Origin of the sequence: Nocardia flavorosea NBRC 108225 (genome assembly GCF_001613385.1) — a bacterium.
Lineage (GTDB): Bacteria > Actinomycetota > Actinomycetes > Mycobacteriales > Mycobacteriaceae > Nocardia > Nocardia flavorosea.
This window is the reverse complement of the sequence record NZ_BDCG01000017.1, coordinates 1-56951: the sequence shown is the minus strand read 5'-3', so window position 1 is coordinate 56951 and position 56951 is coordinate 1. Positions and strand designations below refer to the sequence as shown.

The 56951-nt window shown below is 66.2% G+C and carries 53 protein-coding genes and 4 pseudogenes (1 of these 57 running past the window's edge); 41 read left to right on the top strand and 16 right to left on the bottom strand.

Annotated elements, in window-relative coordinates; all coding sequences use genetic code 11:
• The 6 genes and pseudogenes from NFL01S_RS22500 to NFL01S_RS22475 all read left to right on the top strand — a co-directional run.
• A pseudogene (locus NFL01S_RS22500) lies at positions 1-752 on the top strand (acyl-CoA dehydrogenase family protein) (its annotated part extends 328 nt beyond the left edge of the window); the annotation flags it as partial.
• 138 nt (positions 753-890) lie between these two features.
• Positions 891-2504, top strand: a complete 1614-nt coding sequence (locus tag NFL01S_RS22495) for a thiolase C-terminal domain-containing protein (RefSeq protein ID WP_062978273.1) — start codon at positions 891-893, stop codon at positions 2502-2504.
• Positions 2501-3421, top strand: a complete 921-nt coding sequence (locus tag NFL01S_RS22490) for an alpha/beta fold hydrolase (protein ID WP_062978271.1) — start codon at positions 2501-2503, stop codon at positions 3419-3421. The genes NFL01S_RS22495 and NFL01S_RS22490 overlap by 4 nt, the downstream gene beginning before the upstream one ends.
• On the top strand, positions 3418-4329 hold the full coding sequence (locus tag NFL01S_RS22485) for a TIGR03619 family F420-dependent LLM class oxidoreductase (protein WP_062978269.1): 912 nt from the start codon (positions 3418-3420) through the stop codon (positions 4327-4329). The genes NFL01S_RS22490 and NFL01S_RS22485 overlap by 4 nt, the downstream gene beginning before the upstream one ends.
• Positions 4330-4356: 27 nt before the next feature.
• Positions 4357-5367, top strand: a complete 1011-nt coding sequence (locus NFL01S_RS22480; RefSeq protein WP_062978267.1) for an aromatic ring-hydroxylating oxygenase subunit alpha — start codon at positions 4357-4359, stop codon at positions 5365-5367.
• 27 nt (positions 5368-5394) lie between these two features.
• A complete protein-coding gene (locus tag NFL01S_RS22475) occupies positions 5395-6015 on the top strand; it encodes a cysteine hydrolase family protein (RefSeq protein WP_245670830.1) in 621 nt (206 codons plus the stop codon).
• A gap of 22 nt (positions 6016-6037) precedes the next feature.
• On the opposite strand, the gene NFL01S_RS35665 is transcribed toward NFL01S_RS22475, so the two are convergent.
• Positions 6038-6283 carry a hypothetical protein gene (locus tag NFL01S_RS35665; RefSeq protein ID WP_157116815.1) on the bottom strand — a complete coding sequence of 82 codons (246 nt, stop codon included), beginning with the start codon at positions 6281-6283 and terminating at the stop codon, positions 6038-6040.
• 91 nt (positions 6284-6374) lie between these two features.
• On the opposite strand from NFL01S_RS35665, the gene NFL01S_RS22470 reads away from it, so the two are divergent.
• The 4 genes from NFL01S_RS22470 (at position 6375) to NFL01S_RS22455 (ending at position 9950) form a co-directional block, all read left to right on the top strand.
• Complete coding sequence (locus NFL01S_RS22470) at positions 6375-6968, top strand: FAD-dependent oxidoreductase (RefSeq protein WP_062978266.1); 594 nt, start codon at positions 6375-6377, stop codon at positions 6966-6968.
• A gap of 120 nt (positions 6969-7088) precedes the next feature.
• A complete protein-coding gene (locus NFL01S_RS22465; protein WP_062978265.1) occupies positions 7089-8270 on the top strand; it encodes a thiolase family protein in 1182 nt (393 codons plus the stop codon).
• An 80-nt stretch (positions 8271-8350) separates the two neighbouring features.
• Positions 8351-9112 carry a crotonase/enoyl-CoA hydratase family protein gene (locus tag NFL01S_RS22460; protein WP_062978264.1) on the top strand — a complete coding sequence of 254 codons (762 nt, stop codon included), beginning with the start codon at positions 8351-8353 and terminating at the stop codon, positions 9110-9112.
• Positions 9113-9179: 67 nt separating this feature from the next.
• Positions 9180-9950, top strand: a complete 771-nt coding sequence (locus NFL01S_RS22455; RefSeq protein WP_062978504.1) for an SDR family oxidoreductase — start codon at positions 9180-9182, stop codon at positions 9948-9950.
• A 57-nt stretch (positions 9951-10007) separates the two neighbouring features.
• Here NFL01S_RS22455 and NFL01S_RS22450 read toward each other — a convergent pair whose 3' ends face one another.
• A complete protein-coding gene (locus NFL01S_RS22450; RefSeq protein WP_062978263.1) occupies positions 10008-10802 on the bottom strand; it encodes a TetR/AcrR family transcriptional regulator C-terminal domain-containing protein in 795 nt (264 codons plus the stop codon).
• A gap of 285 nt (positions 10803-11087) precedes the next feature.
• Between NFL01S_RS22450 and NFL01S_RS22445 the strand changes: the two genes are divergently transcribed.
• Positions 11088-12086 (top strand): MBL fold metallo-hydrolase, encoded by a 999-nt coding sequence (locus tag NFL01S_RS22445; protein WP_062978262.1) that lies wholly within the window; start codon positions 11088-11090, stop codon positions 12084-12086.
• A 222-nt stretch (positions 12087-12308) separates the two neighbouring features.
• Here NFL01S_RS22445 and NFL01S_RS22440 read toward each other — a convergent pair whose 3' ends face one another.
• Both NFL01S_RS22440 and NFL01S_RS22435 read right to left on the bottom strand, forming a co-directional pair.
• Entirely contained in the window at positions 12309-12953 is a 645-nt protein-coding gene (locus NFL01S_RS22440) for a 3-oxoacid CoA-transferase subunit B (RefSeq protein WP_062978261.1), read from the bottom strand.
• Positions 12950-13711 (bottom strand): CoA transferase subunit A, encoded by a 762-nt coding sequence (locus NFL01S_RS22435; RefSeq protein ID WP_062978260.1) that lies wholly within the window; start codon positions 13709-13711, stop codon positions 12950-12952. The genes NFL01S_RS22440 and NFL01S_RS22435 overlap by 4 nt, the downstream gene beginning before the upstream one ends.
• Before the next feature lie 174 nt (positions 13712-13885).
• On the opposite strand from NFL01S_RS22435, the gene NFL01S_RS22430 reads away from it, so the two are divergent.
• The gene (locus tag NFL01S_RS22430; RefSeq protein WP_062978259.1) at positions 13886-14671 is read left to right on the top strand and encodes an IclR family transcriptional regulator; all 786 of its coding nucleotides are present in this window, start codon (positions 13886-13888) and stop codon (positions 14669-14671) included.
• A gap of 64 nt (positions 14672-14735) precedes the next feature.
• Here NFL01S_RS22430 and NFL01S_RS22425 read toward each other — a convergent pair whose 3' ends face one another.
• Positions 14736-15077 carry a hypothetical protein gene (locus NFL01S_RS22425; protein ID WP_062978258.1) on the bottom strand — a complete coding sequence of 114 codons (342 nt, stop codon included), beginning with the start codon at positions 15075-15077 and terminating at the stop codon, positions 14736-14738.
• A gap of 386 nt (positions 15078-15463) precedes the next feature.
• Between NFL01S_RS22425 and NFL01S_RS22420 the strand changes: the two genes are divergently transcribed.
• Entirely contained in the window at positions 15464-16396 is a 933-nt protein-coding gene (locus NFL01S_RS22420) for a siderophore-interacting protein (RefSeq protein ID WP_062978257.1), read from the top strand.
• 401 nt (positions 16397-16797) lie between these two features.
• On the opposite strand, the gene NFL01S_RS22415 is transcribed toward NFL01S_RS22420, so the two are convergent.
• Positions 16798-17838: a LacI family DNA-binding transcriptional regulator gene (locus NFL01S_RS22415; RefSeq protein ID WP_210744836.1), complete on the bottom strand. Its 1041-nt coding sequence runs from the start codon at positions 17836-17838 to the stop codon at positions 16798-16800.
• 206 nt (positions 17839-18044) lie between these two features.
• Between NFL01S_RS22415 and NFL01S_RS22410 the strand changes: the two genes are divergently transcribed.
• The 6 genes from NFL01S_RS22410 to NFL01S_RS22385 are packed head-to-tail and all read left to right on the top strand — an operon-like array spanning position 18045 to position 24779.
• Positions 18045-19259 (top strand): CaiB/BaiF CoA transferase family protein, encoded by a 1215-nt coding sequence (locus tag NFL01S_RS22410; RefSeq protein WP_062978256.1) that lies wholly within the window; start codon positions 18045-18047, stop codon positions 19257-19259.
• 25 nt (positions 19260-19284) lie between these two features.
• Positions 19285-20634, top strand: coding sequence for an MFS transporter (locus tag NFL01S_RS22405; protein WP_062978255.1), 1350 nt, complete (start codon positions 19285-19287; stop codon positions 20632-20634).
• On the top strand, positions 20631-21098 hold the full coding sequence (locus NFL01S_RS22400; RefSeq protein WP_062978254.1) for a MaoC family dehydratase: 468 nt from the start codon (positions 20631-20633) through the stop codon (positions 21096-21098). Before NFL01S_RS22405 ends, NFL01S_RS22400 begins: the two co-directional genes overlap by 4 nt.
• On the top strand, positions 21095-22483 hold the full coding sequence (locus NFL01S_RS22395; RefSeq protein ID WP_062978253.1) for an aldehyde dehydrogenase (NADP(+)): 1389 nt from the start codon (positions 21095-21097) through the stop codon (positions 22481-22483). The genes NFL01S_RS22400 and NFL01S_RS22395 overlap by 4 nt, the downstream gene beginning before the upstream one ends.
• Positions 22480-23607 carry a type 2 periplasmic-binding domain-containing protein gene (locus NFL01S_RS22390; protein ID WP_062978252.1) on the top strand — a complete coding sequence of 376 codons (1128 nt, stop codon included), beginning with the start codon at positions 22480-22482 and terminating at the stop codon, positions 23605-23607. Before NFL01S_RS22395 ends, NFL01S_RS22390 begins: the two co-directional genes overlap by 4 nt.
• The gene (locus NFL01S_RS22385) at positions 23604-24779 is read left to right on the top strand and encodes a fumarylacetoacetate hydrolase family protein (protein ID WP_062978251.1); all 1176 of its coding nucleotides are present in this window, start codon (positions 23604-23606) and stop codon (positions 24777-24779) included. The genes NFL01S_RS22390 and NFL01S_RS22385 overlap by 4 nt, the downstream gene beginning before the upstream one ends.
• A gap of 502 nt (positions 24780-25281) precedes the next feature.
• Here NFL01S_RS22385 and NFL01S_RS22375 read toward each other — a convergent pair.
• The 5 genes from NFL01S_RS22375 to NFL01S_RS22355 all read right to left on the bottom strand — a co-directional run bounded on the left by NFL01S_RS22375 (position 25282) and on the right by NFL01S_RS22355 (position 30429).
• Positions 25282-26439, bottom strand: coding sequence for a glycerate kinase (locus tag NFL01S_RS22375; protein ID WP_062978249.1), 1158 nt, complete (start codon positions 26437-26439; stop codon positions 25282-25284).
• A 44-nt stretch (positions 26440-26483) separates the two neighbouring features.
• The gene (locus NFL01S_RS22370) at positions 26484-27287 is read right to left on the bottom strand and encodes an ABC transporter ATP-binding protein (protein WP_062978502.1); all 804 of its coding nucleotides are present in this window, start codon (positions 27285-27287) and stop codon (positions 26484-26486) included.
• 17 nt (positions 27288-27304) lie between these two features.
• Entirely contained in the window at positions 27305-28315 is a 1011-nt protein-coding gene (locus NFL01S_RS22365; RefSeq protein WP_157116813.1) for an ABC transporter substrate-binding protein, read from the bottom strand.
• A 73-nt stretch (positions 28316-28388) separates the two neighbouring features.
• On the bottom strand, positions 28389-29132 hold the full coding sequence (locus NFL01S_RS22360; RefSeq protein WP_245670829.1) for an ABC transporter permease: 744 nt from the start codon (positions 29130-29132) through the stop codon (positions 28389-28391).
• Between the two features lie 247 nt (positions 29133-29379).
• On the bottom strand, positions 29380-30429 hold the full coding sequence (locus NFL01S_RS22355; RefSeq protein WP_062978246.1) for a LacI family DNA-binding transcriptional regulator: 1050 nt from the start codon (positions 30427-30429) through the stop codon (positions 29380-29382).
• 174 nt (positions 30430-30603) lie between these two features.
• Here NFL01S_RS22355 and NFL01S_RS22350 point away from each other — a divergent pair, with 174 nt between their 5' ends.
• The 4 genes and pseudogenes from NFL01S_RS22350 to NFL01S_RS22335 all read left to right on the top strand — a co-directional run.
• Complete coding sequence (locus tag NFL01S_RS22350; protein WP_062978245.1) at positions 30604-31767, top strand: Gfo/Idh/MocA family protein; 1164 nt, start codon at positions 30604-30606, stop codon at positions 31765-31767.
• Positions 31764-32954: a dihydrodipicolinate synthase family protein gene (locus tag NFL01S_RS22345; protein WP_062978244.1), complete on the top strand. Its 1191-nt coding sequence runs from the start codon at positions 31764-31766 to the stop codon at positions 32952-32954. The genes NFL01S_RS22350 and NFL01S_RS22345 overlap by 4 nt, the downstream gene beginning before the upstream one ends.
• On the top strand, positions 32951-33823 hold the full coding sequence (locus NFL01S_RS22340) for a sugar phosphate isomerase/epimerase family protein (protein ID WP_062978243.1): 873 nt from the start codon (positions 32951-32953) through the stop codon (positions 33821-33823). The genes NFL01S_RS22345 and NFL01S_RS22340 overlap by 4 nt, the downstream gene beginning before the upstream one ends.
• A gap of 138 nt (positions 33824-33961) precedes the next feature.
• A pseudogene (locus tag NFL01S_RS22335) lies at positions 33962-34450 on the top strand (amidohydrolase family protein); the annotation flags it as partial.
• Positions 34451-34486: 36 nt separating this feature from the next.
• On the opposite strand, the gene NFL01S_RS22330 reads toward NFL01S_RS22335, so the two are convergent.
• Together NFL01S_RS22330 and NFL01S_RS22325 are read right to left on the bottom strand one after the other, a co-directional pair.
• Positions 34487-34858, bottom strand: coding sequence for a P-loop nucleotide/nucleoside kinase family protein (locus NFL01S_RS22330; RefSeq protein ID WP_084493138.1), 372 nt, complete (start codon positions 34856-34858; stop codon positions 34487-34489).
• A gap of 265 nt (positions 34859-35123) precedes the next feature.
• Positions 35124-35474, bottom strand: a complete 351-nt coding sequence (locus NFL01S_RS22325; RefSeq protein WP_062978501.1) for a hypothetical protein — start codon at positions 35472-35474, stop codon at positions 35124-35126.
• A gap of 141 nt (positions 35475-35615) precedes the next feature.
• On the opposite strand from NFL01S_RS22325, the gene NFL01S_RS22320 reads away from it, so the two are divergent.
• A complete protein-coding gene (locus NFL01S_RS22320) occupies positions 35616-37094 on the top strand; it encodes an FGGY-family carbohydrate kinase (protein ID WP_062978241.1) in 1479 nt (492 codons plus the stop codon).
• Here NFL01S_RS22320 and NFL01S_RS22315 read toward each other — a convergent pair.
• Both NFL01S_RS22315 and NFL01S_RS22310 read right to left on the bottom strand, forming a co-directional pair.
• Complete coding sequence (locus NFL01S_RS22315; protein WP_062978240.1) at positions 37087-37848, bottom strand: SDR family NAD(P)-dependent oxidoreductase; 762 nt, start codon at positions 37846-37848, stop codon at positions 37087-37089. The two genes, NFL01S_RS22320 and NFL01S_RS22315, sit on opposite strands and share 8 nt — an antisense overlap.
• Positions 37845-38837, bottom strand: a complete 993-nt coding sequence (locus tag NFL01S_RS22310; protein ID WP_062978239.1) for a sugar-binding transcriptional regulator — start codon at positions 38835-38837, stop codon at positions 37845-37847. The genes NFL01S_RS22315 and NFL01S_RS22310 overlap by 4 nt, the downstream gene beginning before the upstream one ends.
• A gap of 118 nt (positions 38838-38955) precedes the next feature.
• Between NFL01S_RS22310 and eltD the strand changes: the two genes are divergently transcribed.
• The 16 genes and pseudogenes from eltD (at position 38956) to NFL01S_RS22235 (ending at position 56057) form a co-directional block, all read left to right on the top strand.
• A complete protein-coding gene (eltD, locus tag NFL01S_RS22305) occupies positions 38956-40032 on the top strand; it encodes an erythritol/L-threitol dehyrogenase (RefSeq protein ID WP_062978500.1) in 1077 nt (358 codons plus the stop codon).
• A gap of 32 nt (positions 40033-40064) precedes the next feature.
• Entirely contained in the window at positions 40065-41471 is a 1407-nt protein-coding gene (locus NFL01S_RS22300; RefSeq protein ID WP_062978238.1) for an ABC transporter substrate-binding protein, read from the top strand.
• Between the two features lie 32 nt (positions 41472-41503).
• Positions 41504-42463 carry a carbohydrate ABC transporter permease gene (locus NFL01S_RS22295; protein ID WP_062978237.1) on the top strand — a complete coding sequence of 320 codons (960 nt, stop codon included), beginning with the start codon at positions 41504-41506 and terminating at the stop codon, positions 42461-42463.
• Between the two features lie 3 nt (positions 42464-42466).
• Positions 42467-43333: a carbohydrate ABC transporter permease gene (locus tag NFL01S_RS22290; protein ID WP_062978236.1), complete on the top strand. Its 867-nt coding sequence runs from the start codon at positions 42467-42469 to the stop codon at positions 43331-43333.
• Positions 43333-44466 carry an ABC transporter ATP-binding protein gene (locus tag NFL01S_RS22285; protein ID WP_062978235.1) on the top strand — a complete coding sequence of 378 codons (1134 nt, stop codon included), beginning with the start codon at positions 43333-43335 and terminating at the stop codon, positions 44464-44466. Before NFL01S_RS22290 ends, NFL01S_RS22285 begins: the two co-directional genes overlap by 1 nt.
• Positions 44463-45584 (top strand): ABC transporter ATP-binding protein, encoded by a 1122-nt coding sequence (locus tag NFL01S_RS22280; protein ID WP_062978234.1) that lies wholly within the window; start codon positions 44463-44465, stop codon positions 45582-45584. The genes NFL01S_RS22285 and NFL01S_RS22280 overlap by 4 nt, the downstream gene beginning before the upstream one ends.
• A 10-nt stretch (positions 45585-45594) precedes the next feature.
• Complete coding sequence (locus NFL01S_RS22275; protein ID WP_062978233.1) at positions 45595-47313, top strand: dihydroxyacetone kinase family protein; 1719 nt, start codon at positions 45595-45597, stop codon at positions 47311-47313.
• Positions 47310-47771: a ribose-5-phosphate isomerase gene (locus NFL01S_RS22270; RefSeq protein WP_062978232.1), complete on the top strand. Its 462-nt coding sequence runs from the start codon at positions 47310-47312 to the stop codon at positions 47769-47771. Before NFL01S_RS22275 ends, NFL01S_RS22270 begins: the two co-directional genes overlap by 4 nt.
• Positions 47772-47842: 71 nt before the next feature.
• Complete coding sequence (gene xylB, locus NFL01S_RS22265) at positions 47843-49288, top strand: xylulokinase (RefSeq protein WP_062978499.1); 1446 nt, start codon at positions 47843-47845, stop codon at positions 49286-49288.
• Between the two features lie 51 nt (positions 49289-49339).
• Positions 49340-49572, top strand: a pseudogene (locus NFL01S_RS37055) (IS3 family transposase); the annotation flags it as partial.
• Entirely contained in the window at positions 49551-49904 is a 354-nt protein-coding gene (locus tag NFL01S_RS37835) for an LLM class flavin-dependent oxidoreductase (RefSeq protein WP_062978231.1), read from the top strand. The pseudogene NFL01S_RS37055 and the gene NFL01S_RS37835, both read left to right, overlap by 22 nt.
• Positions 49901-50542 (top strand): LLM class flavin-dependent oxidoreductase, encoded by a 642-nt coding sequence (locus tag NFL01S_RS22255; RefSeq protein WP_062978230.1) that lies wholly within the window; start codon positions 49901-49903, stop codon positions 50540-50542. The genes NFL01S_RS37835 and NFL01S_RS22255 overlap by 4 nt, the downstream gene beginning before the upstream one ends.
• Positions 50543-50581: 39 nt before the next feature.
• Complete coding sequence (locus NFL01S_RS22250) at positions 50582-52093, top strand: AMP-binding protein (RefSeq protein WP_062978229.1); 1512 nt, start codon at positions 50582-50584, stop codon at positions 52091-52093.
• A 48-nt stretch (positions 52094-52141) separates the two neighbouring features.
• Positions 52142-53725 carry a class I adenylate-forming enzyme family protein gene (locus NFL01S_RS22245; protein ID WP_062978228.1) on the top strand — a complete coding sequence of 528 codons (1584 nt, stop codon included), beginning with the start codon at positions 52142-52144 and terminating at the stop codon, positions 53723-53725.
• A gap of 2 nt (positions 53726-53727) precedes the next feature.
• On the top strand, positions 53728-54564 hold the full coding sequence (locus NFL01S_RS22240; RefSeq protein WP_062978227.1) for an SDR family NAD(P)-dependent oxidoreductase: 837 nt from the start codon (positions 53728-53730) through the stop codon (positions 54562-54564).
• Between the two features lie 17 nt (positions 54565-54581).
• Entirely contained in the window at positions 54582-56057 is a 1476-nt protein-coding gene (locus NFL01S_RS22235) for an aldehyde dehydrogenase family protein (RefSeq protein WP_063916023.1), read from the top strand.
• A 198-nt stretch (positions 56058-56255) separates the two neighbouring features.
• Here the strand turns inward: NFL01S_RS22235 and NFL01S_RS22230 are convergent, their stop codons facing one another.
• On the bottom strand, positions 56256-56546 hold the full coding sequence (locus NFL01S_RS22230; RefSeq protein WP_062978226.1) for a barstar family protein: 291 nt from the start codon (positions 56544-56546) through the stop codon (positions 56256-56258).
• 111 nt (positions 56547-56657) lie between these two features.
• Between NFL01S_RS22230 and NFL01S_RS22225 the strand changes: the two are divergent.
• Positions 56658-56951, top strand: a pseudogene (locus NFL01S_RS22225) (IS982 family transposase); the annotation flags it as partial.

The following is a 56951-nucleotide window of genomic DNA, read 5'->3' as shown; positions in this document are numbered from 1 at the left end:
AGTGGGTGATCAACGGCTCGAAGATGTTCACCACCGGCGCGCACAACTGCCAGTACGTCTTCCTGATCACCAATACCGACCCGGAAGCCCGGAAACACAAGAGCCTGACCATGTTCCTGGTTCCGCTCGACACCCCCGGTATCGAGATCCAGGGCATCCGCACCGTCGACGGCGACCGCACCAATATCGTCTACTACAGCGATGTCCGGGTCGACGACAAGTACCGGCTCGGTGAGGTGAACGGGGGCTGGTCGGTGCTGATGGGCCCGCTCAACACCGAGCACGGTGTGGTCGACGCCGCGGGCGACGGGCTGCAGGACGTATCGATCATGACCCACCAGGGCGCGATGATGGCGGTGGCGGTCGACCGGATCGCCGCGCTCGCGGCGCAACCGCGCCCGGACGGGAGCCGTCTGCTCGACGACTCCTCGGTGGCGTACCGGCTGGGGCGCAGTGTTGCCCGGATGGAAGCGGCGCTGTCCGCACCGCATATGTTCGGCCGGGTCGCGATCGCGCAGGCCATGCGCGATATCTCACCGGATCTGATGGACCTGCTCGGGCCCGCCGCGGCCCTGCCGGTGGAGACCGAAGGCGCCGCCGACGACGGGGGAGCGGAATACATCTACCGCTGGGCGCCGCTGTGCGGGATCTACGGCGGCACCCTGGAGGTTTTCCGCAACATGATCGCCCAGCACGTACTCGGACTGGGCAGGCCGAACTACTCGCCGCCGGCCAAGCCGAAGGCTGCCTGACGGGCTTCGCGGGAACCAACGAAGGAGTATGCGATATGCCTCGACCTGCAGTCGGCGCACGGGTGGCAGACGCCGACGACACCGTGGACGAGACCACGCGGCCGGTGACGGTCACATCGGCGGAGACGAAGTGCGGCAATGGCCGGCGGTGAATCGGGAACCGAGCCGGAGGACGGTCTGCGCCGTCCTCCCGCCGTGACGCCACAGACCGAGTTCTACTGGACCTCGGGAGCCGACGGCAAGCTCCGCATCCAGGAATGCCTGTCCTGCTCCGCCCTGATCCATCCGCCGCAACCGGTGTGCCGGTACTGCCGGGCGGACCGGATGGGTGTGCGGGCGGTATCGGGTTATGCGGCGCTCATGGGCTTCACGGTGAACCACCGCTTCGCGGTGCCCGGGCTACCGCGGCCGTATGTCGTCGCGCAGGTCGCGCTCGAGGACGACCCACGTGTCCGGCTCACCACCAACCCGGTCGACTGCGACCCCGCCGATCTGCAGCTCGGGATGCGGATGGAAGTGGTGTTCGAGAAGACCGGCGAGGTATGGCTGCCGCTGTTCCGGCCGGTCCGCGGTGGGGACGGACCGGCCGGGCTGCCGCCGGGGGAATTCGAGCCCGTCTCGGCGCACGAACACATCCGGCCGATGCCGACCCAGGAGAAATTCGAGGACAAGGTCGCGCTCACCGGCATCGGCATGTCGCGGATCGGGCGCCGGCTCATGGCCGACCCGCTGGCGTTGACGCTCGAGGCGTGCCGGGCGGCGGTGGCCGACGCGGGACTGGAACTCGACGATATCGACGGCCTGTCCACCTATCCTGGTGCGGGGTCGCTCGGCCCGTTCACCGAGGGCGGCGTCACCGCGGTGGAAGGCGCCCTCGGCCTGCGGCCGTCCTGGTTCAACGGTGGTGCCGAAACCTTCGGCCCGGGCGGATCGTTGATCGCGGCCATGCTCGCGGTCGCGGGCGGGCTCGCCCGGCATGTGCTGTGTTTCCGCACCATCTGGGAATCGACCTATTCGGAGCTGGTCAAGGCCGGCAAGATCGGCCCGCCGGCGGGTATCGCCGATCCGTGGCTGGCGCCCTACGGTGCGGTCTCCGCGGCGCATACCCTGGCCCAGACCGCGCAACGGCATTTCCACCGTTACGGCACCGACCGCGAGACCCTGGGCTGGATCGCGCTCAGCCAGCGCGCCAATGCCGCGCTGAACCCGACGGCCGTCTACCGCGATCCGCTCACCATGGACGACTACCTCGGCGCCCGGCCGATCACCACACCGTTCGGGCTGTACGACTGCGATGTACCGTGCGACGGCGCGGTCGGCACGCAACTCGTCGAACGGCTCGAATGGGACCAGAGCACGCCGACCCACGAACCACAGGTACTGGGCCAGGCCGCGCATCTGTGGTCGCGGACGGGCCTGTGCCACAGCGACGTCGATGTCGCCGAACTCTACGACGGCTTCACCTTCAACTTTCTTTCCTGGATCGAAGCACTCGGCTTCTGCGGAATCGGCGAGGCCAAGGATTTCTTGCAGGACGGCACGAACATTGCCCGCGACGGAGTGCTGCCACTGAACACCCACGGCGGGCAGCTGTCGCACGGCCGGACGCACGGCATGGGGTTGATCCATGAGGCGATCGTTCAATTGCGCGGTGACGCCGGCCCACGCCAGGTCGCTGATGCGCGGGTCGCGGTAGCGAGCAGCGGCGGGCTCACACCCAGTGGTGTGCTGTTGTTACGGGCGGACCGGTGAAGGCCGAAGAGGCGGGCGTGCTCGCGGGTCCGTCGCCGGTTGCCGAACGGATCGTCGAGATCGACGGTATTCCGATGTCGGCCCTGTGCGCCGAGGTGGACCGGCCGCGGGCGGTCGTCGTGGCCGTGCACGGCGGCGCGACCACCGCGCGATACTTCGACCTGCCCGGCTTACCGCGGCTTTCGCTGTTGCGGCTCGGCGCCCGGCTCGGTTTCACCGTGCTGGCGCTGGACCGTCCGGGATACGGTGCGTCGGAGCCCTACGAGGACGCGTTCGACGCACCGGAACGACGGGCCGACGCGACCTACCGCACCATCGATGCGCTGCTCGGCACCGATTCCCGGGGCGCGGGAGTCTTCCTGATGGCCCATTCCGCGGGCTGCGACCTCGCCGTGAACATGGCCGCCGATCCCCGCGGTAGTTCCCTGCTCGGTGTCGAACTCGCCGGTACCGGCCGCCGTAAACACCCGGAAGCACTGCGCCGGATCGACGAGGTCCGCAGGACCCGCAGAAGTACGGCCGTGCGGGATCTGCTGTGGCAGCCGGAAGCGGTCTATCCATCCGAACTCGTGGGCGGGCGTGCGGTCTCGTCGGCCTCGCCGCCCTACGAGAGCACGGTCGTGCGGGAGTGGCCCGCGGACTTCCCCCGGCTCGCCCCGCAGATCCAGGTGCCGGTGCGATTCAGCTACGCGGAGTACGAACAGGTATGGCGCTGCGACCCGGAGGCACTCGCCGAGATCACCGGCTTCTTCACCGCGTGCCCCCGCTTCGTGACCTACCGGCAACCCGATACCGGTCACAACATCAGCGTGAGTTACGCCGTCGAGTCCTATCACCGCAGTGTGTTCTTGTTCGTCGAGGACTGTGTGCGCGGCCGTCCGGCGGGTGACTGTCGCGCCGAGGAGCCGACATCATGAAGTATGTACTCGAATACCCCAGCGAACTTCCGGGCTCCGCCGAGGAATTCCTGCACTCCGAGGTGATTCGCGAGGTCGCGGTCGCCGCTGAGCAGGCCGGGTTCGCGGCGGTGGCGCTGAGTGAGCATCCGGCCCCGTCGCTGAAATGGCGCCGCAACGGTGGCCACAACACCCTCGACCCGATCGCGGCCCTGAGCTTCATGGCGGGCGTCACCCGGCGTATCCGGCTCATGACCAATCTGTACGTGCTGCCGTTCCACAATCCCTATCTGGCGGCGCAAGCCCTGGGCAGCCTGGATATCGTCTCCGGCGGCCGGTTGATCGCCGGAGAGGGTGCCGGTTACCTGCGTTCGGAGTTCAGCGCCGTCGGTGTCGCGCACGAGCGGCGCGCCGAGTTGCTGGACGAGGCGCTGGCAGCGCTGCGCAGTATCTGGACCGAACCCGAACACCCGGTGACCGGCCAGGATTTCGCGGCCCCCGGACCGGTGTGGCTGCCGCAGCCCGCCCAGCGCCCGCATCCGCCGATTTGGCTCGGCGGCAACGGCCCGGCCGCGCTGGCGCGGGTGGTCCGGCACGGCAACGGCTGGATGCCGATCATCGCCGACGCGTCTATGGCGGCCGCGATCCGCACCGAGCCGATCGAGAACCCCGGCCAGTTCGGTAGCGCCGTGGATACGCTGCGGCGCCGGTTGTCCGAGGCCGGCCGCGCACCGGAGACGGTCGAGGTGCAGGCCGTCTGTCCGCATTTCGATATCCGCGACCGCGGATCGGTCCGCGCCGCCCGGGAATTCCTCGACGATCTCGAACGGCGCGGCGCCACCTCGGCGGTAGTGCATGTGGACGGTTCGAGCCCCCGCAAGGCCACAGAGTTCATCGACGGGTTCGGTGCCGCGTTCGCTCGCCGGTAGCCGTCTCGCAGACATCGGAGGTGTCATATGAAGGTCCCCTTCACCTGGAAAGTCACCGGCTGGTTCATGGTCGGCTGGTCCGCCGAGTTCCCGCTCGGCGAGGCGCGTCCGCTGCGCTATTTCGGCGAAGACCTCGTGGCCTATCGCGACGAGGCCGGCGAACTGCATATCCTCACCGGCCACTGCCGCCACCTCGGCGCCCATATAGGGCACGGCGGCAAGGTGGTCGGCGATTGCGTCGAATGCCCGTTCCACGGCTGGCGGTGGGGCCCGGACGGGCGCAACCGCAAGATCCCCGGCGAGGACCGGGTCAACCGGGGCCTGCGATTGCAGGTGTACCCGGTGAACGAACAGAACGGCTGCGTGTTCATGTGGCACCATCCCGAAGGGAAGGAACCACAATGGGAGATGCCGGACATCCTGCGGATGTTCCCCGAACTCGGCAGCGACCCGGACGGCTACTACCGCCCCTATCCCGAATTCTCCCGAAAAACCGAGCAGGAACCGGTGCATCCGCAGGTCGTCCTGGAGAACGGGCCGGACAGCCTGCATTTCGAATACGTCCACGGCGCCACCGTGACCCCGCAGATGCTGGACTACAGCGCCGAGGGCCACACCTGGTCGTTCCTCACCGGCTGGCCCGACGCCCGCAGTGACGATCCGGACAAGATGGCATTGAAAATCCACGCCCAGATGTTCGGCCTCGGCGGTTCGATCAGCGCCTTCGAGGGATCGTCCAACCATCGGCTCATCTTCGCGACCACACCCGTCGACGACGAATGCTCGGACCTGTTCTACTCGATCTGGTGGCCCAAGAAACCGGGCGACGACTCCGACGTCCCGCCGCCCGAGGTGCGGGAACGGGTGGAGCGGCAGTTCCTGGTCACGGTATGGGAGGACCTGAGCATCTGGCGGTACCAGAAGTACGTCGAACATCCGCCGCTGTCACCCAAGGACGCCAAACCCTATCTGTCGCTGCGTAAATGGGCTAAGCAGTTCTACGATGTCCCACCCGTTGAAGCCGGCAGCCCGGTATGAACGCCGGGCGCGGCCGAGGAGTTGCTCGTGGGTAAGCGCGCGCTGAGCGAGCTGATCGCCCCCGAGCGGACCGCCCTGGTCACTCAGGAATGCCAGGGCGCCGTGGTCGGGCCCGACGCGGGCTTGGCCGCGCTCGCCGACGAGGCACGCCGGGAGGCGCTACCCAATATCGCCGCACTACTGCCGGTCGCCCGCGCCGCGGGTGTGCGGGTGGTGCACTGCCTGGTCAACCGCCGTGCCGACGGCCTGGGCTCGAACCACAACGCGAAACTGTTCGCGGTCGGGCGCCGCGGGGTCGCAGTAACTCCGGGCAGTCGCGGTGCGCAGTTGCTCCCCGAATTCGGGCCCGAACCAGCCGATCTGGTACTCACTCGCACCCATGGCCTCGGGCCCATGGGCGGCACCGATCTCGATGCGGTCCTGCGCAACCTCGGCGTCCGGACAATCGTCGCCGTGGGCGTCTCACTGAACGTGGCAATCCCGAATCTCGTCATGGACGCGGTGAACGCGGCCCACGAGGTGGTCCTTCCCTGCGACGCGGTGGCCGGTGTCCCGGCGGAGTACGACGCGGCGATGATCGAAAACACCCTGTCGCTGCTGGCCACGGTCACCACGACCCGGGAACTCCTCGATATCTGGAAGGCGTGACGACCGAGCCGGACCGGCGCGATCAGGCGCCGGGCAGATCCTGCGCCGCGCCGGGGTCGCCGGCCGATCGTGCTGCGCCGGCCCGGTACGCGCGGACGAGTCCGACGCAGCCTTCGAGTACCCGGCCCAGCACCATGCCTGCCATCACCGAGACCACGGTCGCCCAGATGCCGCTGAATCCGAAACCTACGACGAGGAGTGCGGCGACAGCCGTCGTAGCGAGGACGGCGTAGGCCGTCTCACGGAAGAATCTTCTTACCCCCGGCACAGCGGCTCCCTCCCTGCACGCGTATCAACCCGTCATATTATCCGATGCGACCGTTCCGGCGAGGCTGCACCGCACCGAATGCGGCCGGCTGGTGGCGGCCGACGGCCGGGAATGGTCGGCGGATGTGGTGGTCACCGCGGTCGGGATGGAGCCCGACGACGTCCTCGCCGAACGGGCAGGCCTGGACGTCCACGACGGAATTCTCGTCGACGAATTCGCCGCGGCATCGGCTCCGGGGGTCTATGCGGCCGGTGATGTCGCGCGCTTCCCGGACCGCATTCTCGGCGGAACCGTACGTATCGAGCATTGGAACCACGCCCAGGCACACGGCGCGGCGGCGCGGAGCATCCTCGGAATACGCGAGCCCTACGCGGAAGTCCCGTGGTGCCGGACCACCCAGTTCGGCCGGAATCTGCAGATCGCGGGTTATCCGTCGGCGGGCACGGAAACGATCGTGCACGGTGATCTCGCGGACGGAGCGTTGCTGGCCCTGGTTCTCGACGGTGATCGGCTGGTGGGTGCGGCCGGGACCGGCCGGCCGCGGGAACTGTGCGCAGCCAAGATCCTCATCAAGGACGGTCCGTATGTGCCCAGTGCAGCACTCCAGGACGGGACGGCCGACCTGGTCGCCTTGGCCGCGGATGCGGCACGCTATGCGGCGCCGCCGACGGTCGCGGGCCGGTAATCGACCGGGCGATAAGCGGTACGCCATTCCAGACGGTGATACTGTATGTAATACTGTTGGAAAATTTGTACGGTGCACATCGCTACACCGCGAGTGTGGCTCGAACTGAGGTTGAGAGATATGGCCAAACCCGTCATCGTCGGCGCCGTCCGGACAGCGATCGGCCGATCGTTCAAGGGCGCGCTGGCGAACGTGCCGACCGAAACTCTTGCGACCACAGTGCTGCCGGAGGTGGTCCGCCGGGCCGGCCTGGAGCCCGCCGCGGTCGACGATGTGGTGTTCGCCGAACTGAACTACGGCGGTGGCGATCTGGCCCGGCACGCCGCGGTGGCCTGCGGGATGGAAACCGTTCCGGGACAGGCGGTCAACCGGCATTGCGCGGGTAGCCTCACGGCGATCGCCAACGCTTCCGCGCATATCCGTGCCGATATGGAGCGAGTCCTCGTCGCGGGTGGTGTGCAGTCGCTGTCCACGGCGCCGTTGATGAAGTGGCGTAAACCGGATTCGGGACCGGAAATGGAGTTCATCGAACCGTGGATCCCGCCGTCGCATCCGGAAACTCCCGACGCCCCGACCATGGATATGTCGGTCACGGTGGGCTGGAACACCGCGAAAGCGGTCGGTATCAGCCGGGCGGAGATGGACGCGTGGGCGTTACGGTCGCATCAGCGTGCCTGTGACGCCATCGAAGCCGGGAAATTCGTGGACGAGATCGTGCCGTTGAAGGTCACCCGGGCCGATGGCATCGTGCTCGACTTCGCGGTGGACGAACACCCGCGCCGTGACACCACACTGGAGCGCCTGGCCGCGTTGCCGGTGCTGCATCCCGAGATCGAAGGTTTCTCGATCACCGCCGGGAACAGCAGTGGAATCAACGATGCCGGTGCCGCGGTGGCGCTGGTCGGCGACGATTACGCCGCCGCCGAAGGGCTCGAGGTGATGGCGACCGTGCGCGCCTGGGCGAATGTCGGGGTGGCGCCGCGGGATACCGGCCTGGGTGCGGTGAAGGTGATCGGCAAAGTGCTGGAGCGGGCCGGGCTCGCCGTGGGCGATGTGGCGCTGTGGGAGATCAACGAAGCTTTCGCGTCGACGCCGATCGCGGCCTGCCGGGAATACGGGATGGACGAGGAGCGGGTGAACTTCTCCGGCAGCGGATGCAGTCTGGGCCACCCGATCTCGGCCAGTGGCGCCCGCATGGTGACCACGCTGATCTACGAGCTGCGCCGCCGTGGCGGCGGTATCGGTGTCGCCGCGATGTGCGCGGGCGGCGGTATGGGCGGTGCCCTGGTGCTCGAGGTGTGAGATCCCGGCACCGCCACGCCGGATACACCAAGCCTCCGGCAACACGATTCTGTTCATTCACAAGAGTAAGTAGGCGACGGGTGTCGGACGAAGTTCTGGTGGAGCGCCGCGGGCGCACCCTGGTGATCACGATCAATCGGCCGGATGCGCGTAATGCGGTGAACCTGGCGGTGAGTCAGGGCCTGGCCGATGCCATGGACGAACTCGACGACAGCCCCGAGCTGTCGGTCGCGGTTCTCACCGGTAGCGGTGGCAGTTTCTGCGCCGGTATGGATCTCGAGGCCTTCGCGGCCGGTGAATACCCGTATATCCCTTGCCGGGGCATGGGTTTCACCGAGCGGCCGCCGCGTAAGCCGATCATCCCTGCGGTGGAAGGGTTCGCCCTGGCCGGGGGTACCGAACTGGCACTCGCCACCGATCTGGTGGTCGCCTCGCGCAGTGCGCAGTTCGGCATCCCAGAGGTGAAGCGGGGGCTGGTGGCCGGGGGCGGCGGTCTGCTGCGCCTGCAGCAGCGCATTCCCTACCAGAAAGCGCTCGAGCTGGCCCTCACCGGCGAGAACTTCACCGCCGAACAGGGCGCGACCCTGGGGTTCGTCAACGTGCTCGCCGAGCCCGGTGAAGCCCTGACCGAAGCCCTGCGGCTCGCCGACCGGATCACCGCCAACGGACCGCTGGCGGTCGCGGTGACCAAGGAGATTCTCGTCAAGTCCCGGTACTGGAGCGAGGACGAGATGTGGCAGAAGCAGATGGAGCTGCTCGCGCCGGTATTCGCGTCGAAGGATGCGCAAGAAGGCGCGAAGGCGTTCGCGGAGAAGCCGACTCCCGAGTGGACCGGTACCTGACCGGTGCACCCGAACGTCCGGTGCGCCGGACCCCGACCTGTTGATCATGATGAGTAAGGAGAATCCCGTGTCGTTCGAGGGAGAAGTCGTTCTGGTGACCGGCGGTGCCGGCGGACTCGGTGCCGCCACCGTGCGCCGGCTGCACGGCGCCGGAGCGGCGGTCGTCATCGCCGACGTCGCCGACGAAAAGGCCCAGGAGCTGGCCGACGAGCTGGGCAACAAGGCCGTCTACGTACGGACCGATGTGCTGGACGAAGACGCGGTGAACGCGGCGCTGGACGCCGCCGCGGAACTGGGCGAACTGCGGTACTCGGTGATCGCCCACGGCGGTTTCGGTGTGCTGGAGAAGGTGGTGAATCGCGACGGCAGCCCGCATACGCTGAAGGGCTTCACCGACACCATCGGGCTGTACCTCACCGGGACCTACAACGTGCTGCGGTTGGCGGCGGCGCGGATGGCAAAAATGGAGCCGAAGCCGAACGGTGAACGTGGCGCGATCGTGATGACGAGCTCGATCGCCGGATACGAGGGGCAGATCGGGCAGTCGGCATATGCGGTCGCCAAAGGGGGAGTTATCTCCTTGACGCTCACCGGCGCCCGCGATCTCAGCTCGGTCGGGATCCGGCTCAACAGCATCGCCCCCGGCACCATGCTGACGCCGATCATGGAGCTGATTGGCGAAGAGGGCCTGGCGAAATTCGCCTCGACGGTGCCGTTCCCGAAGCGGCTCGGGACGCCGGACGAATACGCGAACCTCGCCCAGCATCTGCTGGAGAACCCGTATATGAACGGGGAAGTCGTGCGGATCGACGGCGCGCAGCGTTTCCAGCCCCGCTGACCTGCCGATCGGCCGCGGAAGCTGCGGGCTTCGGTGTGAAGCCCGCAGCGGCGAGTGCTACTTGGTGGCCGTTCGCGTCCGAGGCTTGCTGGTCTTCGTGGTTGCCGAACGGGTCGCGCGCCGCGCCGTCGTGGATTTCTTCTGTGTGTGGTTTTCGCCCGAGAGCAGCCTGGTCGCGTGGTCGAGGATGGAATCCAGCCCGTGCTCGAAGTTCCGGTCGTCCGGCGCACCGGAGTGGTACCCCTTGGCGGCGGCCTGGGCCAGCAGGGGAGTGGTCTCCGGATCGATGATCACGTTCTCGTAGTACGCGGTGGACTCCGGGCTGAGTTCGCGATTCTTATCCGAGAGACGTTGCAGCACAACGAGGCCGTGCACATGCAATTGGACACGGGAATATGTCTCCACCGCGTCCTCCAGAGAGAAGCCCGCCTCGACGAGGCTGGCGATCACCCGCTCCGTCTGCTTACCGCCGAGCCGTGCCGCTTTTTCACTCAAAGCCGACCTGATCAGGATCAGATCGCACAGGATGGGATTGCCGAGGAAGGTTTGCCGCATGGTTTGCGCGTGCTTACGCAGCGTTTCGCGCCAGTCCTCGGCCTCGATGAAGGGCGTTTCGAACGCATACTGCCGCAGCGCTCGGTCGGTCATGGCATTGAGCAGCTCTTCCTTCTTACGGAAGTACCAATAGATGCTCGTGACACCGACGCCCAGATGCTTACCCAGCAAGGGCATGCTCAGATTATCGATCGAAATCTCTTCGGCGAGTTCGAATGCGCCCGCGACGATATCCTCCGGGTTGAGAGAGCCACGTTCGCGTCTCGGGCGCTTCGTCGCGGTTCCCTGCTTCGCCATCTCGACCCACTTCCTCGCTCGTATGATTTCGGCAGAGGCGTGGTGCGGGGTCTGTCAAGGCGGGCCGGCCATGAAGCCTCCGTGGTGCGCTACTTTGCCGAAACTGTCACTGTTGACGTTACCACAGGGTGTTCTGTCGAGCCTTCTGCGGCCGCGCGCCCTATCGGACTGTGCGGTTGGCGCGGCGGAGAAGTACAGGAAGCCGGCCGGTTCGACGCGGCCCGCGGTCCCGCCTACCGGGAGCCCCGAACAGTGGTTTCTTTGCCTAAGGAATATGGTGACCTGATGGACGGCGCGATTTCTGTGGGCGATGGTATCTTCCGCATTCCGGTTCCGATCACAGGTAATCCACTCGGGAACACTCTGATCTACGTGCTGGAGTCACCAGGTGGCATCGTGCTCATCGATGCCGGTTGGTACGACGACAACGCGTGGGACGGGCTCACAGCCGGGCTGGCGGCCATCGGCCATTCGGTGAACGACGTCGAAGGTGTCGTTCTCACGCATTTCCATCCGGATCACAGCGGTCTGTGCGGACGTGTCCGGGAGGCCTCGGGCGCGTGGATCGCGATGCACGAAGCGGACCACGATCTGTTTGCGGGGATGACGGCGGATCGAGACGAGGCCTGGATGGCGGCTCAGAAGGAGAACCTGGCCCAGGCCGGTGCTCCGCACGCCGATGTGACGGCATACGAGCTCGCCGTGAACGAGGAAACCCGGGTGAGCCGCGATTCGGCGCCGGACCGCACCCTTGCCGACGACGAGCGGATCGCGCTCACCGGCCGCGACCTGCGGGCGATTCACACTCCCGGCCATACCCCCGGCCACGTGTGCTTCTACCTGGAGGACGCCGACGTGATGTTCACCGGCGACCACATTCTGCAGAAGACGACACCGCATGTCGGCAGTTTCGTCTACCCCCTCGAAGAGCGTGACGCATTGGCCGAGTTCACCGACTCGTTACGGCGAGTGCAATCGATGAACGTCACTCGCGGGCTCGGCGCCCACGGGCTCCCGCTCGACGACGTCGCGGGGCGCGCTGCGTTCCTGATCAAACATCACGAAGAGCGACTCGATCACCTCTACAGCGCATTCGGCGACGATCAGATCACCGTATGGGAGGTCGCCGCGCGGATGAAATGGTACAAGCCGTGGGCGGAGATCTCACCGCTCGGAAAGAACATGGCATTGTCCGAGGCGGCTGCGCATCTGCGCCACCTCGTCGCACGTGACCTGATCATCCAGCTCCCAGGCGGCGAACCGGCACGTTTTGCCCGTAGGTGAGGGCTGCTCGTCAGCCGGTGGATACCTCAATGGCGGCCGACGACAAATTATCGTCGACAGGGACCTGGTTCCGCCGGCTGCCGGACTCCGGCAAGGCCCGAAGGGGACCGACATTGTCCGGCCCCCGGTACGCCCAATGTGTGCACCGCTGCGAGTGTCTCGGCGAGTACGCCGGTCCGGGCGAAGTGTCCTGGCATCGCGGGGTAGGGATGGTCCAGGATGTCAGGCCGGGACGGTCTCGGTAACGAGCGGTGTCCCGGTCGCTTGCCGCACCTGATCAACGCTCACCCCGGGCGCGGTTTCGCGCAGGATCACCTGTCCGCCGGCGATATCGAGGACGGCGAGGTCGGTGATCACCCGGTGCACGACGGCTTGCCCGGTGAGTGGCAGGGTGCAGGTGTCGACGATCTTGGGGGAGCCGTCGCGGGTGGTGTGTTCCATCAGCACGATGACGCGACGGGCGCCGTGGACGAGGTCCATCGCGCCGCCCATACCTTTGACCATCGCGCCGGGCACCATCCAGTTGGCCAGGTCACCGGTTCGCGAGACCTGCATACCACCCAGGACCGCGGTGTCGATATGGCCGCCGCGGATCATGCCGAACGACAGTGCGGAGTCGAAGAACGCGGCGCCGGGTTCGACGGTGACCGTTTCCTTTCCGGCGTTGATGAGGTCGGCATCGACCGCATCGTCAGTGGGGTAGGGGCCGGTGCCGAGGATGCCGTTCTCGCTGTGCAGGACGACCTTCACGCCGTCGGGTAGGTGGTTGGGGATCAGGGTGGGCAGGCCGATCCCCAGGTTGACGTACTCGCCGGGGACGAGTTCGCGGGCCGCGCGGGCGGCCATTTCGGTGCGCGTCCAGCTCATCGGGTGGCCTCCTGCCGTACGGTGCGCTTCTCGATTCGTTTGTTCTGCGGCCCGGTGTCCACGATGCGCTGGACGAACACTCCGGGCAGATGCACGTGGGCGGGATCCAGTTCGCCGGGGGCGACGAGTTCCTCGACCTGAGCTATGGTTACCCGCCCGGCCATCGCGGCCAGCGGGTTGAAGTTCAGGGCCGTCTTCTCGAACACCAGGTTGCCGTCGGTATCGCCGACGGCGGCGTGGATGAGGGCGTAGTCGGCCACGATGCTCTCCTCGAGGACGAAGCGGCGGCCGCCGAACACTCGTACCTCTTTCGGCGGTGACGCGACGGCCACCGACCCGTCCGGCGCATACCGCCACGGGAGTCCGCCTTCGCTGATCGGTGTCCCGACACCGGCTGGTGTGTAGAACGCGGGGATACCGGCGCCACCGGCGCGTAGTCGCTCGGCGAGCGTGCCCTGGGGAAGCAGTTCGACTTCCAGTTCGCCGCCGAGGTACTGGCGGGCGAACTCCTTGTTCTCACCCACATAGGAGGCGGTCACCCGGGCGATACGTCCGGCGGACAGCAGAATCCCCAGCCCGTAGTCGTCGACCCCGCAATTGTTGGAGAACACTTCGAAGCCGGTGGCCTCCCCCGCGGCGATGGCCGCGATCAAGGCGTCCGGGACACCACACAGCCCGAATCCGCCGACCGCCAGAGTCGCTCCCGAACCGATATCGGCCACGGCAGCGGCGGCGGTGTCCACCACTTTCGGTTCCATTTCAGCTCGCCTCTCGTCTTATGTGTTCACTCAGCAAACGTTGATACCCGGGTCCGCCAACGAGAACATTCATCCCTTTGAACTGGCAAGTGTTCGCTCTGCTCAAAGCCGAAATTGCTCATAGAGTGAACAGTGCGATAAGTGGCGTCCATTCAGTGAACGTATGATGGAAAGATGAGCGCAGAGCCGAACCCCTCGGTCCTCGGGCGCGCGGCAACCCTGCTGCGCGCGGTGGCCGCAGAAGGTGAGCAGGGAGTGACCACCAGCGATCTGGCGCGCCGGACCGATTTGGCGCGGCCCACAGCCCACCGGTTGCTTGCCGCCCTCGCCGAGGAAGGTTTCCTGGATCGCGACGCCGGATCGGGGCGATGGCTTCTCGGTCCGGAACTGTTCCTCATGGGGTCACTCGCCGCCGAGCGCTACGACATCGGCGACGCGGCCCGGCCCGTGCTGCGGGAACTCGCCCGCGAGACCGGAGAGAGCGCGTTCCTCTCCGCCCGCCGCGGTGACGAGACGGTATGCCTGGCCGGTGAGGAAGGCAGCTTCCCGCTCCGCTCCCATGTGTTGTACCCCGGCATCCGCTTCCCCCTCGGTGTCGCCTCGGCGGGGCTGGTGATCCTGGCGCACCTGCCCGATCGAGATATCGCCGACTATCTAGCCCGTACCGACCTGAGTACAGACTGGGGCGCCACACATGCGCGCCCGGAGCTCACCCGACGCATCACCGCCACCCGTGAGTCCGGTTGGTGTGTGAATCCGGGCCTGCTCGTCGAGGGCAGCTGGGGCATGGGGGCGGCGGTCTTCGACCAGCGCGACGAACCCCGATGGGCGCTCAGTCTCACCGGAGTCGAGAGCCGGTTCCGCGCAGACCGCCGCGGCGAGCTGGGTGGTCTGTTACTCCGCCATGCGCACAGCCTCTCCCGGGAGTTACGCCGGCGCCCGCCGCACCGCACACACTGAATCCCGGCCCGGCTCAACCGGTGCCGCCGAACTGCTGCGCGGTCATCCATGACAGCCGTCCTCGTCAATGAGCGGGCACCGATACGCAGACCATGGTGGTGTCCTCGAGAGCCTCGACGATGCCGGGCGTCTGCTCCGGAACGTGCACGTATTCCCCCGCACGAACCGTCAGTTCGTCGCTCCCGTCACCCAGCCGTAGCGCTCCGCCGAGCACCACCCAGACCTCCGCATAGTCGGCCGGCAGGTCGGCACGCGCGCCCGCGTGGAAGAACGCCGAGTAGGCACTCATCGACCCGCCGGCCGCTTTGCCGAGACCGGGCGCGATGCGGACGCGGTCGCCGAACGCGACGGCGTCGTCACCGATCGCCGAGCTGAACTTGCGTACCCGCGAAGGGGTTCCGACCATGGTGAAGCCTTTCGTGCTGCCTCGTGGCCAGAGTAGCCGAGGCCGTATGCCGCACGGCTGCACCGGCCGGCCCGCCGGCAGAGAACGCCCGGTCGTGACGGCAACCGCGGGGACCGGTATCGGCCGAGATAGCGGAGCGATCCATGACCGTTCCCGGCAGCGAGAGACGAACGGCAACCTGAGGCCGGTCGGTTCGCAGCGCCGCGGTCCGCTGCGAGCCCACGCGCGGGGCCGGCGGTAGAAGTATGGGCGACGTCGGACATGTGTCCGTCGATATTGCGACGCCGAGGCGGACCGGGCAGCCGCGTCGTGTGGTTTCGCCCGTGCACCCGACTATGCGTTACCATCGAACTTAGGGTGACCTAATTCATCGGGAGGCGGGCGTAGTGGAGTCGATCAAGGCGGGGGTCTGGCAGCGATCACGGGGTCGCCGGCTGTTGTCGCTCGAATTGTCCGTTGCGGGGATCTATTCCCTCACGCCGGGTTTCACTCGCGTCGTCCTCGAGGGGGTGGCTCTGGACGAATATCGAGACCCGCACCCGGCCGACGCATTCAAACTCGCGCTGTCACGTGTACGGAGTGCTGCGTCGGCTCCACCGATGCGCGGCGGATCCGGGCTTCCGGAATGGTCCGCCGATACCGTGCCACCGGTACTTCGCGCCTTCACCGTTCGCGGATTCGATCCGGCGGCACGGCGGTTGACCATGGACGTGGCTCGGCACGATCACGGCGTGGGGATCGACTGGCTCGCCGCCGCGCGCCCGGGCGACCCGGTATCGCTGTCCGGAATGCGACCCGAATGGGCGGTCGGTGCCGGAATCCGCGACCATGTGCTGATCGGCGACGGCACCGCACTTCCGGCCATCGCCGCCATCCTCGACGGTCTCGATCCGGAACATGCCGTATCGGCATACATCGCCACCCCGGATCCTGCCGATATCGAACTCGTTCCCGCGCATCCGAAACTGACGCTGCACCACCTCGCCGATATCACCCGGGTCCTCGAGCACATTCCCGCCTCGATCGCCGGCGGTCGCCGAACCCAGGTCTGGATCGCTGCCGAAGCCGCCGAGGTGCGCGGAATCCGCGCGCATGCCGTCGAGGTATGGGGCGTCGACCGCTCCGATCTCCTCGCCAGGGCCTACTGGAAACGTGGCGTCACCAGCACCGAGAACGATTCGGTGAACTTGACCGCCTACCGGCATGCCGCCACCGCCGGTGCCGATATCCGCGATCCGGAATTGGCCGAGTCCATCGACTTGGGTGAAGCCGGTCATGGTCATGGTCTTGTGCTCGGGTCCCGGGCGGTTTCGAGCTGACCTCGGCCTCGCGCCGGCGGGCGGGTCTCGCACGGTGAGAGTCGGCGACCGTCGTCCCGAGGGAACCGCGAGCCGGCGGGTGCCGGCGCAGTCCCGATACGGGCGGCCCCAACCGGAGCGTACCTTGGCATCCTTGCCGGAATCGATGCCGTCGTTCTCGGCGGAGGGGGCGTCCCGGCGTCGCGCTCGCGGCGGCTCGGAGGTGAACGACGCGCATGACTGGTCCGGTCGGAACCGGTATGCCGTGGCGCCACCCTCCGGTGCCCGTTCCGCGATATCGCGGCATCGGGTGGCCGGACGGCGACCGACCGGGCCGGTGTGATCGGTGGGGGAGGCTCCGGGAATCATCGCCTACGGCCCGTGGGCACCACTCGGGCAGTTGCGCTGGTAAGAGTTGGTGCTCAGGCGCTTTCGCGGGTGACGATCCGGTAGCCGATGTCCACGGTGGCCGACTCGATCGCCGTACCGGCCAACCGGGCCAGCAGTAGATCGGCGGCCTTGGTGCCGATTGCGTCGATATCGACGCTCACCGTCGTGAGTGCCGGGTTGAGATGCCGGGACATCTCGAAATCGCCGAACCCGGTGATGGCCAGGCGATCCGGCACGGCGATCCCGCGGCGCTGTGCCGCGAGTACGGCGCCGGTGGCGAGGACGTCGGTGGCGAACATGATTGCTGTGGTTTCGGGGAAGCGTTCCAGGGCCGTGTCGAGCAGGGCGACACCGGTGTCCATCGAGATATCGTGATCCGGCAGGTCGACGATGCGGACGGGCTGGTCCGGTAGCAGGTCGCCCACGGCGCGGGTGAACCCGTCGCGACGCCGGATGGCACGGGCGTCGCCGGAGCCGAAGGTACCGGCGAACACCAGGGCGTGGTGGCCGCGGTCCACGAGATGCCGGACCAGATCGCCGGTTGCGGATTCGTTCGAGAAACCGACCAGGGTGTCCATCGGTTCGTCGATCCAGTCCCAGGTTTCGACGACGGGCGCACCGTAGGTGCGTAACAACCGCAGGGTTTCCGGAGTGTGCAGCGTGCCGACGATGAAGAAGCCGTCCGGGCGCCGCTGGATGAAGCCGCGCACCAAGTCTTCTTCGCGTTCCGGGTGGTAATCGGTGTAGCCGACGATCAATTGGTATCCGGCAGGGTTGAGCCTGCCCGCGGCGGCGCGCAGCGTATCGGAGAAGATCGAGGTCGAGATGACCGGCAGGATCGCGGCGATGGTGCGGCTGCGGTTCGACGCCAGACTGCTGGCGGCCAGATTCGGCAGATAGCCGGTATCGGCGATGGCGCGCTGTACACGGCGCCGGGTCTCCTCGGAGACCTGATCGGGGAAACTCAGGGCGCGCGAGACGGTTTGCGCGGATACTCCGGCCGCCCGCCCGACGTCCTGCATGGTGACCGATTTCGTGGACGATTTGGCGCGAACCCGCCGTCGTCGTTCCACTCCGGCCACGCCACCTCCCGAAACGCTGTCCTTGCTGTCTGCGGAGCATACCGCTGCGCACGGTCCGCTTCGTGCCTGGAGTGTTCACCGATCCGTAGCCGGTCGAGTACCACAGCTTGCGTTACCGCTAACGTTACCGCTAACATTCGTGGCGTGGAACACCATGTGACTACTCGTACAGTGGTCCCGAGGCAGGGAGTGGCAGGATGAATGTGCTGGACGGTATCCGGGTATTGGATCTGTCGATCGCCATGGCCGGGCCGTTCGCCGCGCAGAAACTGGCAGATCTCGGCGCCGATGTGATCAAAGTGGAACCGGTGACAGGGGAGTGGCAACGCCATGTGTCGGCCGGTGGCGCCCGTGGAAACGAGGTCAATGCCTCGTTCCTTTCACTCAACCGCAATAAGCGTTCGCTATCGATGAACCTCAAGGATCCGGCGGGCCGCGAGCTGCTGTACGAACTCGTGCGCGGTGCGGATGTCTTCCTGCAGAACTATCGACCGGGCGTGGCAGATCGGCTCGGCGTCGACTACGAAACCCTCCGGGCGATCAAACCCGATCTCGTCTATGTGTCGATGTCCGGTTACGGAACCACCGGGCCGTACGCCGACCGGCCCGGCCAGGACGTGCTCCTCCAGGCGATGAGCGGCGGCCTGGCCAGCGCCCGCCGCCACGGCGAACCGCCGCGCCCGGCACCGTTCTTCCTGGCCGACGCCATCACCGCCTACTCGGCCTTCGAAGGCGCCATGGCCGCGCTGTTCCACCGCGAACGCACCGGCGAAGGCCAGCTGGTAGAGGCCAATATGCTGGATTCGATCATTGCCGCGCAGATGCAGGAGATCAGCGTCGCGACGGTCGGTGGGGTCCGGCAGGAACCGACCGATCAGATCCATGCCCACTCCTACATCCGTGCTCCCTACGGCGTTTTCCCCACCTCGGACGGCTACCTCGCACTGTCGTTCGCGGAAATGGACGCACTGGCGAAGGTATTCGGCGACGATCGGTTCCTGGCCTACGACGCCGAACGCGATGGATTCACCCACCGCGACGAGATTTCCGCGCTGGTCACCGAGAACCTCGCGGCGAACACCACTGGGCACTGGCTCGCCGCCCTCGGTGACGCGGGCGTATGGGTCGGCCCGGTCTACGACTACACCCAGCTCCACGACGACCCGCAGGTCCGGCACAACAACTCCTTCGTCGAATACGACCACCCGACCGAGGGCACAGTGGTGACCCCCGGTTTCGCATTCCGGCTGAGCAATCAGCCCCAGAAGGTCTACCGGCCGGCGCCGCTGAACGGCCAGCACACCCAGGAAGTGCTACTGGAGCTGGGTGTGAGCATCGACCGGATCGAGGAACTCGAATCGACCGGCACCATCCACCGCCACCGGTCTCCCGTCGTCGCGCGCCATTCCTGACGCCGCATCACCGAAAGATCCCTTCATGAGTACAACCGCCCCATCGGTTCAGCAGGCACGCCGCGCGGCAGCGGCGTCCGCGGTCGGCAGTCTCGTCGAGTGGTACGACTTCGCGCTGTACGGCGCGGCCGCCGCCCTCGTCTTCAACAGTTATTTCTTCGTCGATGCCAGTCCCACGACCGGGCTGCTCGCCTCGTTCGCCACCTTTGCCGTCGGCTATTTCGCCCGGCCCTTCGGCGGCGTGGTCTTCGGGCATCTGGGCGACAAGATCGGCCGGAAACCGGTCATGATCGTCACGCTCGGCATCATGGGTGTATCGACCGCGCTCATCGGTCTGCTGCCCAGCTACCACTCGATCGGACTGGCCGCCCCCGTCCTACTGGTCCTGCTCCGGATCATCCAGGGACTCGGCGCCGGCGCCGAGTACGCCGGCGCGGTGGTGCTGTCCTCGGAGGCGGCACCGCGCGGCAGCCGCGGGTTCTACGCCTCCTGGTCGGGCGGGGGTGTATGGCTCGGCTCGGCCCTGGGCCTGGGCACCTTCCAGCTCGTGCTCTGGCTGACCGGCGACAACTTCGAGCAGTGGGGTTGGCGGATACCGTTCCTGCTCAGCCTGGTCATGCTGGTGATCAGCCTGTACATCCGGCGCCGCGTCGCGGAGACCGAAAGCTTCGAACAGGCGAAAAAAGACGATACGAAGATCCCGCTGCTGGAGTTGTTCCGGACGGCCAAGGGCCGGCTGGCGCTGAGCCTCGGATCCAATTTCATGCTGTCGGGGTTCTCGTATATCCCGCAGGTCTGGGCCCTGAGCTACCTGACCAACGATATCGGCCTCGCGGCCATGGCCGGGCTCGGAATCAATGCCGTGGTCCTGGTGGCGGGCGCGGCGTTCATGCCGGTGTTCGGCCGGGTCGGTGACCGTTTCGGGCGACGCCGATTGTTTCTGTTCGGTGCCGGATTCGGCATCGTCTGGGCCTTCCCGATGTTCGCTCTCATCGACACCCGCATACCCGCGTTGATCGTCCTCGCGCTGGTGATCTGCTTCGTCGGCGCGGTCGCCACCTGCTATGCCGCGCAGGCGGCATTCCTGGCGGAAATGTTCCCGCCCGCCATGCGGTACTCGGGAGTTGCCTTCGCCCGGGAGGTGAGCGGCGCCCTGCTGGGCGGCACCACCCCATTGATCGCCACGGCCATGTTCGCCGGATTCGGGCACTGGTGGCCGGTGGCGGTGTGGATGGTGTTCATGGCGACCGTCGCATTCGTCTCCGTCTATCTCTCCAAGCGCTACCGCAGCGATGCCGATCAGGACAGTGACGACCACTTCAACCATGTGACCACCCATCCGACCGGCACCGTCGGCACAGGAGTGAAGGTATGAGCATCCCGCAATTCGAAAACCGGTACTTCGAGGAGTACACGGTGGGGGAGACCGGCGCCGGTGGCAGCCGGGTGATCGCCGCCGCCGATATCGCCCAGTTCGCCGACCTCACCGGCGACCATCATCCTGCCCACACCGACCCCGGTTTCGCGGAGCCGAGGTTCGGCAGCGTGATCGCCCACGGTGTCCTCACCTTCGGTGTCGTGGTCGGGCTCACTGTCGAATACAACGGCCGCGCCGTGGCATACGGCTACGACCGCATCCGCTTTCCCCGCCCGGTACTGCCCGGCGATACCGTCCGCGCGACCTCGGAAGTCGTCGACCTCGCCGAGCACCGAAACCCGCGCATCGGGCTGGTCACCAAGCAGTACACCGGGGTCAACCAGCGTGGCGACACTGTGCTCGTCTGCAAGCACGTGCTCGCCGTCGACCGCACACCGCATTCCGAGGAGCCGAACTCATGACCGACACCGCGGCCGTCGAACAGATACTTGCCGCCGCCCATCGCGCCCGCCGACCGTCCCGGCGTGCCTCGGCCGCGCAACGAGCGACTCAGCTGCGTGCGATCGCCCAAGGGCTCGACGACGGCGCCGGCGAACTCGCCGAAATCGCCCACCGGGAAACGGCGCTGCCACTACCACGGCTGCGTAACGAGCTGGTGCGCACCGCTTTCCAGGCCCGGCTTTTCGCCGATCGGCTCGAACAGGGCACGTTGTTCGACGTGCGGGTCGATCGGGCCGATCCGGAGTGGCCGATGGGGCCGCGCCCCGATATCCGGCGCAGCCATGTGCCGATCGGCCCGGTCCTCGTGTTTGCGGCGAGCAATTTCCCGTTCGCCTTCTCCGTCGCCGGAGGGGATACTGTCAGCGCGCTGGCGGTGGGGTGCCCGGTGGTGGTCAAGGCTCATGAGGGTCATCCGGAGCTGTCCCGGGCCACTGCCCGTATCGTCACCGAACGGTTGCGTACCGCCGGGGCACCGGAGGGAATATTCGGCCTGATCGAAGGCAAGCAGGCGGGGATCACCGCCGTGCTGGACAAGCGGATCCGCGCCGTCGGGTTCACCGGCTCCGAGGCGGGCGGACGCGCCCTGTTCGACCTGGCGGTATCGCGACCGGACCCGATCCCGTTCTACGGGGAACTCGGCAGCACCAATCCGGTACTCGTCACCCGGGCGGGGTGGGCGCAGCGGGCGGACGATATCGCCACCGGTTTCACCGAATCCGCGACCATGGGAACCGGGCAGTTCTGCACCCAGCCGGGGGTGGTTCTGGTTCCGGATCTGGCCGGGTTCCTGGACCGGCTCGCCCTCCCCGCCGTGGGGCCTATGCTCAATCCGCGGATATCCGACGGATTCGCCGCGGCCTTGGCGGCGGTGGCGAAACACCCGGATATCGAAACCTCCCGCACCGGTCCGTCCGCACCGGACGCGCCGGCCGCGCATATCCTCACCACCACCGCCCGCGCCGCCCTGGCGGATCCGGCGCTCGTGACCACCGAAATCTTCGGACCGGCGTCGGTACTGGTCGAATACGCCGATCCCGCTCAGGCCCTGGCGGTTCTGGAACTGATCGAGGGCAGCCTGACCGCGACGGTGCAGGGCGGCGACGAGGTGGACGATCAGGCTGCCGCCGCGATCGATCTCCTGACCGAACGGACCGGCCGAATCATCTGGAACCAGTGGCCGACCGGTGTCACGGTGAGCGACGCCCAGCAGCACGGCGGTCCCTGGCCCGCCACCACAGCGCCCGTTTCGACCTCGGTGGGCACCGCCGCCGCACTGCGGTTCGCCCGCCCGGTCGCCTACCAGAACCTCCCCACTGGCTCGCTTCCCGAGGAGCTGCGCGGATGACGAGCTGGACCGGCCTGACCTGGGATCATCCCCGCGGCTACCGGGCGCTGCGCGCCGCGACGCAGCACCCGGCCGCACCCGCCTGCGATATCCGCTGGGATATCCAGCCACTGGAGGGCTTCGAATCGGCGCCTATCGCCGAGACCGCGCGCTGCTACGACCTCGTAGTGCTGGACCACCCGCATATCGGTGAAGCGATCGAGACCGGGGCACTACAACCGCTCGACGCGCATTTCACCGCGGCGGAACTCGCGGCCTGGCGAGCCGCGAGCATCGGGCCGTCGGCCCGGTCCTACGAGATGGGCGGACATATCTGGGCCCTACCTCTGGACGCCGCGACCCAGGTTTCCGTTCGGTGCGACACCGGTATTCCTGTTCCACGGACCTGGGCCGAAGCGGTCGAACTGGCCGGTGATATCCCTGCGGCGCTACCGACCTCCGGACCCCATCTGTTTCTCACCCTGTGCGGTATCGCGGTGGGGGACGGCGCCACACCCGGCGCCGGTGATACGTTCCTGACAGAAGAGGAATACGGCGTCGCAATAGATATCCTGCGCCACTTCGTCTGCGGCCGTCCGGCCGCGGGCAACGACAACCCCATCGCCCTGCTGGAGCGGATGTCCGGCGGTGCGGGGCCGGATTTCTGCCCGCATATCTACGGTTATGTGAACTATGCCCGCCGCCCCCGCCCGCTGTGGTTCGCCGACGCGCCGCGCGGCCGCGCCGGTCGTCACGGATCCGTGTTGGGCGGCACCGGCATCGCGATCAGCGCCCGCGCGAGACCGGACCGGGCGCTGCTCGATCATCTGCGCTGGCTCATGACCGCCGACACCCAGCGCCGCTTCATCGTCGACGAGGAGGGGCAGCCGGGGCTCACCGCTGCCTGGGACGACGGTGCCGTCAACGCCGCCGGTCACGACTTCTACCGGGCGACCCGGGCGACCATCGACGACGCCTGGATCCGGCCCCGCCACGCCGGCGCCATCGCCTTCCAGAACGCGGGTGCCGCGGCCGTGCGGGCCTGCGTGTTCGACCATCGCGACATCAGCCGGCTCACCCGCGAGGTGAACGAGAGCTACGAGCGCAGCCTCGCACCGGCCACGACATCGAGGACCACATCGTGACCCCCACCTGGCCACCGGCCGCCGACACTCTTCTGCCCGCCGGCCCCGAGCGTTCCGCTCTCGTCGGGCGGGTGATGGGCCCCGAGGGGCCCTGCGTGGTCACGGTGCGCGGCGGCCGCCTGATAGATATCACCGCACGGGTCGCCACGGTGCGTGATCTCGCCGAATACGACGATCCCGCCGGATTCGTCCGCGACTGTGACGGACCGGACCTCGGATCGCTCGCCGATATCGCCGCCTGTACTCCGGTGGAATCCCGGCGGCCCGAGACACCCAGGCTGCTCAGCCCGATCGACCTGCAACCGATCAAGGCCGCAGGTGTCACCTTCGTGGTGTCCTTGATGGAACGGGTCATCGAGGAACGCTGCCGGGGTGACGCCACCCTGGCCGACCGCGTGCGCGAGCAGATCGCCGGACATATCGGCACCGATCTGGCTGCACTGCAACCGGGTTCGGTCGAAACCGCCCGGCTCAAGGAACTACTGGTCGCCGAGGGGTGGTGGAGTCAGTACCTCGAGGTCGGGCTGGGACCCGACGCCGAGATCTTCACCAAATCCGCGCCGCTGGCCAGTGTCGGCACCGCCACCGATATCGGTGTGCACCCCCGCTCGACCTGGAACAACCCGGAACCCGAAGTGGTTCTGCTGATCTCGTCCGCGGGCCGCGCTGTCGGCGCCTGCCTCGGCAACGATGTCAACCTGCGTGACTTCGAGGGCAGATCGGCACTGTTGCTGACCGCGGCCAAGGACAACAACGCGTCCGCTGCCGTCGGGCCGTTCGTCCGGTTGTTCGACGACACTTTCGATCTCGACACGGTGCGCAAGCTGACCGTGACATTGCAGGTTCGCGGGACCGACGGTTTCACCCTGCGCGCCGAATCGTCGATGGCCGAGATCAGCCGCGACCCGGACGATCTCATTCGCCAGCTCATGGGTCGCCACCACCAGTACCCGGACGGGGTCGTCCTCTTCCTCGGGACCATGTTCGCTCCCGTCCAGGACCGCGCCGAACCCGGACTGGGTTTCACCCACCATATCGACGACCTGGTCACCATCAGCGCACCTGCGCTGGGTGGCCTGACCAATCGGGTACGCACCAGCGATAACTGTGAACCGTGGCAGTTCGGCACGGCCGACCTGTTCCGCAACCTGGCCCGCCGCGGCCTTCTCTAACCCATAACGTTCGGGATTCGTCGTCACCGGCCGTGCTCGATTCCCCTTCGGACAAGCTCGTAAGCCGCCGGAGAACGGACCTCGCCGGCTGGTCCGTGAGCGCGGAATTCTCGATGGCGGTGCCAGGCTCCCGGGCCGGGCGGTAACCGCGGGGCTCCGAGTTTCAGGAGGGTTTGCCCGGGAAACCGTTCGCCGGCGGTCGACCGCCGGCGGTGGATCAACAACAGGGGCTCGGCGCGTAAGGGGCCCGGATCATCGACGTCGACGGTATGCGGTATCGATGGGTCGTCGCGGCGAAGGACGAACCCGAAATGGCCATCGTCGCCGAAACTGCCGACGGCCAGGTGCAACGCATGGTCACTGTCATCGGCAGTCGTGAGCGTCTGTTCGCCTCCGGCCACAGGGTTCCCACCAGCACGTCGATCGACGGAAGTAGTCCTCGGCGCCATGCCCGCTCCTTCCCAGGAGCGAGCCGGACCCGCACATCGAGTTCGGAGAACGATCAACGGCGGAGAGTCGGCTGTTTGCCTTCTCGGACTCCGGGGGGACTGTATGCGGCGGCACATCCGATCTGCCGGCCGATCCGGGTGAGTAGCTGCCGGGTCAGCTCGGGGTCGTCGGTCGTATCCCGGTCGGTGTGGTCGCCCAGGGTGTGAATATCGGTGAACCCTGCGGCGTTCCAACGGTCAGGGGGCAGGGTGTTCCGGCCGGCGACAGCGACAACTGGAAGGGGGTATGAGCGGCGGGCCACCACCGTGGGCAATTTGCCGTTCACGGTCTGCTCGTCGATACGTCCCTCCCCGGTGACGACCAGATCGCACCCGGGTAGATGGCGGTCGAACTCGAGCAAATCGAGGAAGTAGCCGGCACCCGATACGATTTCGGCGCCGAGCATCAATGCGGCAAAGCCCATTCCGCCCGCGCTACCCACTCCGGCCGCGTCCGCGGCGGCTCTCGCGTCCGGGTAGCCGCTCCGGGCGAACGCTTGTACGAGGTTGTTCAGACCGGCGTCGAGAAACCGCACCTCTTCTCCGGTGGCCCCCTTCTGCGGGCCGTACACCGCTGCCGCACCGTTCGGCCCGAGCAGGGGATTGGTGACATCGCCGGCGACCACGATCTCGACTCCGGTGAGCCGCGCGGCCCGCGAGGAGTCGATCGTATGGACTCGCCCGAGAGACCGTCCGCAGCCACGCAGTCGTACCCCGTTCGCATCGGCGAACGTGTAGCCCAGCGCTGCGAGCAGCCCCATCCCGCCGTCGGTACTGGCGCTGCCACCGAGGGCGAGGACCAATCGGCGCGGCCGATAACGCAGTGCTTGCGAGATGGCCTGTCCTACACCGAGGCTGCTCGCGTCCAACGGCAGCTTGCGGCCGTTCGGCAGGGTGGTGAGACCGCAGGTGCCGGCGACCTCGACCACCGCGGTGCCGTGGCCAGCGGCGATCCGCCCGTATGTCGGGGTACCCGCCGCCCCGGCCACGGTCACCGGCCGTGGAGTGAATCCGGCTGCGATCGCCGCCTCCACGCTCCCGTCACCGCCATCGGCCAGCGGCATCCGGTAGCTGCCGACCCCCGCCGCCGCCAAGCCCTCCGCCAGCCGGGCGGCCACCTCGGATGCCGAGAGGCTTCCCTTGAACTTGTCGGGGGCAATCAGAACCTTCACGCGGTCGACTTCCTGTCGGTATATGGGCGGCGGGGAATCGGGTGTCAGTCCGCGTGCGATGCCGCGCCGAGCAATTCCCGGACCCGGTTGGCAACGCTGATGAATTCGGGCTGTTCCATCGTCGTGGCGTAATCCCGGTGGGCCGGGAGGTCCACGTCGAGCAGTTCGACGATCCGGCCGGGCCGCGGGCTCATCACGACCACCCGGTTGGCCAGGTAGACGGCCTCGGCCACCGAATGGGTGACCAGCAGGACCGTTGTGCCCGTTTCCCGCCAGATCCGATGCAGTTCGATATTCATCCGTTCCCGGGTGAGTGCGTCGAGCGCACCGAACGGCTCGTCCATCAGCAGCACTTCCGGTTCGTGCAGCAGAGCCCGGCACAGGGAGACCCGCTGCTGCATACCACCGGAGAGTTCGTGCGGCAGGGCGTTCTCGAAGCCGCCGAGTCCGGTCATCTCGATGAGGCGCGCGCATTCGGCTTCGGCCGCCCGCTTGTTCAAACCGCGCATCTCGGCCTGGAGCAGGATGTTCTTGCGGACGGTCCGCCATTCCAGTAGTGCCGACCGCTGGAATACGTAGCCGATATTGCGCTGTGCCCCTCGTACAGGGACGCCGCCGAGTTCGACGCTGCCCCCGCTCGGATCGGTGAGGCCGGCGACGACCTTCAGCAGTGTCGATTTGCCGCAGCCGGACGGGCCGACGATCGAAACGAATTCGCCCCGGGGTACGCGCAGCCCGATATCGTGGAGCGCGGTCACCTCGCCGCGTTTGGACGAGAACCGTACGGTCAGGTCCTCCACCGCGACGGCGGTGTCGGTGCGGGGGAGTGTGTCGGTGGGTGTGCTCATATCGTCACCTGCTCCGGTCACGGCTTGCTGGTGGGGGTGAACGTCGATTCCCAGTACTTGGCCGGGTCCTCGGCCTTGTCGAGCAGCTTCGCATTGCTGAGGACCTCGACGGTGGCCCGCCAATCGGCTTCGGAGTTGGTGCCCGGCGCGGCACCTTCGGTTTCCGGCGTGCTGAGCAGTGGGATGGTCTGCTGCCACTGCTGGAGCAGGACCTCCTGCGGCGGCAGTTGCGGATCTTTACCTTCCATCGCCGCGACCGCGGCCTCCGGTTGCGCGACGGCCGCGGCGAAGGCCTCGCTGGTCGCATCGACCATGGCCTGTACCAGCTCGGGCGAGGATTCGATGGTGGCCTCGTTCGCGATGAGCCCGTTGCTGAAGAAGCTCAGGCCTTGGTCCGAATACCGCAGATAGCGGACCTCTCGCCCGCTCTTGTTCGCGATGGTGGGGCCCTGATCGTGCGCGAATCCGATGAGGCCGTCGACGCGGCCGGAGAGCATCGCCGACATCTTGCCGGCCGAGTCGAGGCTCTGCTGGGTCACCTGATCCGCCGCAACGCCCGCTTTGTCGAGGTAGACCGGGAAGGTCGTGGTCGGTGCGTCGCCCGCGGAGACAGCAATGGTTTTACCCGCCAGGTCTGCCGGGGTGCGGATATTCGAATCGGCGAAGACCTGCACTGCCGACGGTGTGGTCTGGAGGAAGACGCCGACGCTTTTGACCTTCACGCCCTTATCGATATTGCTCAGGACGGCCGGGGTATCGGCCCATCCGAAATCGGTCTGCTGTGAACCGGTGGCCTGTGTGGTCTTGGTGGAGCCCTGGCCGGCCGAAATGTTCAGGTCGATGCCGTGTTTGGCGAATATGCCCTCTTGCACCCCGTAATAGAATGGAGCGTGCTCACCGTAGGGGTACCAGTTGAGCATCAGTGACACCGTGGTGGTCTCCCCGTCGGTGCCGGGGTCCTTCGCGTCGTTGCCGCCGGCCCCACACCCGGTCAATACCAGGAGTGAAGCAGCCGCAGCGGCGGCCATCGTTGTGAGTCTACGAGTTCCGAATTTCATGCGAGTTCTCCAGCTGTGGCGTGAATGCGGTGGTTCGACAGGCTTATGCCGAGCCGACGGCCGAGGCCGTGGATCGGCGAGAGGCGTGCCAGGGAATAAGGAACTGTTCGGCGATTTCGATGATCGCGAACAGGATGATGCCCAGCATGGACATGATGATCAGGGCGGCGAACAGCATGGCGGTGTCGATATTGCCGTTGGCCTGCAGAATCACGTAGCCGAGGCCTTCGTTCGCGCCGACGAATTCACCGACGACGGCGCCGGTGACCGCGAGAGTGGCGGCAATTTTGAGGCCGGACATCAACTGCGGCAGCGATGCCGGAAAACGCACCTTCACGAATGTTTTCCAATTGCTCGCACCCATGGTGGACGTGAGTTCGAGTATTTCGGGATCGACCGAGCGCAGCCCGGCCATACCTGCGATGACGATCGGGAAGAAAGCCATCAATACGGCGACGAGAATCTTGGGGCTGGTGCCGAACCCGAGCCACACGATGAACAGCGGAGCGATCGCGATCTTGGGGATGACCTGCGCGAAGAGAATGAGCGGGTACATCGTCCGCTCGACACCACGGGAGTAGATCATCACCAGTGCGACGGCTTCCCCGATCACTGCGGCGATAACGAAGCCGACCACGGTTTCGTAGGTGGTGACCCACGTGTTCTGGAGCAGATACGCCGAGTTGTCGGCGGCGGTGCGCCAGGTATCCGCCGGTGACGGCAGAATATACGGTTCGACGAGTTCGAATTCGGTGACGGCCCACCAAGCGGCGACAAGCACTGCCACCAGGGCGAGCGGCCGCCATATGGACGACCATATTGTGGAGGGGGATGGGAGTTTCCGCCGCCGAATGCGAGCGGAGTTGGTCGCTTTCGGTGCGGAGGAACCGGCCTCGACGGACGTGACTACCGCCATCTGGAGTCCTAAGAGCTAGTAGTGGAGCGGGGTTCGCACTACACCCGCCGGGAATGCGCTTTCCGACGCTGGAACAGAGGCTAGTGTGACCGGCCGCACAGTGTCAAGGGTTTCGTGTTTATGCAGGTCGGACCCGTCGCAAAATACTGCTGTCGCGCAGGATCACGCGACCGGGCACGAATTCGTGGATATGTGCGGCCGTCGCGGAGTCGTCGAGTGCCAGCGCTACGGCACGTTCGCCGATGTCCACCAGCGACAGCGCCACCGTCGACAGGCTCGGTACATGGTCGCGCAGCGTCGGGATATCGTCGAACCCGGCGACGCAGACATCATCGGGCACCGTGAGGCCGAGTGCGCGCCACGCCGCGATCGCTCCGATGGCCATCACGTCGCTGACGGCGAAAACGCAGGGTGTTATGTCGCCGGCCCGTCCGGGGCGCAGTTCCAGCGCTGCGGCGAGGCGGCGAGCGGCGCTGAAACCTCCGTCCCGGGAGAAGTCGCCCGCGATTTCCACCAGCGGTGTCACCCCCTGTGTCGCGAGCGCTTCGACGAAGCCGTTGCGCCGGTCGACAGCGGTCCTGATATTGCCCGGACCGCCGATAACCGCGAAATCCCGGTGGCCCTGCTCGAGCAGGGCGTAGGCGAGCTGCGCGGAGGCCGCGTGGTTTTCGGGCTCCACCGCGGCACCGAAGGGGAGCGGCTGTCCGACCACGACCACTTTGCCGTTGTTGTCCAGATATCGAGCACAGTCCTTCTCGAGATCGCGGTCGAGATCGCCGCTCTGGCGCGAGCCGGCCAGGATGATCGCGTCGGCGCGATGGGAGATGAAGGTGCTCACGGATTCGCGTTCGATATCGAAATCGCGTTGCGTGCTGGACAGCAGGACGAGTTTGCCGGCGCTGCGTGCCGCCGCCTGCACGCCCTGCACGATCGAGGAGAAGTAGGGGTCGGCGATATCGTGCACGACGAGTCCGATGAGGCCGGTCGAGGCTCGTGCCAGGGCCTGGGCCTGGGCGTTTGCCACATATCCCAACTCGGCTGCGGCGGCGCGAACCCGGTCGGCGACGCCTTCGCCGGGCACCCGTGCCGAACCGTTGAGCACCCGGGACGCGGTTGCCTGGGAGACGCCCGCGCGGGTCGCGACATCTTGCAATCTCACAGCCGCCATGGCTTCGTGCCTCGTTTTCTCGTGCGCGTGGGGTTGACCGGACTTCGGGACTAGCATAGCTTGGAAAGCGCATTCCGACGCTGCCTTGTCCACTCGACAGCTGCGGCTCCCTCCGCACCGTCCACGACCCATTCCGCGGTCGTCAGCCACGCAAATCAGAAGAGGCACCCAGCCATGCCCGATTCCACTCCGCAGCGCACGCTCCGCATTGCCATGAACGGCGTCACCGGCCGCATGGGCTACCGCCAGCACCTTGTGCGTTCCATCCTCCCGATCCGCGACAGCGGCGGGCTGCTGCTCCCGGACGGTACCCGTATCCGGGTGGAGCCGGTCCTCGTCGGCCGCAATGCCACCAAACTGGCCGAACTCGCCGAACGCCACGAGATCACCGAATGGAGTACCGATGCCGCCGCCGTGATCGCCGATCCGTCGATCGATATCTACTTCGACGCGCAGGTCACCTCCCGGCGCGCCGAGGCCCTGGCCGCCGCGATGAAGGCGGGTAAGCACGTCTTCACCGAGAAACCGACTGCCGAAACCTTGACCGAGGCCGTCGAACTCGCCCGGGTCGCCGCGAACGCCGGGGTCACCGCGGGCGTGGTCCACGACAAGCTCTACCTCCCCGGTCTGGTGAAGTTGCGCCGGCTCGTCGACGAAGGGTTCTTCGGCCGGATCCTCTCGCTGCGCGGCGAATTCGGATACTGGGTCTTCGAAGGCGACGGCCAGCCCGCCCAGCGACCCAGCTGGAACTACCGGGCCGAGGACGGCGGCGGCATCGTCGTCGATATGTTCTGCCATTGGAACTACGTGCTCGAGGGATTGCTCGGCAAGGTCGAGGCAGTCACCGCCAAGGCGGCCACCCATATCCCCACCCGATGGGACGAAGCGGGCAAGCCGTATCCGGCCACCGCCGATGATGCCGCCTACGGGATCTTCGAGATGGAGAACGGCGTGATCGCCCAGATCAACTCGTCGTGGGCGGTGCGCGTGTACCGCGATGAGCTCGTCGAGTTCCAGATCGACGGCACGCACGGATCTGCCGTCGCCGGTCTGCGCAAATGTGTTGCCCAGCATCGCTCGCACACACCGAAACCGGTCTGGAATCCGGATCTCCCGGTTACCGAGCCGTTCCGCGACCAGTGGTTGGACGTGCCGGCGAACGCGGAGCTCGACAACGGGTTCAAGTTGCAGTGGGAGGAGTTTCTCACCGACGTGGTGAACGGACGGCCGCACCGCTACGGGATGCTCTCCGCCGCGCGTGGAGTGCAACTCGCCGAACTGGGACTACGTAGCTCCGCAGAAGGCCGCCGGATCGAGATCCCGGAGGTGACCCTGTGACCGCGGCATCCACGGGTGTGTCGGTCGTGCTGCCCCTCGGCGGACGGTTCGAATCGTACGTTCTCGGTGCTCCGGGAGTGTGGACCCGGCCGGCCCGGCCGATCACCTCGCGTGTGGCCTTCGCTGCCGCGCACGTCATTCCGCGCGCTACGGCGGACAACACACCAGGTGCCCCCGCGGCGGTCGATTGGGACGCGACACTGGCCTACCGGCACGAACTATGGTCCTACGGGCTGGGTGTCGCCGACGCCATGGACACTGCCCAGCGCGGAATGGGGCTCGACTGGCAAGCGACAGCGGAACTGATCCGGCGCTCCGGTGCCGAGGCCGCATCGGCGGGTGGCAGGCTGGCCTGCGGAGCCGGAACCGATCAGCTCGACCTTGCCGGGCTACCCACCGGACCGGCCGGACTCGCGGCGATCGTCGACGCCTATCGCGAGCAGATCGACGTGGTCACCGACGCAGGAGCCCAGGTGATCCTGATGGCTTCCCGGGCGTTGGTGCAGGTCGCCCGGTCGGCAGCCGACTATGTATCCGTCTACGAGAAATTGCTGGCCGGCGTTGACCGGCCGGTGATCCTGCACTGGCTCGGCACCATGTTCGATCCCGCGCTGCACGGATATTGGGGTAGCGCCGATATCGACACCGCCACCGAGACCTTCCGCACGCTTATCGAGAACAACCGATCGAAGATCGACGGAGTCAAGGTTTCACTGCTCGACGCGGCACACGAGATCGACTTACGACGCGCACTCCCCGAGGGCGTGCGGTTGTACACCGGCGACGATTTCAACTATCCGGAGCTGATCATCGGTGACGCGCAAGGGCATTCTGATGCGCTGCTGGGGATCTTCGCCGCGATCTACCCGGCCGCGTCCACCGCGCTACAGGAACTCGACAACGGAAACGTGACGCGTGCGTCGGATATCCTCGGCGCCACCCAGGCGCTCGGGCGCCACATCTTCGCCGCGCCGACCTATTACTACAAGACCGGAATCGCATTTCTTTCCTGGCTCAACGGCAAGCAACCCGGCTTCTCGATGGTCGGCGGGCTGTCCACGGGGCGGTCCGTGACCCACCTGGCCGAACTGTTCCGGCTCGCGGACAAGGCCGGACTCTTTCCGGACCCGGAACTGGCCGCGCATCGAATGCGGATCTACCTCGAACTGAACGGATTGACGTCATGACAACGGTTGCGGCACAGGAGTCTCCGTTCGATCTGGCCGATCCCTACCGTGCGCTGTCGCTGAATACGGTGACGACCAAGCGGTGGACACTCGCCGAAGCGGCGGACGGCGCCGCCCGAGCGGGGCTCGGCGCGATCGGATTGTGGCGCGATCGTGTCGACGAAATCGGTGTCGCGTCGGCGGCGAAGATCGTCGCCGACGCGGGGCTGCGGGTATCCAGCCTGTGCCGCGGCGGCTTCCTGACCGGACCGGGCGAGGCCCAGGCGGCGCTCGACGACAACCGCCGTGCCATCGACGACGCGGCGGCACTGGGGACTCGGGAGCTCGTGATGGTGGTGGGCGGAATGCCCGACCGCGACCTCGCGGCCGCCCGGGCACTGGTGGACGAGCGGCTTGCACTGCTGGCCCCGTACGCGGCCGAACGCGGCGTCCGCCTCGCCCTCGAGCCACTCCATCCGATGTTCTGCGCCGACCGAGCCGTGATTTCCACTCTCGGCCAGGCGTTGGCGATGGCCGAGCCGTATCCGGCGGACACCGTGGGCGTGGTGGTCGACACCTTCCATATCTGGTGGGATCCGGCTCTCGAAGAACGGATTGCACAGGCCGGCGCCGCCGGACGGATCAGCTCGTACCAGGTCTGTGACTGGCTGAACCCGATGACCGCCGAACCGCTGCTGTCGCGCGGCATGATGGGCGACGGTGTCATCGACTTCGCGGCTATCGGCGGGTGGGTTCGCGCCGCCGGTTACCGAGGTGACGTCGAGGTAGAAATCTTCAATGCGGATATCTGGGCCGGCGACGGTCAGGAAGTGATCGAGACCATGAAGCGCCGTTACCGCGACCTCGTCCTCCCCGCTCTCGTGCACTGAATCCGGCCGGGCGGCAGTGCTGCCGCCCGGCCGGCCGGACGAAGGATTCCGAGAACTGTCCCGGCACACTGTCGTTGATGTCGGAGATGGTGGTCTCTGGCTCGGGAATCACAAGGCAGGACAGGAACGACGAACGGTGTCCCCGTCTCCATGCCTCCGTGGGACATGCCCGGCTCCCCGCGTATGGATCGGTGGATGTCGCGCTGGCTCACCTCGATGCCGGCGGAGACCCACCTGTCGATCCTGGCGCTGGTTCTCGGCGGCGTCTTCGACCGCGTCGACGAACGCCTGAAGATCGCCTTCGCCCATGGCGGCGGCTCGTTCGCGTTCTGGCTCGGTCGCACGGAGAACGCCTGGCACGGCCGCAACGACATCATCGGAACCTCGGAGTTTCCGCCGTCTCACCACATCGGTCGTTTCTACGTGGACTCGGTGGTATTCGACGAGCGCGTCCTCCGGGTGCTGGTCGACACCGTCGGCGCCGAACGGGTGATGGCCGGCAGCGACTACCCGTATCCGCTGGGTGAGCGGCCCGTCGGTGAGGTGGTGCGCAACAGCCAGTTCCTGGGTGACACAACTCGCGACCTGATCACCCACCGCAACGCGGAAAGATTCCTGGGACTCTGATCCGATCTCCACGACGCCGCGCGAGTGTCCTCACATTCATGGCCACCGCGGAATTTCCGTCGACGCCGTTCCGGAGACGACGATGAGCGGGCCTTCGTCTCGTGTCGGTACTTCGAAGTGGTCGTAATAGGATTCCGCCTGGGACGGCGTCAAAGCGACGTCGTCGATGCGGGAACCGCTGCGCGCGGCAACTCGGGCGAGAGCCACATCCCGCGGCGTGTCGACATACAGCGTCACCGCTGTGGAACCGAGGTGCTCGATGAGATCACGGTATTCGGTGCGTTTGCGTCGTGACCAGAAAGAGTAGTCCACTACAATATCTGTGCCCTCACGGATCAGGGCAATCAGCGGAAGGTCGCGTACGAATCGGGCGAGGTTATGCCCTTGCGCGTTCGACGATCTGTCGATTGTATTCTCCGCTGCCTGCGGCGGCGGAGAACTGGTGGAGACGTTCGTTCATCGCCTCCTCGGTCGACCGGGCGGTTGAGTGCAGCCGGAGTGTGAGGCAGCGGGCCACGAGAGATTACCGGTGATCGGGCGGTCCCGCGACCGCTTCGAGCACGACAGCGCGATACACCCGGCCCGAACCTGATCGGTGCCGGGTGAGGTCCGTGCACCACCATCGCCCGGCCGCCGGCCTACCGTGGACTGGCCCGCATCGGGTTTCCGGAACCTACCGGAATTCGTGCACCACTTCGATGCGGCCCACGATGTGGCGGTTGAATTCCTCGAGTTCCCCGGCGGGCACCCACAGTTCGAGGATCGTTTGCCCGCCGGCCCGGCGGACGGGATACCTGGCCGCGAAATCGGCATCGATCTCGAACCGGGTCACGTAGCCGGCGCCCGATGCCGCAACATTCCAGTCTCGTGCGATACGTATCGCGTAGTCCTCGTTCAACACCGGATAGAAGATCGGCTGCTCGGGCAGCCGCGGTGGCCACGCCGTCCATTCCGATGCCTCGACCAGCGCCAACTCCTCCGGCCCGGTGGGCCGCCACAGAGTGTGTGTCGTCCGTTCGTTCATCGCCATTCCCCGGTTGCTCAGTTCCGCGAATCATGCCCGGTGTGACCCTCGGATGCCAGGCCTTATTCGCGGCGGTCCGGCTCGCCTCTCGGCAAGCCGTTCGTGTCTCCTATCCGTGCAGCAGCCCCTAAGCTGACGTTTGTGGAGCTGTTCGTCGGTATCGATATGGGGACAGGGAGTAGTAAGGGGGTGCTCGTACGCCCGGATGGGGTGGTGGTTGCCGAGCATCAGGTGAGTCATGAGATGTCGATGCCGCGGCCGGGGTGGGCCGAGGTGGACGCGGTGGGCTTGTGGTGGGCGGAGGTATGCGCGATCAGTCGCACACTGATGGCCGCCGTACCGTCGGGGGCGCGGATCGCCGGAATGTGCGTCAGCGGTGTCGGTCCGTGCCTGGTGTTGTGCGACGAGGATCTCGAGCCGGTACGGCCCGCCATTCTGTACGGCATCGACACCCGGGCATCGGTGGAGATCGCCGAACTCACCGAGTTGTTCGGCGCGGAGAAGATCCTGTCGCGGACGGGCAAATCGCTGTCGAGTCAGGCGGTCGGCCCGAAGATCGAATGGGTGCGCAAGAACGAGCCGGAGGCGTTCGCTCGTGCACGCCGCTGGTACGGCTCGAATTCATTCGTCGTGGCGAAGCTGACCGGTGAGTATGTTCAGGACCATCACACGGCCAGCCAATGCGATCCACTGTATTCGATTCGCGACTTCGACTGGAACGCCGAATGGGCCGGGCGAGTTCTGGGCGCGCTGCCGCTGCCCCGGCTCGTGTGGCCGTCGGAGGTGGTCGGCGGGGTGACCGCGCGGGCGGCCGCGGAGACCGGGATTCCGGCGGGCACGCCGGTCGTTGCGGGCACCGTGGATGCCTATGCCGAGGCATTCAGCGTGGGTGTGCGCGATCCCGGTGATCTCATGCTGATGTACGGATCGACGATGTTCCTGGTCCAGGTGCTGGAATCGTTCCATACGAACCCGGCGCTGTGGACGACGACGGGTGTCCAGGAGGGCACTTTCGCGCTCGCGGCGGGCACTTCGACCGCGGGTACGCTGGCCAATTGGTTGCAGAAGGTGACCGGCGGAGCCCCATTCGACGTACTGACGGCCGAGGCCGCAGCGGTGCCGCCCGGCTCGGAGGGCTTGTTGATGCTGCCCTACTTGGCCGGCGAACGCACGCCGGTATTCGATCCCGACGCCCGCGGTATCGTCGCCGGGCTGACGCTGCGGCACGGGCGCGGCCATCTGTTCCGCGCGGCCTACGAGGGAATCTCCTTCGGGATCCGCCAGATTCTGGAGATGTTCGACAACGCCGATTCGCCGGTCTTGCGGGCGGTCGGTGTCGGTGGGGGGCTGCGCAGTCCGGTGTGGGCGCAGGCGCTCAGCGATATCACCGGGTTGACCCAGCTACAGCCGGAACAGACCATCGGCGCGAGTTACGGTGACGGCCTGCTGGCCGCTATCGGCGTGGGACTGGTCGCACCGGAGACCGATTGGACGCGAATAGCCCGCGAAATCGTGCCGAACCCGGACCACCGCGAGCGATACGACGCCCTGTACGAGACGTGGCTGCAGCTGTATCCGGCCACCCGGGACCAGGTGCATACCCTGACTCGGCTCAGCTGACCGCGTAACCACCGTCGATCGGAACGTCGACGCCGTTGATCATCGAGGCGAGGTCGGAGGCGAGGAACAGCGCTGTCGCGGACACCTCCGCGGGTGCGGCGAAGCGGCCCAGCGGGATGCGGGCCAGCATCGGCGCAGCCTTCGCTTCCTCACCCCAGACTTTGCGGCCCATATCGGTGAGCACAATGGTGGGGCACACGGAGTTCGCGCGCACGCCGTCGGGCCCGAGCTCGAGTGCCAGCACCTTGGTCGCCATCACCAGGCCCGCCTTCGACGTGCAGTACGCATAGTGCTCGGGCAGTGCGCGCAGGGCAGCCGCGGAAGCGACGGTCACGATCGATCCGCCGCCCGTACGGGCCATCGCGGCACCTACGGTGGCGGCGAGCAGTGCCGGGGCGCGCAGATTGACGGTGAGGACCTCGTCGAACGTTGCCGCCGTCAGGTCGGTGACCATTTCCGGATGTGAGATGCCCGCGTTGTTGACGAGCACGTCGAGCCCACCGAAGGCCGCCGCGGCCTCGGCGGCCAATCTCGTGGGAGCGTCCGCATCGGCGAGATCTGCGGCCACTGCCGTGACGCGAACGCCGTACTGCTGCTCCAGGTTCCGGGCCTGGACGTCCAGTGCCTCCTGGTCGCGACCGGAGAGCACGAGCGAAGCGCCCGCCTCGGCGAAAGTCTCGGCGATATCGGCCCCGATGCCTTTCGACGCACCGGTGATCAGGACGCGCTTACCGTCGAGACGAATCGAGTTCACAGATTCTCCAAAAGCTGTTGTGCGGTCGACGGATCGGTGACGAGCTGGTTGAAGTATCCGGCGCGCGCCCCGGCGAGAATCGGGGGCACCTTCTCCGCGCCGACGGCCACGGCGATCCCTACCGGAATTTTCTGGAGCACGGACAATTCCACGGCAATCAGCCGTTCGCGGCCGGGAAAGTCGACGGGTTCGCCCTCCCGGTTGTAGAACCGCGAACACACATCGCCCACCGCTTCGCGCAGGGATGCGGAGGTAGTGGGAACGAACTGCGGTATGTCATCGCGCAGCAGCGGCGGCGCACCGACGCCCATGAGTGCGCACCGTGCCCGTGGCCACAGATTCAGTACGCGCTGAATGGACGGATCGGCATGCAGGGTGTCGTAGAGCTCGGGTCCGGGCAGGGCGGGCGCGAACAGGTAGTTCGGCCGGCCGCCGAGTTTGTTGGAGATGAGCCGGGTGATCTCGTTGGTCTGATACCACTCCTCGGGCTGGTCGTTGCCGCCTACGGTCGGGGTGACGAGGACGCCGGGGATGCGCTCGAGGTCGAACTGCGCAACTTGGTGGACGGTGCGTCCCGACGAGACCAGCAGCACGTCTCCGGGGACCAGCCCGACCTCCGAAAGTGCGCGGGAGACCGCGGGTGCGAGGAAGCTGCCCATCACCTCCACGGTCGGTTTGGCCGGGGTCGGCGTGGGTAGCGGCGCGGACAGAAACACCCGTCGCAACCCGATCGCGTCGGCGAGGGTGTCCGCGAGATCACCGCGGTCGTGGGCATGGGGTGCGCGGACTTCGATGTGGACGATGCCCTGCCGGCGGGCTTCGGACAGCAGCCTGCTCACGGTGGCCCGGCTCACGCCCAGCTTATGGGCGACTTCGGCCTGGGTGGCGTCCTCGTCGTAGTACATTTTCGCGGCCGCGTAGAGCTGCGACGGCGCGAAGCGGCCACCCTCGGCGCTCGTCGGCGCGCGAGTTTCGGAGCTGCTGTGCATGACGGCAGTATCGCATTGCACATCGGTTCAAGCCAATAATTCCGTGAACATTCGTTCTGGACCAATGTGCCGACCTGGGTTAGTGTGATCGGGAACATAGGGATGAAGGGCAGTGGTGATGACGGAGACGATGCAAGCGGTGATCTGCCACGGTCCCGAGGACTACCGGCTGCAAGAGGTTCCCGTTCCGGTACCGGGGCCCGGCGAAGCGCTGGTGCGGGTCGAGGCAGTGGGCATCTGTGCGAGCGATCTGAAGTGCTACCACGGGGCGCCGAAGTTCTGGGGCGATGAGAACCGCCCCGCGTGGGCCGAGACGGAAGTGATCCCCGGCCACGAATTCGTCGGCGAAATCGTGCAAATCGATGCCGCCGGCGCAGCCCGCTGGGGGGTCGGGGTAGGGGACCGAGTGGTCTCCGAGCAGATCGTGCCGTGCTGGAAATGCCGGTACTGCCTACGCGGGCAGTACCACATGTGCAAACCGCACGACCTCTACGGTTTCAAGCGCCGGACCCCGGGCGCTATGGCGGAGTTCATGGTCTATCCCGCAGAAGCGCTGGTGCACAAGGTGTCCAAGGACCTTCCGGCCGCACACGCCGCATTCACCGAGCCGCTGTCGTGTTCGCTGCACGCTGTCGAGCGGGCGGGTATCACCTTCGACGATGTCGTGGTGGTGGCGGGTTGTGGTCCGATCGGTCTCGGCATGGTGGCCGGTGCGCGGGCCAAGAGTCCTGCCCATGTCATCGCGCTGGATATGGCACCGGAGAAGTTGCTGCTGGCTCGTGAGTGCGGCGCCGATATCGTGATCAACATCCGCGACGAGGACGCCCAGGCCATCGTCATGGAACTCACCGACGGCTATGGCGCCGATGTCTACCTGGAAGGCACCGGCCATCCCTCCGCCGTACCGCAGGGTTTGAACCTGTTGCGCAAGTTGGGAACCTATGTCGAGTACGGCGTATTCGGCAGTGATGTCTCCGTCGACTGGAGCATCATCAGCGACGACAAGGAACTCGATGTGCGCGGCGCGCATCTGGGCCCGCACTGCTGGCCGGCCGCCATCCGCATGCTCGAGTCGGGCATCTTGCCGATGGACAAGATCTGTACACATCAGCTGCCGCTCAGCGACTTTCAAAGAGGTCTCGATCTGGTGGCCAGTGGAACCGAATCGGTGAAGGTTTCGCTGATTCCGTCCTGACCTGCCGAAAAGTTCGATGAGGAACAGTTAATATGAGCAGAAATCAGTTCTCGCGCCGGGACATGCTACGGGCTCTGGGCCTGGCCGGTGCGGCCGCCGCGGCGCTACCGGTGCTCTCGGCCTGCGGCGTGGGTGGCGGTTTCGAGGCCGTCAACGGTGCGGGTGAGGTGAGCGGACCCTTCGACTGGCGCGCCGCGGAGGGGACGACTCTGCACCTGTTGCAAACGCCGCACCCGTACCAGCAGTCGCTGCAACCACTGCTGGCCGAGTTCACCCGGCTGACCGGTATCACGGTCGACACCGATCTGGTGCCGGAGGCCGACTACTTCACCAAGCTGAACACCGAATTGGCCGGTGGCACCGGTAAACACGATGTCTTCATGCTGGGTGCCTACTTCATCTGGCAGTACGGGCCTCCCGGTTGGCTCGAGGATCTGGCCCCGTGGATCGCCAACTCCTCGGCCACCAGTGACGAATACGACTTCGAGGACATCTACGAGGGTCTGCGCACCTCCACCCGATGGGACTTCGAACTCGGCAGCCCGCTCGGTACCGGCGGACAGTGGGCGATCCCGTGGGGCTTCGAAAACAACGTGGTCGCCTACAACAAGGCCTATTTCGACCAGCGCAAGATCACGTTGCCGGACACCTTCGGCAATTTCGTCCAGCTGGCCGTCGATCTCACCGACCGTTCCCAGAACAGATACGGCATCGCCACCCGCGGATCCAAATCGTGGGCCACCATCCATCCCGGCTTCATGACGCAATTCGTCAGGGAGGGCGCGAAGGATTACGAACTCGTCGACGGCCGGCTCGAGGCCGCCATGGCCTCGGACGCCTCGGTGGACTTCACCGAGAAGTGGATCGAAATGCAGCGCCTGGCCGGGCCGACGTCGTGGACCACCTACGACTATCCCCAGGCCACCGGCGATCTCGGTGACGGCACCGCGATGATGGTCTACGACGCCGACAGCGCGACCTACCCGAAGAACAAGCCGGGTGCCAGTGCGCAAGCGGGCAATATCGGCTGGTATCCGGGCCCCGCCGGACCGGGTGGAAATTACAACACCAACCTGTGGACCTGGTCTCTGGCAATGAACGCCCAGTCGACGAACAAGCATGCCGCTTGGTTGTTCATCCAGTGGGTGACCGGTAAGGAAGCCCTCTCGAAAGCCGTGCGGGGCGGGATCTTTGCCGATCCCGTACGCAAGTCGGTCTTCGACGGTGTGTTCAAACAGCAGCTCGGCGGGATGCCCGGCTACCTGGAAGCCTTCGAGACGGTGATCGGCAGCTCGAAGATCCAGTTCACGCCGCAGAAGAAGTTCTTCGACACCACGGAGGACTGGTCCGTCGCGCTGCAGGACATCTACGGCGGTGCGAGCGCCCGGTCCCGGCTGGCCAGCCTGGCCAAGACCTGTACGTCGAAGGTCAATCTCTGACCCGGCGTGGGTCGAAGAAAGGGGAGGTCGACATGACCACTCAATCGGTGCGTCCACCGTCACATGCCGACCCGGGAAAGCCGGGTACAGCGAAGCGGACCGACCCTCCGGAGGTGCCGCGATGGCGGCGGTCGCTGCGGCCGTACCTGCTGTCGATTCCGGCGGTGCTGATCGTCGTGGGGATTCTCTACCCGTTCGTGATCGGCGCGTACTACTCGGTGCTCAACTACGCCGCGGTGAACCCTGATCCGATCTTCGTCGGAATCCGCAACTACGTGAGCGTGCTGGGGGACGTCGAATTCTGGACCAGTGTCCGGATCACCGGCACCTTCGCGATCGTGGCCACCGTCCTCGAGACGTTCGTCGGCGTCGGCATCGCCCTCCTGCTCAACCGCTCCAGCATCATCGGGCGGATATTCGAGAAGGTGCTGATCCTGCCGCTGATGATCGCGCCGGTGATCGCGGCCGTCATCTGGAAGCTGATGTTCAACCCGCAGTTCGGCGTGCTCAACCATATCCTCGGTCTCGGATCCACCTTCGACTGGCTCAGCAGTGACAATGCCCTGTGGTCGGTGATCCTGGTGGATCTGTGGATCTTCACTCCGTTCGTCGCGATCCTGGTGCTCGCCGGCATCCGTTCGCTGCCCAAGGAACCGTTCGAGGCGTCGGCAGTGGACGGCGCGAGCTGGTTCTACATGTTCCGCAAGCTCATGCTGCCGATGCTGTGGCCCTACATCCTGGTCGCGGTCATCTTCCGCTTCATGGACAACCTCAAGGTTTTCGACGCGGTCTACGTCCTCACCTCGGGGGGGCCTGGCGTAGCGACGCGGACCCTGCAGATCGGTGCCTTCGAGGACTCCATCATCAACCTCGATTACTCCCGCGGCAGCACCTACATGTTCCTGCTGTGGGTGATCGTGTTCATCACCGCACGCGTCCTCGTGAGCGTGCTCGGAAAGGCGCAGCGTCGCGCTGCCGGAGCGGAGTCGTAGATCATGGCCAAGGAACTCTTACCCGGGCAGCGCCGTTTCACCCCGGCCTCGGTGGGCGCGGATATCGTGCTGATCGGCTGGTTCGTCTTCTCGCTGTTCCCCATCGTGTGGATGGTCCTGCTGGCGTTGAAGACGCCGGCGCAACAGACCACCACCTACTTCACATTCAGTCCCACTCTGGAGAACTTCGGTACGGTGCTGAGCGGGAAAGGCACCGAACTCACCAGCGTGGACTTCAAGGCGGCACTGGTCACCAGCCTGCTCAATTGCGGTGGCGCGGTGATCGTCTCCCTGGTCATCGGTATTCCCGCCGCCTATGCGGCGGGCCGGTGGCAGTACAAAGGCTCCAACGACCTGATGTTCACCATGCTCTCGTTCCGGTTCGCTCCCGAACTGATGGTGATCGTTCCGCTCTTCGTCATCTATAACCAGATCGGCTTGTTCGACACCAAGGTCGGCATGGTGTGGGTGCTCCAGCTGGTGACGATGCCGCTGGTGGTGTGGATCCTGCGGTCCTATTTCCAAGATCTGCCGGAAGATCTGGAACAGGCCGCTCTACTGGACGGATACACCCGCCGGCGGGCCTTCGTTATGGTCGCGCTGCCGCTCGTGCGGCCGGGTATCGCCGCCGCGGCACTGCTCGCGTTCATCTTCGCCTGGAACAACTACGTGTTCCCGCTGATCCTGGCCGACAGCAATGCCGCCACCGTGACCGTGGCGATCACGAAATACCTCGGTGGTGGCGGTCAGGCGTATTACAACCTCACGGCTGCTGCCGCGGTGATCGCGGCGCTACCACCACTGATTCTGGCGCTCACCATCCAGCGATACCTGGTGCGCGGCCTCTCCTTCGGGGCGGTGAAATCCTGATGGCGGATCTGACGGTCAACGGACTCACCAAGCACTACGGTAAGGCGGTCGGCATCGACGATATATCCCTCGATATCGCCGACGGCGAATTCTTCGTCATCCTCGGTCCCTCGGGTGCGGGTAAGACCACCACGCTGAAATCGATCGCCGGGCTGATCCAGGTGGATGGTGGTTCGGTACATATCGGCGGTGCGGAGATGACGAACGTCGAGCCCTATCACCGCAATGTGGCGATGGCGTTCGAGAGTTACGCCCTGTATCCACAGCAGACGGTGGCGCAGAACCTTTCCTCCCCGTTGCGCTCCGGGCGTAACGGGAAGTACTCCGCGGCTCAGCAGCAGGAGCGCGTCGATGCCGTCACTGTGACGCTCGGCATCGATCATCTGCAGCAACGGTTTCCACGGGAACTGTCCAACGGGCAGCGCCAGCGCGTGGCCCTGGGCCGGGTGCTGATCCGGCCCGCGGACGTCTATCTACTCGACGAACCCCTGTCTCACCTGGACGCGAAACTGCGTGCGGCCATGCGCGCGGAACTGCGCGAGCTCGGGCGGATGTCGAATACGACGACCGTCTACGTCACCCACGACTACCAGGAAGCTCTGGCGCTGGGCGACCGAATCGCCATACTGCGCGACGGGAAGCTGGTGCAGGTGGATACGCCGGAGGCCATCTGGCGCAGGCCGGTCGACACCTTCGTGGCCAAGGCGCTCGGCCAGCCGGAAATCAACATCGTCGACGCGATCGTCGATGGTGGCGCGCTGCGGGTCCCCGGCAGCAGCGTCGAGATTCCGGTGCCTACCGAACTCGGCCTCGGCACAGGCAGCGATGTCCGGCTCGGCATCCGCCCCTGCGATATCACCCTCGCCGCCGGAGCGAGCACCGCACCCGGATCGGCGAACCTGACCGGCGTGATCACGCTGACCGAACGACTCGGGCGCAGTATCGAGGTATCCGTCGATATCGGCGAAACGTCGCTGATAGCGCTGTCACCGGGCGGACCGCATATTCGCGAGGGCAGCACCGTGGTGGTGACGGTACCGCTGGCCGATGTGCACATCTTCGAAGCAGGCGAACCCGGCAGCGACAGTCCCCGGCTCGGTGCTGCCGCATCCAACTCCCAGGAGCGGCGATGACAGCCGAAACCAGAAACGAATCGACGGCGCAGCGGTTGACCCTCGAGCGCCTCACCAAGACCTACGTCGCACGCGGACGGGAAAGCTTCCAGGCCGTCAAGGGCATCGAGCTCGATATCGAACCCGGCGAACTCGTCGCATTGCTCGGTCCATCGGGCTGCGGCAAGACGACCACTCTGCGGATGATCGCCGGTCTCGAGACGGTGACCAGTGGCGATATCCGCATCGGCGACCGCACCATCACCAACCTGCCGCCCGGGAAGCGTGGTGTGGGGGTGGGATTCGAAAGCTATGCTCTGTATCCGCCGCTATCGGTGCGGCAGAACCTCGGCTACGGGTTGAAGGCGCGCAAGGTCGCGGACGCCGACCGGCTTGTCAGTGATATCGCGCAGCGGCTGGAATTGCAGGATGTGCTCGACCTGCGGCCCGCGAGCCTGTCCAGCGGGCAGAAGCAGCGGGTCGCGCTGGCACGGGCGCTGGTCCGGAATCCGCCGGTACTGCTGCTGGATGAGCCCCTCTCGCATCTGGACGCCTCGGCGCGGCAGCGGGTCCGGCGCGAATTGAAGGTGCTGCAAAGGGAATTCGGCTACACCACGATCGTGGTCACCCACGACCAGGTAGAGGCGCTGAGCCTGGCGGACCGGCTCGCCGTCATGGACGGCGGAATCATCCAGCAGTTCGGCACACCCGACGAGGTTTTCGACGATCCGGCCAACCGCTTCGTCGCCGGATTCGTGGGTGAGCCGCAGATCAACATGGTCGACGGTGTGGTCCGCCGAGACGGTGCAGGCACGGTCGTCCAGATCGGCAGCGGTACGGTACCCGTCGCTGTCTCGACGGTCGCGGACGGTCAGCAGGTCGCGGTCGGTATCCGGCCACAGGACAGCCGGCTCTCCATCGAGCCGGCCGGCCCCGGCCGGCTGACGGCGTCGGTGCGTTACTTCGAACACTTGATGGAGTTCGGCCGCGCGGCGCTGGAGGTACCCGGTATCGCGGAGCCCGTACTGGTCGAGACCCCGGCCCAGCAGGACTTCGCGGTGCACCAGCAGGTCGCGCTGACGGTACCGCCGGAACGGGTGTACCTGTTCGATCCCGAATCCGGACAACGATTGCGATAGAGGGCATCTGATGACGCGGCTGTACAACGACCCGGCATCGTTCACCGACGATATGCTGGCCGGATTTCTCGACGCCAACGCGGGATACGTCGCGGGTGTTCCGGGCGGGGTGGTTCGCGCGACTGCGCCGCCGCCGGGCAAAGTCGCCGTGATCGTCGGTGGGGGAACGGGCCACTATCCCGCGTTCTGCGGGCTGGTGGGTCGCGGTTTCGCCGATGGCGCCGTGGTCGGCAACATTTTCACTTCCCCCTCGGCAGCCGCCGCGGCCTCGGTGGCCAGAGCCGCCGACGGCGGCGCCGGGGTCTTGCTGACCACCGGCAACTATGCGGGCGATGTGATGAACTTCGGTTTGGCGGTCGAGCAGTTGACTGCCGAGGGTATCCCGGCCCGCTACGTGGCAGTCACCGACGATATCGCCAGCGGATCAGCCGACGATATCGCCGCGCGTCGTGGTATCGCGGGTGACTTCACGGTGTTCAAATGCGCATGCGCGGCGGCGGAGGCGGGTTATGACCTGGACGGTGTATTCCGGGTCGCGACCCTGGCCAACGACAACACGCGCACACTCGGTGTCGCCTTCGACGGCTGTACTCTGCCCGGTGCCTCGACGCCGCTGTTCACCATCGAAGGCGGAAAAATGGGGCTGGGTCTCGGAATCCACGGCGAGCCGGGCGTCGCCACCCACGAGATGCCGAGCGCCGGTGAACTCGCCGAACTACTGGTGACCGGGGTGCTGAAAGAGAAGCCGGCGGGCGCCGGTACACGAATCGCGGTGATTCTCAATGGGCTCGGGCGCACCAAGTACGAGGAATTGTTCGTGGTGTGGGCGACCGCCGCCGAGTTGCTGCGCACGGCAGGCTACGCGGTGGTCCAGCCGGAGGTCGGCGAGCTGGTGACCAGCCTCGATATGGCCGGATGCTCGTTGACCGTGATGTGGCTCGACGAGGAGTTGGAACGGTTCTGGACCGCGCCGGCAGATACCCCGGCGTATCGCCGCGGAAGCATCGCCGAGGCTCCGCCGGCGGCTCGTCGCAACGCTGTCACCCACACCCACCATCACGCGGATACCGCGGCGCCCGCGGACGACGCCGCACGACAGGGCGGCGTCGCCGTCGCCGGGGCGCTGCACGCTGTCGCCTCGGCAATGGTCGAGGCGGAAGCGGAACTGGGCCGCATCGACGCGATCGCCGGTGACGGCGACCACGGGCGAGGCATGGTCCGGGGCACTGCCGCGGCCGGCGCTGCCGCCGACGCGGCCGTCGCACGCGGGGCAGGCCAGGGCGGAGTGCTCAGGGCCGCCGGTGAAGCGTGGGCGGCGCAGGCGGGCGGCACCTCGGGCGTGCTGTGGGGGGCGGCGCTGACCGCACTGGGGGACCGGCTCGGCGATGCCGGCCGCCCCACCGACGCCGATATCGTCGCCGGACTGCGGGTCGCCTATGACTCGCTCACTCGCCTGGGCAAAGCCCGACCGGGCGACAAGACCATGCTCGACGCCCTGCTGCCGCTCATCGAGGTGGCCGAAAGCGGTGCGCCCTGGCACAGTGCGGCCGCCGCCGCCGAGTCCGCAGCCCGCGCGACGGCCGAATTGCGTCCCAAGGTCGGCCGGGCGCGTCCGCTCGCAGAACGCAGTATCGGTAGTCCCGACGCGGGCGCGATCTCACTGGCGATATGCGCGCGAGTCGTCGCCGATTTCTTCGAACCGATCCTCACAGAAGGAGCGCACCGATGACCGAATTGCTCAGGATCGTGGTCGGGTGCGATGACGCCGGGCTCGACTACAAGAACGCCCTCACGGCCGATCTCGAGGCCGACGACCGGGTCGCCGAAGTGATCGATGTGGGCATCGGAAACGGTGAGCACACCGCCTATCCGCATGTTGCGGTCACCGCGGCGCGGACGGTCGCCGCCGGCGGAGCGGATCGCGCACTGCTGATCTGCGGCACCGGCCTCGGTGTGGCGATCAGCGCGAACAAGGTACCGGGGATACGCGCGGTCACCGCGCACGACAGCCTTTCGGTCGAGCGTTCGGTACTGAGCAACGATGCGCAGGTGCTGTGCTTCGGGCAGCGCGTCATCGGCCTCGAATTGGCCCGTCGGCTGGTCAAGGAATGGCTCGGGTACCACTTCGACCCCGAATCGGCATCGGCGGCGAAAGTCGCCGCCATCGGCAGCTACGAGAAATACTGATCCGCGCTCGCCCGGTCGGCTGCCCCGGTGCCGACCGATCTGTTGATTGGAGGATGTTCGTGGCGCGACAGATGACGCTGGTTGCCGGTGTGGATTCCTCGACCCAGGCATGCAAGGTCGTGGTACGCGACGCCGACTCCGGCCGGCTGGTTCGCCACGGTGCCGCGGAACACCCGTCAGGTACCGAGCTCGATCCGGAGCACTGGTGGAATGCGTTGCAGCTCGCCTTCGAGCGAGCAGGTGGGCTCGACGACGTGGCCGCAGTGTCGATCGGCGGACAGCAACACGGCATGGTGTGTCTCGACAAGGACGGCCGGGTCATCCGGCCCGCCTTGCTGTGGAACGACACACGGTCGGCCGACGCGGCCGACGCGCTCGTCCGCGAACTCGGTGACGGCGACCGTGTGCTGGGCGCTCGCCGCTGGGTCGAGGCTGTCGGCACGGTGCCGGTGGCCGCGCTGACCGTCGCCAAACTGCGGTGGCTGGCGGACCACGAGCCCGGCAATGCCGCACGCATCGCGGCGGTGGCGTTGCCGCACGACTGGCTCACCTGGCGCCTGCGCGGCGCCGGCTCACTGGACGATCTGGTAACCGACCGCTCCGATGCCTCGGGGACCGGTTACTTCGACGCGGTGTCCGGAATCTACCGACGTGACCTGCTCGGACTGGCTCTGCGGCGCCACGAGGAAGCTATCCGCTCCCTGGTGCTGCCCCGCGTCCACGGTCCCTGTGAGCAGGCCGGTATGGGAGTTTCCCGACTCGGCCTTTCCCGCACGATGATCGGGCCCGGATGCGGTGACAATGCCGGGGCGGCGTTGGGGCTCGGATTGGACGTCGGCCGGGTTTTCCTTTCGCTGGGTACCTCCGGTGTGGTGGCCGCGGTTTCGGAGCATCGATCGGCCGATCCCACCGGGTCGGTGGCCGGATTCGCCGATGCCACCGGCAAATTCTTGCCACTGGCCTGCACACTCAATGCGACGCGGGTTCTCGACGCCATGGCCGCGGTACTCGGTGTGAACCACGACGAATTCGATGCGCTGGCGTTGAGCGCCGCCCCGGGTGCGGGTGGCATGGTCCATGTGCCCTACTTGCAAGGAGAGCGGACCCCGAATCTTCCCCACGCCACCGGCATGCTCGAGGGTATGACGTTGTCCTCCATGACAAGGGAGAACTTCGCGCGCGCATCAGTCGAGGGTCTGCTCTGCTTGATGGCCGACGCGTTGGAAGCTGTTCGTGAGCAGAACGTTTCGATCGAGCAGATCACTCTGGTCGGCGGTGGCGCCCGGTCGGCCGCGGTTCGTGAGATCGCCCCGTCCGTACTCGGGGTCTCCGTGCATGTTCCGCAACCCGGCGAGTATGTTGCCGACGGTGCCGCACGGCAAGCGGCGTGGATACTGTCCGGCGGATACCGACCACCGACCTGGCCGGTATCCGATATCGGCACCTACACCGCGCAGCGGAATCCGGGAGTGCTCGCCCGTTATCGGCGAGTGGCCGCCGAGGTCGCCGGTTCCTAGGGCGTTGTCGAGCGATGCCGGGCCACCCTGCTTCGGGCGGATTTCTTCCCCGCTGCTCTCGATATCCATTCCGACAACCCGCCTTTCGGCTACCGATTCATCGCCGGCGAGCTGCCGGCCCGCGGTATCCGTGCGAGTGAGCACCGGGTGGCCGGATTGTGTTCGGGGCAGCGGATCCGGAGCGTATTCGCCGAGAAGCGCGGGCCGAATCGGAAGGCCGGCCGCCGGTCCACGACGACTTCGCCGCTGTTTCGGACGTCGCGTGGCCGACAGAGATCACCGAGCCCCGGGCTTCCATACCGATCACCATGCCCGCCGGCCTGGCCCACTCGACGACCGCGACTACGGAACGGTACCGAGCATCTTCACGATGCTGGGTTATCTGGCTGCTCGTACCGAGAAACTCCGCCTCGGAACCGGTGTGGTTGTACTACCGCTGCACAATCCACTGCACGTGGCCGAGCAGGCAGCACAGCTCGACCTGTTGTCCGGCGGCCGGGTCGATCTCGGTCTCGGTAGGGGGTACCAGAGCGTCGAGTTCGAGGGCTTCGGCATGGACCTGGCCGAAGCACGTGACCGGTTCGACGAAGGCCTCGACCTCATTACCGGTATGTGACCCGAGACCCCTTCCGGTTCGAAGGCCGCTACTACCGCACCGGGGAAGCTTCCCTGACACCGAAGCCCCTGCAGACACCACATCCACCGATATACGTGGCCGCGGTGAGTCCCGAGACCGTCGAGCGGTATGCCCGCCGGGGGCTCCCCATCCTGGCTGACCCGGCGGCACCGTTCAAGAAGGTCCACGGTGCCGCAGACAACTGGCATCGCATTGCCGAAGAGGCCGGACATGACACTTCGGCGACCGATCTGGTGGTATCGCGTGCAGTGTGGCTCGCACCGACGGTCGAGCAGGCCAGGGCCGATCAGGCACACTTCGAAGCGAGTTTCGACCGGTCGCGGATCTTCAACGAGAAGAGCGCACCGATCGACTCGAAAACGGGGCAGGTCGCCAAGGGCTTCGAATTCTGGGAGGGTCGCTACCTCAAAGGTGGTCAGGTGGGTAACGATTTCCGGTGGGAACAATTGGAAGTGATCGGCGATCCCGAACGCGTTACCGGGCAGATAGCGATGCTCCAGGAATTCGGTTTCAACCATCTCATGTGTGACTTCGGCAGCACCCGGCACATTCCGTTCGAAGATCTGGCGAAGGCGATCACATTCTTCGCCAAGGAAGTCATCCCGGCATTCCGCTGAGACCGGAACGTGCAGGAGTCCCACCGAAAGGCGTACCACGTGTATACAGAACTCACCCTCGCCGATATCGTCCGCGAGCACCGGCGAAGTCGGCCCCACCGGACTGCGGTGGTGGATGGGAAATGGCACTTGACCTACGGTGAGTTCGATGCTCGGACGGATCTACTCGCCGGCGCGCTGGCCGTGGCGGGAGCCGGGCACGGCAGCCGCATCCTGTGGATCGGCGAAAACTCCTACCGCGTACTGGAACTACTCGTTGCGGCCGCCAAGATCGGCGCGATCCTGTGTCCAGCGAACTGGCGGCAGAGTGCCGATGAACTGCGATTCATCGTCGCTGACCTGGAACCCGCTGTGGTGCTGTGGGATCCATCGGTGAGCAGCATCGAACCAGAGTCGGCGCCCGAAGACGGTAGCCGCTGGGTTCGGTGCACCGAGAGCGAGGACGACGAGTACGAGTCATGGTTGTCCTCGTCGTCGGCGCAGTATCCCGCCGAGGAAGTGGAAGAGCGAGATCCGGTGCTCCTGCTCTACACCGCGGCATTCGACGGGCGGCCGAACGGCGCCTTGTTGTCGCACCGTGCCCTCATCGCACATGGTGCGGTTCTCGCCATTCAACGGCAGATCGAGGAGGGCTTCGTCTTTCTCGACAGCGGACCGATGTTTCACGTCGGCACAATGATGTTCGCCACCGCAACACTGATGACCGGAGGTACGAACGTCGTTCTGCGCCGATTCGACCCCGAGATCGCCTGTGAACTGATCGAACGCGAGCGGTGCCAAGGAGCCATGCTGTTCCCCGCCATGATCAGCCAACTGGTCGAAACCAACAGTGAGGGCCGGTACGACCTGTCCAGCCTGCGGTTCGCGCCTGCGGACCCGGCATGGAACACGATGGTCACGGCCGACACCAGCCCGTGGGGCCGATCGGAATACGGCTACGGCCAGACCGAGGTCGCGGGCATGCTGACCTACCACGCCCTGGGGATCGACGGTCAGGGCAGCCACGGGCGGCCCAGCCCCCTGACCCAGGTGCGGATCGTCGACCCCGAAGACCGAGATGTTCCGGACGGTCAGGTCGGCGAGATCGTCGCTCGTGGCAGTCATCTGCTGAGCGGCTACTTCAATCGCCCCGAGCTCGATACCGAGAAGTTCCGCGGGGGCTGGTACCACACCGGCGACCTCGGCCGGCGGGAAGCGGACGGAACACTGTCGTTTATCGGGCCGAAGCTGCGGATGATCAAGTCCGGTGGCGAGAACATCTACCCGGCCGAGGTCGAGCGAGCGCTGCTGGCGCACCCCGATATTTCGGCTGCAGCGGTGATCGGGCGCCCCGACGACGACTGGGGCCAGGCTGTGCATGCCGTCGTCGTCATACGGGCGAAGTCGGAAGAAGCGGAGCCCGACCTGATCGCCCATGTGCGCCGGCTCATCGCCTCCTACAAGAAACCGCGATCGATCGACTTCGTCGACGCGATCCCGATGCGGGGCTTCGTTCCCGACTACGACGCACTGGACAGCGGCTTCGGCGGTGGCGGCTATCCCGGGTCGTGAATGCCTCGATCCGACATCATCAGTCCGGCAAGAACAGGCGAAACTGACATGAAATCCTTGTACTCCAACTTCGGTGCTGCACTGCTGTCCATACAAGCGCTTCGGGCTCCCGATGCGCCTGCGTTGACCTACCGCGGCGGGCAGCAACTCAGCTACGCCGATCTCGACCGGCGTGTGAACAAGGTCGGCAATGCGCTGCTCGAGGCCGGAGTTCAGCCGGGAGACCGAGTGGCGACGCTTCTGGATTCGACATTGTCGGTTGCCGAGAACTACCTGGCGCAGACGAAGATCGGCTCGGTGCTGTGCGCGCTGAACCCGTACTGGTCCCATGACACGTTGACCCAGATCGTGTCTCGGATCGACGCCTCGGTGTTCGTCTACGACGCGAAGTTCGACGATGTCGTCGGCGAAGCTCGCGCAGTGCTGCCACGGATCGAGCGCTGGATACGTGTGGGGGAGCCACAGGACGACGGCGAAGCGATCGACCTCGTGCCCCTGATTGCCCGGGCTCCCGAGGACGAGCCGCCGCTGGGTGCCGGTGGAGACGACCTGCTCGCATTGTTCTTCACATCCGGTACGACAGGACTCCCGAAAGCCGTTCGGTACACACATGCATCCGGACTGGCCATTGCCCAAGCGCTGTGGCGTGATGTACCGGCCTGGCGAGGCGCCTCCCTGGGCACCGGCCCGATCATCTGGGGCGTCGGCTTCATCGCGGTGGCGGCGCCGGCCCTTGCTGCCGGAATGCGCTTGGTGCTCGAAGACAGCTTCGCGCCGGCGCAGGCATTACAGACCATAGCGAACGAGGGCATCACCCATATCAGCGTGACGCCGAGCTTTTTCACCGAGCTGCTGTCGATACCTGGCCAGGAAGAGGCTGACCTGAGCACGCTGCGGGTTGCGATGCTCGGTGGTGAGCCGCTACTGCCTTCCCTGCAACGCAAGATCACCGAGCGGCTACCCGGCCTCGCACTCTACGGCTACTTCGGACAAACCGAGGCGCCTTACAGCGTCATCGGGCGGCGCGATGAAGGTGATCTTCCGCAGGGCGTTGTGGGATGGAGCCGCTCCGATGGGGCTGTGCGGGTCGTCGATCAGAACGGCAACCCGATCCGCAACCGGGTCGGTGCGATCCAACTGCGCGGACCGCATGTCATGTCAGGTTACGACGGCCGGCCGGACGCGACTGCCGAAGTGCTGCGAGACGGCTGGTTCATGGGCGGTGATGTCGGTTCGGTCGACGACGATGACCGGCTTACCGTGCTGGGGCGCCGCAGTGATGCGATCGAACGGGCGGGAGCTTTGATCATGCCCGCCCAAGTGGAGGAGGCCGCAGCTCGGCTGGAGGGTGTCGGCGAAGCGGGGGCCGTGGGCATCGACACCGGAAACGGCGAGACCCGGATCCTGTTGGTCGTGTCACCGATTCCCGGATCGGAACCGGATGCCGTCGTGCTGCACTCGGCATTGCGCTCGGCTCTTCCCCCTGCCGCGGTACCGGATCGCGTGGTCGTCACCGACGAGCTTCCACATGCCAACGATGGATCCGGCGGTCGCGGCAAGCTACTACGCCGCGTCCTTGCCGAGCGGTTCGGTGACCTGGTCACCGCTGAGCACAAGAATGAGCAGGTGTAGAGATGGGCTTCCTCGAGGGACAGGTAGTGGTCGTCACGGGAGGAGCCCGGGGGCAAGGGCGCTCACATGCTCTTGCCGTTGCCGAGCAGGGTGCCGACGTTGTCCTCCTGGACCGATGCACCGATGTGCCGGCGATCGAATATCGGCAAGCCACCGAAACCGATCTGCGGGAGACCGAGGATCTGGTACGTCGGCGCGGCGTGCGTGTGCTCGGGCTGGTCTGCGATGTCGGCGACCATGAACAGGCACTTTCTGCGGTCGACACCGTGGTCGATCGATTCGGGCGGCTGGACGTGCTCCTGGCCAATGCTGGCGTCTACGGTGGTGGTTCCATTCAAGACGCGGACGCCGCTGTGTGGGACGAGGTCATCGCGTCCAATCTCACCGGTGTGTTCAACAGCCTGCGCGCCGCCGGACCGCAGATGATCGAACAGGGTTACGGCCGGGTCGTGGTAACCGCGTCGAACCAGGGCAGGACGGCGGTACCGGGGTCGGTGCCGTACGTCGCGTCCAAATGGGGTGTCATCGGGCTGGTCAAGGCCGCGGCGCAGGACCTCGCGCCATTCGGTATCAACGTGAACGGTGTGGCGCCGGGGAATACATCCACTCCTATGGTGCACAACCCGGCCCTGTATGGCGCCATGCGGCCGGATCTTGCGAACCCGGTCTGGGACGATGTCGCGCCGGCACTCATGGAGCACCACCTTCAGCCGATCGCGTTGCTCGAACCCGAGGAGATCACGGCCGCGGTGATGTTTCTGATCGGTCCGCACACCCCGCATATCACCGGAACGATCCTCGACGTGAACGCCGGTACGGCCGCCCGCGCAACCGCATGACCATGGAAGGGACGCCCATGCCCACCGACCGACAGCCGGAAATGTTCCGCCAGTTCATCGGCGGAGAGCTGTGCGCCGCACAGAACGGTCGCTGGATCGACAGTATCGATCCAGCGACCGGAAGGGTCTGGGCGCGGATACCCGACGGTAACGCAGCGGATATCGACGCTGCAGTCGGCCATGCGGCTGCAGCACTCGGAAGCTGGCGCAGTAGGCCGGCGGCGGAACGGGCGGTAGCGCTGAGATCCTGGGCAGCGGTCCTCCGGGAGTACCAGACAGATCTCTGGCGCATAGACGCCACCGACAACGGCAGGCCGCGGCGGGAAGCCGAACCGGCAGTGGCAGGCGCGATACAGCAGATCGAGTACCACGCCGGCCTTGCCGAGACCATCTGCGGCTCAACGGTCGATATCTCCTCGAGTGCCACGACGTATTCCCTGCGTGAACCCTATGGAGTAGTCGGGCTGATCATCCCGTGGAACGCGCCCTTGGCGATGTTTCTGGCCAAGGTATCGGCCGCTCTCGCCGCCGGCAACACCGTGGTGGTCAAGCCGCCCGAGCGTGCCTCCGCCTCGATTCTCGTTGCTGCTCAGCTGTTCACGAAAACTGGTTTTCCTGCCGGTGTCGTCAATATCGTGACCGGTGAGGGACGCACCGCAGGCGAGGCGCTGGTTCGACACCCGGGTGTTCGCAAGGTCAGCTTCACGGGGTCGACCGCAACGGGCCGGCGGATCACCGAGGCGTCGTCGGCCAATATCAAGTCACTCAATCTCGAACTCGGCGGCAAGTCGCCGAGTATCGTGTTCGCGGACGCCGATCTCGAATCCGCCGCGGACGGTGTCGCCGCCGGAATCTTCACGGCCAGCGCGGGGCAAGCCTGCATTGCCGGATCACGAATCCTCATAGAAGAGCCGATATTCGACGAGTTCGTCGACAAGTTGAAGGCCCGCGCCACGGCGATGGTGCTCGGTAGCCCACTCGACCCCGCCACCGATATGGGTCCGGTTGCTTTCGAGGGACAGTTCGACAAGGTCAAGGAGTACCTGGACTCGGCAGCAGCCGAAGGCGCACGGCTCATTTTCGGCGGGCGTTCCGGCGGCGATCTGTTTCCACCCGAGAGCGAGCACGCGGGAGGTTACTTCATCGAGCCCACCCTGTTCGTGACCGAAGACAACGGTTTACGTGTCTGTCGCGAGGAAATATTCGGACCTGTTGCGGTGGCCATGCCCTTCGGTTCGGAGCGGCACGCGATCGAGCTTGCCAACGACAGCGAGTACGGGTTGGCAGCCGGAGTGTGGACACAAAATCTGCCCTTGGCTCATCGGATGATCCGCCGGCTGGAAGCGGGCACCATCTGGGTGAATACCTACCGCCGGCTGCACTGGGCGCTCCCGTTCGGTGGACAGAAGGCAAGTGGTATCGGAACCTCGAACGGCCCTACCACTCTCAATGAATGGCTCGAACACAAAAGTGTCTGGATCGAGCAGGGGTGAAACCACGATTACCCTCGGTACCGTGCCGCCGGCCGTACGCTTCGTTATTCGGCACGGCGGCCGAGTCCCTGGTCTTCGGCCGGATCGTATTGGTCTAGACGGGTAATTCCCAGGGGTGATCCTGGCTTGGTGCGGCCTGGTGCTTGTAAATATCAAGCGCGGCCTGCGGCAGGCCGCGCTCAGGGGTCCACTCACCCGTCAGGCGAAGCGCACCGTGAGCCTCTCGTCCACCGGGTTCGACACATCCCGCTCGGCGGCTTCGATCAGCACGGAGGCGATCGCTTCGAACGCTTCAACACCCATCAGCTCCCGGCTGACCCCGGAGCTCTCCCAGACGATCTCGACCGGGCGTTTGACGTCCGTGGTCAGGCGGTCCCACAGGGCGTTCAGGTTGTGCCCGTAGTACGGACCGAAGTCCAGGGGGCCCGACAGAGCGTTGTGCAGGTCCGCATGGGTTCGGATCTGTGTCCCGTCGATGGTGACGCGCATGGTCTTGCTTCCAGTTCGACAGTGGGTAGAAGTAGAGGTATTGGTCCGAAATAGGTTGGGCGGCAAGGTGTTGCGGCAAGAGGATTGAGCGAGGGTGTTCAAGATCGTGTTGTGACGAACGACATCAACACCCTCGCAACAGCACTCTATGTCAAGATCGACGACCTGTTGAAGGCCGCTCCCGACCTGGCACCGTGGCGTCCGGAGATCGGGTTCACGCCCCGGCTCAGCGACGCGGAGTTGGTGACGTTGTCGGTGATGCAGGCCCTGCTCGGGTTCACCTCCGAGGCCCGATGGTTACGGCACGCTCACGAGCACCTCACTCATCTGTTCCGGTACCTGCCCAAACAACCCGGCTACAACAAGCGGCTGCGGGATGCGGCCGCCCTGATCAAGAACGTGATC

Excerpts from the sequence above, each read along its gene's own strand:
- NFL01S_RS22495 (WP_062978273.1), top strand. The coding sequence starts at position 891 with ATGGCCGGCGGTGAATCGGGAACCGAGCCGGAGGACGGTCTGCGCCGT.
- NFL01S_RS22485 (WP_062978269.1), top strand. The coding sequence starts at position 3,418 with ATGAAGTATGTACTCGAATACCCCAGCGAACTTCCGGGCTCCGCCGAG.
- NFL01S_RS22480 (WP_062978267.1), top strand. The coding sequence starts at position 4,357 with ATGAAGGTCCCCTTCACCTGGAAAGTCACCGGCTGGTTCATGGTCGGC.
- NFL01S_RS22465 (WP_062978265.1), top strand. The coding sequence starts at position 7,089 with ATGGCCAAACCCGTCATCGTCGGCGCCGTCCGGACAGCGATCGGCCGA.
- NFL01S_RS22450 (WP_062978263.1), bottom strand. The coding sequence starts at position 10,802 with ATGGCGAAGCAGGGAACCGCGACGAAGCGCCCGAGACGCGAACGTGGC.
- NFL01S_RS22445 (WP_062978262.1), top strand. The coding sequence starts at position 11,088 with ATGGACGGCGCGATTTCTGTGGGCGATGGTATCTTCCGCATTCCGGTT.
- NFL01S_RS22440 (WP_062978261.1), bottom strand. The coding sequence starts at position 12,953 with ATGAGCTGGACGCGCACCGAAATGGCCGCCCGCGCGGCCCGCGAACTC.
- NFL01S_RS22435 (WP_062978260.1), bottom strand. The coding sequence starts at position 13,711 with ATGGAACCGAAAGTGGTGGACACCGCCGCCGCTGCCGTGGCCGATATC.
- NFL01S_RS22430 (WP_062978259.1), top strand. The coding sequence starts at position 13,886 with ATGAGCGCAGAGCCGAACCCCTCGGTCCTCGGGCGCGCGGCAACCCTG.
- NFL01S_RS22425 (WP_062978258.1), bottom strand. The coding sequence starts at position 15,077 with ATGGTCGGAACCCCTTCGCGGGTACGCAAGTTCAGCTCGGCGATCGGT.
- NFL01S_RS22410 (WP_062978256.1), top strand. The coding sequence starts at position 18,045 with ATGAATGTGCTGGACGGTATCCGGGTATTGGATCTGTCGATCGCCATG.
- NFL01S_RS22405 (WP_062978255.1), top strand. The coding sequence starts at position 19,285 with ATGAGTACAACCGCCCCATCGGTTCAGCAGGCACGCCGCGCGGCAGCG.
- NFL01S_RS22400 (WP_062978254.1), top strand. The coding sequence starts at position 20,631 with ATGAGCATCCCGCAATTCGAAAACCGGTACTTCGAGGAGTACACGGTG.
- NFL01S_RS22395 (WP_062978253.1), top strand. The coding sequence starts at position 21,095 with ATGACCGACACCGCGGCCGTCGAACAGATACTTGCCGCCGCCCATCGC.
- NFL01S_RS22390 (WP_062978252.1), top strand. The coding sequence starts at position 22,480 with ATGACGAGCTGGACCGGCCTGACCTGGGATCATCCCCGCGGCTACCGG.
- NFL01S_RS22370 (WP_062978502.1), bottom strand. The coding sequence starts at position 27,287 with ATGAGCACACCCACCGACACACTCCCCCGCACCGACACCGCCGTCGCG.
- NFL01S_RS22365 (WP_157116813.1), bottom strand. The coding sequence starts at position 28,315 with ATGGCCGCCGCTGCGGCTGCTTCACTCCTGGTATTGACCGGGTGTGGG.
- NFL01S_RS22355 (WP_062978246.1), bottom strand. The coding sequence starts at position 30,429 with ATGGCGGCTGTGAGATTGCAAGATGTCGCGACCCGCGCGGGCGTCTCC.
- NFL01S_RS22350 (WP_062978245.1), top strand. The coding sequence starts at position 30,604 with ATGCCCGATTCCACTCCGCAGCGCACGCTCCGCATTGCCATGAACGGC.
- NFL01S_RS22340 (WP_062978243.1), top strand. The coding sequence starts at position 32,951 with ATGACAACGGTTGCGGCACAGGAGTCTCCGTTCGATCTGGCCGATCCC.
- NFL01S_RS22325 (WP_062978501.1), bottom strand. The coding sequence starts at position 35,474 with ATGAACGAACGGACGACACACACTCTGTGGCGGCCCACCGGGCCGGAG.
- NFL01S_RS22310 (WP_062978239.1), bottom strand. The coding sequence starts at position 38,837 with ATGCACAGCAGCTCCGAAACTCGCGCGCCGACGAGCGCCGAGGGTGGC.
- eltD (WP_062978500.1), top strand. The coding sequence starts at position 38,956 with ATGACGGAGACGATGCAAGCGGTGATCTGCCACGGTCCCGAGGACTAC.
- NFL01S_RS22300 (WP_062978238.1), top strand. The coding sequence starts at position 40,065 with ATGAGCAGAAATCAGTTCTCGCGCCGGGACATGCTACGGGCTCTGGGC.
- NFL01S_RS22295 (WP_062978237.1), top strand. The coding sequence starts at position 41,504 with ATGACCACTCAATCGGTGCGTCCACCGTCACATGCCGACCCGGGAAAG.
- NFL01S_RS22290 (WP_062978236.1), top strand. The coding sequence starts at position 42,467 with ATGGCCAAGGAACTCTTACCCGGGCAGCGCCGTTTCACCCCGGCCTCG.
- NFL01S_RS22285 (WP_062978235.1), top strand. The coding sequence starts at position 43,333 with ATGGCGGATCTGACGGTCAACGGACTCACCAAGCACTACGGTAAGGCG.
- NFL01S_RS22280 (WP_062978234.1), top strand. The coding sequence starts at position 44,463 with ATGACAGCCGAAACCAGAAACGAATCGACGGCGCAGCGGTTGACCCTC.
- NFL01S_RS22275 (WP_062978233.1), top strand. The coding sequence starts at position 45,595 with ATGACGCGGCTGTACAACGACCCGGCATCGTTCACCGACGATATGCTG.
- NFL01S_RS22270 (WP_062978232.1), top strand. The coding sequence starts at position 47,310 with ATGACCGAATTGCTCAGGATCGTGGTCGGGTGCGATGACGCCGGGCTC.
- xylB (WP_062978499.1), top strand. The coding sequence starts at position 47,843 with ATGACGCTGGTTGCCGGTGTGGATTCCTCGACCCAGGCATGCAAGGTC.
- NFL01S_RS22245 (WP_062978228.1), top strand. The coding sequence starts at position 52,142 with ATGAAATCCTTGTACTCCAACTTCGGTGCTGCACTGCTGTCCATACAA.
- NFL01S_RS22240 (WP_062978227.1), top strand. The coding sequence starts at position 53,728 with ATGGGCTTCCTCGAGGGACAGGTAGTGGTCGTCACGGGAGGAGCCCGG.
- NFL01S_RS22235 (WP_063916023.1), top strand. The coding sequence starts at position 54,582 with ATGCCCACCGACCGACAGCCGGAAATGTTCCGCCAGTTCATCGGCGGA.
- NFL01S_RS22230 (WP_062978226.1), bottom strand. The coding sequence starts at position 56,546 with ATGCGCGTCACCATCGACGGGACACAGATCCGAACCCATGCGGACCTG.